The 57,671-nt window shown below is 49.5% G+C and carries 57 protein-coding genes and 1 pseudogene (1 of these 58 running past the window's edge); 14 read left to right on the forward strand and 44 right to left on the reverse strand.

Annotated elements, in window-relative coordinates:
* Window positions 1-6: 6 nt before the first annotated feature.
* The 7 genes from IPL17_RS11990 to IPL17_RS12020 all read left to right on the forward strand — a co-directional run bounded on the left by IPL17_RS11990 (window position 7) and on the right by IPL17_RS12020 (window position 10,260).
* Window positions 7-1,473, forward strand: a complete 1,467-nt coding sequence (locus tag IPL17_RS11990; RefSeq protein ID WP_345307401.1) for a pyridoxal-phosphate dependent enzyme — start codon at window positions 7-9, stop codon at window positions 1,471-1,473.
* A 50-nt stretch (window positions 1,474-1,523) separates the two neighbouring features.
* Entirely contained in the window at window positions 1,524-1,865 is a 342-nt protein-coding gene (locus IPL17_RS11995) for a hypothetical protein (protein WP_345307326.1), read from the forward strand.
* Complete coding sequence (locus IPL17_RS12000; protein WP_345307327.1) at window positions 1,862-2,074, forward strand: hypothetical protein; 213 nt, start codon at window positions 1,862-1,864, stop codon at window positions 2,072-2,074. The genes IPL17_RS11995 and IPL17_RS12000 overlap by 4 nt, the downstream gene beginning before the upstream one ends.
* Window positions 2,075-2,141: 67 nt before the next feature.
* Entirely contained in the window at window positions 2,142-3,776 is a 1,635-nt protein-coding gene (locus IPL17_RS12005) for a transposase (protein WP_345307328.1), read from the forward strand.
* 80 nt (window positions 3,777-3,856) lie between these two features.
* Window positions 3,857-6,673 (forward strand): DNA polymerase I, encoded by a 2,817-nt coding sequence (polA, locus tag IPL17_RS12010; RefSeq protein WP_345307329.1) that lies wholly within the window; start codon window positions 3,857-3,859, stop codon window positions 6,671-6,673.
* A gap of 81 nt (window positions 6,674-6,754) precedes the next feature.
* Window positions 6,755-9,070 carry a tetratricopeptide repeat protein gene (locus IPL17_RS12015; RefSeq protein WP_345307330.1) on the forward strand — a complete coding sequence of 772 codons (2,316 nt, stop codon included), beginning with the start codon at window positions 6,755-6,757 and terminating at the stop codon, window positions 9,068-9,070.
* 161 nt (window positions 9,071-9,231) lie between these two features.
* Window positions 9,232-10,260 carry a COX15/CtaA family protein gene (locus IPL17_RS12020; RefSeq protein ID WP_345307331.1) on the forward strand — a complete coding sequence of 343 codons (1,029 nt, stop codon included), beginning with the start codon at window positions 9,232-9,234 and terminating at the stop codon, window positions 10,258-10,260.
* A gap of 82 nt (window positions 10,261-10,342) precedes the next feature.
* Here IPL17_RS12020 and IPL17_RS12025 read toward each other — a convergent pair whose 3' ends face one another.
* The 29 genes and pseudogenes from IPL17_RS12025 to IPL17_RS12165 all read right to left on the reverse strand — a co-directional run bounded on the left by IPL17_RS12025 (window position 10,343) and on the right by IPL17_RS12165 (window position 36,489).
* A complete protein-coding gene (locus tag IPL17_RS12025) occupies window positions 10,343-11,116 on the reverse strand; it encodes a DsbA family protein (RefSeq protein WP_345307332.1) in 774 nt (257 codons plus the stop codon).
* A 90-nt stretch (window positions 11,117-11,206) separates the two neighbouring features.
* Window positions 11,207-12,046 carry a lysophospholipase gene (locus tag IPL17_RS12030; RefSeq protein WP_345307333.1) on the reverse strand — a complete coding sequence of 280 codons (840 nt, stop codon included), beginning with the start codon at window positions 12,044-12,046 and terminating at the stop codon, window positions 11,207-11,209.
* Between the two features lies 1 nt (window position 12,047).
* Window positions 12,048-13,001 carry a GNAT family N-acetyltransferase gene (locus tag IPL17_RS12035; RefSeq protein WP_345307334.1) on the reverse strand — a complete coding sequence of 318 codons (954 nt, stop codon included), beginning with the start codon at window positions 12,999-13,001 and terminating at the stop codon, window positions 12,048-12,050.
* A complete protein-coding gene (locus IPL17_RS12040) occupies window positions 12,998-13,519 on the reverse strand; it encodes a hypothetical protein (RefSeq protein ID WP_345307335.1) in 522 nt (173 codons plus the stop codon). The genes IPL17_RS12035 and IPL17_RS12040 overlap by 4 nt, the downstream gene beginning before the upstream one ends.
* A 24-nt stretch (window positions 13,520-13,543) precedes the next feature.
* Entirely contained in the window at window positions 13,544-14,218 is a 675-nt protein-coding gene (locus IPL17_RS12045) for a helix-turn-helix transcriptional regulator (protein WP_345307336.1), read from the reverse strand.
* Window positions 14,219-14,320: 102 nt separating this feature from the next.
* Complete coding sequence (locus IPL17_RS12050) at window positions 14,321-15,643, reverse strand: CpaF family protein (RefSeq protein ID WP_345307337.1); 1,323 nt, start codon at window positions 15,641-15,643, stop codon at window positions 14,321-14,323.
* Window positions 15,640-15,939: a hypothetical protein gene (locus IPL17_RS12055; RefSeq protein WP_345307338.1), complete on the reverse strand. Its 300-nt coding sequence runs from the start codon at window positions 15,937-15,939 to the stop codon at window positions 15,640-15,642. The genes IPL17_RS12050 and IPL17_RS12055 overlap by 4 nt, the downstream gene beginning before the upstream one ends.
* Window positions 15,940-15,980: 41 nt before the next feature.
* Window positions 15,981-17,132 carry a response regulator gene (locus tag IPL17_RS12060; RefSeq protein WP_345307339.1) on the reverse strand — a complete coding sequence of 384 codons (1,152 nt, stop codon included), beginning with the start codon at window positions 17,130-17,132 and terminating at the stop codon, window positions 15,981-15,983.
* Window positions 17,133-17,167: 35 nt separating this feature from the next.
* Window positions 17,168-17,863, reverse strand: coding sequence for a response regulator transcription factor (locus IPL17_RS12065; RefSeq protein WP_345307340.1), 696 nt, complete (start codon window positions 17,861-17,863; stop codon window positions 17,168-17,170).
* Window positions 17,864-17,896: 33 nt separating this feature from the next.
* Window positions 17,897-19,087 (reverse strand): GAF domain-containing sensor histidine kinase, encoded by a 1,191-nt coding sequence (locus tag IPL17_RS12070; protein WP_345307341.1) that lies wholly within the window; start codon window positions 19,085-19,087, stop codon window positions 17,897-17,899.
* A 2-nt stretch (window positions 19,088-19,089) separates the two neighbouring features.
* A complete protein-coding gene (locus IPL17_RS12075) occupies window positions 19,090-20,115 on the reverse strand; it encodes an ATP-binding protein (protein WP_345307342.1) in 1,026 nt (341 codons plus the stop codon).
* 19 nt (window positions 20,116-20,134) lie between these two features.
* Window positions 20,135-21,721, reverse strand: coding sequence for an amidohydrolase (locus IPL17_RS12080; protein WP_345307343.1), 1,587 nt, complete (start codon window positions 21,719-21,721; stop codon window positions 20,135-20,137).
* Between the two features lie 74 nt (window positions 21,722-21,795).
* Complete coding sequence (locus tag IPL17_RS12085; RefSeq protein WP_345307344.1) at window positions 21,796-22,665, reverse strand: ParB/RepB/Spo0J family partition protein; 870 nt, start codon at window positions 22,663-22,665, stop codon at window positions 21,796-21,798.
* A 9-nt stretch (window positions 22,666-22,674) separates the two neighbouring features.
* Entirely contained in the window at window positions 22,675-23,454 is a 780-nt protein-coding gene (locus tag IPL17_RS12090; protein ID WP_345307345.1) for a ParA family protein, read from the reverse strand.
* The gene (locus IPL17_RS12095) at window positions 23,451-24,302 is read right to left on the reverse strand and encodes a PfkB family carbohydrate kinase (protein ID WP_345307346.1); all 852 of its coding nucleotides are present in this window, start codon (window positions 24,300-24,302) and stop codon (window positions 23,451-23,453) included. The genes IPL17_RS12090 and IPL17_RS12095 overlap by 4 nt, the downstream gene beginning before the upstream one ends.
* Window positions 24,303-24,378: 76 nt before the next feature.
* Window positions 24,379-25,248, reverse strand: a complete 870-nt coding sequence (gene jag / locus IPL17_RS12100; RefSeq protein WP_345307347.1) for an RNA-binding cell elongation regulator Jag/EloR — start codon at window positions 25,246-25,248, stop codon at window positions 24,379-24,381.
* 9 nt (window positions 25,249-25,257) lie between these two features.
* Window positions 25,258-26,049, reverse strand: coding sequence for a YidC/Oxa1 family membrane protein insertase (locus IPL17_RS12105; protein ID WP_345307348.1), 792 nt, complete (start codon window positions 26,047-26,049; stop codon window positions 25,258-25,260).
* 12 nt (window positions 26,050-26,061) lie between these two features.
* Window positions 26,062-27,153, reverse strand: coding sequence for a PQQ-binding-like beta-propeller repeat protein (locus IPL17_RS12110; RefSeq protein ID WP_345307349.1), 1,092 nt, complete (start codon window positions 27,151-27,153; stop codon window positions 26,062-26,064).
* A gap of 59 nt (window positions 27,154-27,212) precedes the next feature.
* A pseudogene (yidD, locus tag IPL17_RS12115) lies at window positions 27,213-27,446 on the reverse strand (membrane protein insertion efficiency factor YidD); the annotation flags it as partial.
* A 49-nt stretch (window positions 27,447-27,495) separates the two neighbouring features.
* Window positions 27,496-27,846 carry a ribonuclease P protein component gene (gene rnpA / locus IPL17_RS12120; protein WP_345307350.1) on the reverse strand — a complete coding sequence of 117 codons (351 nt, stop codon included), beginning with the start codon at window positions 27,844-27,846 and terminating at the stop codon, window positions 27,496-27,498.
* 44 nt (window positions 27,847-27,890) lie between these two features.
* The gene (gene rpmH / locus IPL17_RS12125; protein WP_345307351.1) at window positions 27,891-28,061 is read right to left on the reverse strand and encodes a 50S ribosomal protein L34; all 171 of its coding nucleotides are present in this window, start codon (window positions 28,059-28,061) and stop codon (window positions 27,891-27,893) included.
* Window positions 28,062-28,236: 175 nt separating this feature from the next.
* Window positions 28,237-29,259: an adenosine deaminase gene (gene add / locus IPL17_RS12130; protein ID WP_345307352.1), complete on the reverse strand. Its 1,023-nt coding sequence runs from the start codon at window positions 29,257-29,259 to the stop codon at window positions 28,237-28,239.
* A 35-nt stretch (window positions 29,260-29,294) separates the two neighbouring features.
* Entirely contained in the window at window positions 29,295-30,542 is a 1,248-nt protein-coding gene (locus tag IPL17_RS12135) for a Zn-dependent hydrolase (RefSeq protein ID WP_345307353.1), read from the reverse strand.
* A gap of 191 nt (window positions 30,543-30,733) precedes the next feature.
* Window positions 30,734-31,453, reverse strand: a complete 720-nt coding sequence (locus tag IPL17_RS12140) for a response regulator transcription factor (RefSeq protein ID WP_345307354.1) — start codon at window positions 31,451-31,453, stop codon at window positions 30,734-30,736.
* A 1-nt stretch (window position 31,454) separates the two neighbouring features.
* Entirely contained in the window at window positions 31,455-31,697 is a 243-nt protein-coding gene (locus tag IPL17_RS12145; protein WP_345307355.1) for a hypothetical protein, read from the reverse strand.
* Window positions 31,698-31,711: 14 nt separating this feature from the next.
* Window positions 31,712-32,227 carry an FHA domain-containing protein gene (locus IPL17_RS12150; protein ID WP_345307356.1) on the reverse strand — a complete coding sequence of 172 codons (516 nt, stop codon included), beginning with the start codon at window positions 32,225-32,227 and terminating at the stop codon, window positions 31,712-31,714.
* Window positions 32,224-33,705: a DnaJ domain-containing protein gene (locus IPL17_RS12155; RefSeq protein WP_345307357.1), complete on the reverse strand. Its 1,482-nt coding sequence runs from the start codon at window positions 33,703-33,705 to the stop codon at window positions 32,224-32,226. Before IPL17_RS12155 ends, IPL17_RS12150 begins: the two co-directional genes overlap by 4 nt.
* A gap of 1 nt (window position 33,706) precedes the next feature.
* Window positions 33,707-34,618, reverse strand: coding sequence for a protein phosphatase 2C domain-containing protein (locus tag IPL17_RS12160; RefSeq protein ID WP_345307358.1), 912 nt, complete (start codon window positions 34,616-34,618; stop codon window positions 33,707-33,709).
* An 11-nt stretch (window positions 34,619-34,629) separates the two neighbouring features.
* A complete protein-coding gene (locus tag IPL17_RS12165) occupies window positions 34,630-36,489 on the reverse strand; it encodes a serine/threonine-protein kinase (protein ID WP_345307359.1) in 1,860 nt (619 codons plus the stop codon).
* A gap of 256 nt (window positions 36,490-36,745) precedes the next feature.
* Here IPL17_RS12165 and IPL17_RS12170 point away from each other — a divergent pair, with 256 nt between their 5' ends.
* Genes IPL17_RS12170 through IPL17_RS12195 form a run of 6 tightly spaced genes read left to right on the forward strand, consistent with a single transcriptional unit; the run spans window position 36,746 to window position 42,106 of the window.
* On the forward strand, window positions 36,746-37,372 hold the full coding sequence (locus tag IPL17_RS12170; RefSeq protein ID WP_345307360.1) for a metallophosphoesterase: 627 nt from the start codon (window positions 36,746-36,748) through the stop codon (window positions 37,370-37,372).
* A 29-nt stretch (window positions 37,373-37,401) separates the two neighbouring features.
* Entirely contained in the window at window positions 37,402-38,250 is an 849-nt protein-coding gene (locus tag IPL17_RS12175; protein ID WP_345307361.1) for a hypothetical protein, read from the forward strand.
* A gap of 5 nt (window positions 38,251-38,255) precedes the next feature.
* Window positions 38,256-39,167: a dihydrodipicolinate synthase family protein gene (locus IPL17_RS12180; protein WP_345307362.1), complete on the forward strand. Its 912-nt coding sequence runs from the start codon at window positions 38,256-38,258 to the stop codon at window positions 39,165-39,167.
* Between the two features lie 52 nt (window positions 39,168-39,219).
* A complete protein-coding gene (locus tag IPL17_RS12185; protein ID WP_345307363.1) occupies window positions 39,220-40,038 on the forward strand; it encodes a lipoate--protein ligase family protein in 819 nt (272 codons plus the stop codon).
* The gene (locus tag IPL17_RS12190; RefSeq protein WP_345307364.1) at window positions 40,035-41,087 is read left to right on the forward strand and encodes a saccharopine dehydrogenase NADP-binding domain-containing protein; all 1,053 of its coding nucleotides are present in this window, start codon (window positions 40,035-40,037) and stop codon (window positions 41,085-41,087) included. Before IPL17_RS12185 ends, IPL17_RS12190 begins: the two co-directional genes overlap by 4 nt.
* Window positions 41,088-41,089: 2 nt before the next feature.
* Window positions 41,090-42,106 carry an alpha/beta hydrolase-fold protein gene (locus IPL17_RS12195; RefSeq protein WP_345307365.1) on the forward strand — a complete coding sequence of 339 codons (1,017 nt, stop codon included), beginning with the start codon at window positions 41,090-41,092 and terminating at the stop codon, window positions 42,104-42,106.
* A gap of 12 nt (window positions 42,107-42,118) precedes the next feature.
* Here IPL17_RS12195 and IPL17_RS12200 read toward each other — a convergent pair whose 3' ends face one another.
* The 14 genes from IPL17_RS12200 to IPL17_RS12265 form a co-directional block, all read right to left on the reverse strand.
* Complete coding sequence (locus IPL17_RS12200; protein WP_345307402.1) at window positions 42,119-42,421, reverse strand: antibiotic biosynthesis monooxygenase; 303 nt, start codon at window positions 42,419-42,421, stop codon at window positions 42,119-42,121.
* 90 nt (window positions 42,422-42,511) lie between these two features.
* On the reverse strand, window positions 42,512-43,084 hold the full coding sequence (locus IPL17_RS12205; RefSeq protein ID WP_345307366.1) for a hypothetical protein: 573 nt from the start codon (window positions 43,082-43,084) through the stop codon (window positions 42,512-42,514).
* A 108-nt stretch (window positions 43,085-43,192) separates the two neighbouring features.
* Window positions 43,193-45,316, reverse strand: coding sequence for a multicopper oxidase domain-containing protein (locus IPL17_RS12210; protein WP_345307367.1), 2,124 nt, complete (start codon window positions 45,314-45,316; stop codon window positions 43,193-43,195).
* 691 nt (window positions 45,317-46,007) lie between these two features.
* On the reverse strand, window positions 46,008-46,775 hold the full coding sequence (gene trpA / locus IPL17_RS12215; RefSeq protein ID WP_345307368.1) for a tryptophan synthase subunit alpha: 768 nt from the start codon (window positions 46,773-46,775) through the stop codon (window positions 46,008-46,010).
* An 85-nt stretch (window positions 46,776-46,860) separates the two neighbouring features.
* Complete coding sequence (gene trpB, locus IPL17_RS12220) at window positions 46,861-48,060, reverse strand: tryptophan synthase subunit beta (RefSeq protein ID WP_345307369.1); 1,200 nt, start codon at window positions 48,058-48,060, stop codon at window positions 46,861-46,863.
* Between the two features lie 53 nt (window positions 48,061-48,113).
* Entirely contained in the window at window positions 48,114-48,254 is a 141-nt protein-coding gene (locus tag IPL17_RS12225; RefSeq protein WP_345307370.1) for a hypothetical protein, read from the reverse strand.
* The gene (locus IPL17_RS12230; protein WP_345307371.1) at window positions 48,193-48,744 is read right to left on the reverse strand and encodes a phosphoribosylanthranilate isomerase; all 552 of its coding nucleotides are present in this window, start codon (window positions 48,742-48,744) and stop codon (window positions 48,193-48,195) included. The genes IPL17_RS12225 and IPL17_RS12230 overlap by 62 nt, the downstream gene beginning before the upstream one ends.
* A 138-nt stretch (window positions 48,745-48,882) precedes the next feature.
* Window positions 48,883-49,686: an indole-3-glycerol phosphate synthase TrpC gene (gene trpC, locus IPL17_RS12235; protein WP_345307372.1), complete on the reverse strand. Its 804-nt coding sequence runs from the start codon at window positions 49,684-49,686 to the stop codon at window positions 48,883-48,885.
* A 6-nt stretch (window positions 49,687-49,692) separates the two neighbouring features.
* Window positions 49,693-51,306, reverse strand: coding sequence for an anthranilate phosphoribosyltransferase (trpD, locus tag IPL17_RS12240; protein ID WP_345307373.1), 1,614 nt, complete (start codon window positions 51,304-51,306; stop codon window positions 49,693-49,695).
* 113 nt (window positions 51,307-51,419) lie between these two features.
* On the reverse strand, window positions 51,420-52,475 hold the full coding sequence (gene trpS, locus IPL17_RS12245) for a tryptophan--tRNA ligase (RefSeq protein ID WP_345307374.1): 1,056 nt from the start codon (window positions 52,473-52,475) through the stop codon (window positions 51,420-51,422).
* 80 nt (window positions 52,476-52,555) lie between these two features.
* On the reverse strand, window positions 52,556-53,362 hold the full coding sequence (locus IPL17_RS12250) for an anthranilate synthase component I family protein (RefSeq protein WP_345307375.1): 807 nt from the start codon (window positions 53,360-53,362) through the stop codon (window positions 52,556-52,558).
* Window positions 53,363-53,394: 32 nt separating this feature from the next.
* Window positions 53,395-53,994 (reverse strand): hypothetical protein, encoded by a 600-nt coding sequence (locus IPL17_RS12255; RefSeq protein ID WP_345307376.1) that lies wholly within the window; start codon window positions 53,992-53,994, stop codon window positions 53,395-53,397.
* A gap of 697 nt (window positions 53,995-54,691) precedes the next feature.
* Window positions 54,692-55,000 (reverse strand): hypothetical protein, encoded by a 309-nt coding sequence (locus IPL17_RS12260; protein ID WP_345307377.1) that lies wholly within the window; start codon window positions 54,998-55,000, stop codon window positions 54,692-54,694.
* Between the two features lie 304 nt (window positions 55,001-55,304).
* Window positions 55,305-55,667 (reverse strand): hypothetical protein, encoded by a 363-nt coding sequence (locus IPL17_RS12265; RefSeq protein WP_345307378.1) that lies wholly within the window; start codon window positions 55,665-55,667, stop codon window positions 55,305-55,307.
* Window positions 55,668-56,071: 404 nt separating this feature from the next.
* Between IPL17_RS12265 and IPL17_RS12270 the strand changes: the two genes are divergently transcribed.
* Window positions 56,072-56,599, forward strand: coding sequence for a hypothetical protein (locus IPL17_RS12270; RefSeq protein ID WP_345307379.1), 528 nt, complete (start codon window positions 56,072-56,074; stop codon window positions 56,597-56,599).
* A gap of 663 nt (window positions 56,600-57,262) precedes the next feature.
* Here IPL17_RS12270 and IPL17_RS12275 read toward each other — a convergent pair.
* On the reverse strand, window positions 57,263-57,671 hold the 3' portion of the coding sequence (locus tag IPL17_RS12275; protein ID WP_345307380.1) for a hypothetical protein. 86 nt of this gene lie beyond the right edge of the window; the window shows 409 of its 495 coding nt (coding positions 87-495); its start codon lies off the right edge, out of view — the gene reads right to left on this strand; it ends in the stop codon at window positions 57,263-57,265.

Consider the following 57,671-nt stretch of genomic DNA (forward strand, 5'->3'; position numbering starts at 1 on the left):
AATCCCATGACCACAATTGACCTGACCATTCACAAAGACCGCCGCGCCCGCGCCATTCAGCGCGCAAAAGAGCGCAACATCATCATCCCCACCTATGCCCAAATGAAAGACCCTTCCAAAATTTCCGCCAAAGTCAAGGAGGAATTGAAGAGCATCGGACTCTGGGACATTCACCCGCGGAATCTGTTCCGCATCAACTGGCACAACCAACCCACCGCATCAGGCGGGACCTTTGGCGGAGTCAACTTCGTTGAGCTTCCCTCTTCGCTGACAGGAGTCAAGGCGCGCATCATTGTCGTCGTCGGCAAATGGTTCCCAACAGGCGCGCATAAAGTCGGCGCAGCATTCAGCTGCCTCGTGCCAAGACTGGTCACAGGTCAGTTTGACCCGACCACCCAAAAAGCAGTCTGGCCGTCCACTGGCAATTACTGCCGCGGCGGCGCATATGACTCCGCTTTGCTTGGATGTGAATCAATCGCCATTTTGCCCGAAGGCATGTCGAAGGAAAGATTCGAATGGCTGGAAAAAGTGGCAGGCGAAACGATCAAGACCCCTGGCTCTGAATCCAACGTAAAAGAAATTTTTGACAAATGCTGGGAATTGAAAAAGTCAGGTCAAGACCTGATGATCTTCAACCAGTTCGAAGAATTCGGCAATTATCTCTGGCACTACGAAGTGACAGGTCACGCGATGGAAGAAGCGCTCAAGCATGTCATGGGACCCAATGACCGCTTCCGCGGTGTGGCATCTGCAACGGGTTCAGGCGGCACCATCGCCAGCGGTGACTATCTCAAGCAGATCTTCCCCGAAAGCAAGATCATCGCCAGCGAAGCATTGCAATGCCCAACCTTGTTAGAGAACGGCTTCGGCGCGCATCGCATCGAAGGCATCGGCGACAAGCATGTACCCTGGGTACACAATGTGAAGAACACGGATTTTGTCACAGCCATTGACGACAACGCCGTGGTCAACATTGCCCGCCTCTTCAACGAGGAGAACGGACGCGCCTATCTCGTGGAAAAAGGCGTTCCCGAATCCACCATCGCCAACCTTGAACTGCTCGGCTTCTCAGGCATCGCCAACGTGCTCTCCTGCATCAAAGTAGCCAAATACTATGAGATGGATGAAAACGACGTGATGATCACCATGCTGACCGATTCGATGGAACTCTATCGCTCGCGTATGCATGAAATGCATCAGGAGTTCGGCCGGTACAGTGAAAAAGATGCCGCTGGTGATTTCGCCCGCTACCTGCATGGGCAATCCACGGACAACATGCTTGAGCTGACTTATCCTGAGCGCCGCCGAGTCCACAACTTGAAATACTACACCTGGGTCGAACAGCAAGGCAAGACCTACGCGGAAATTCAAGAACAATGGTACGCGCCGAATTACTGGACCGATGTCCAAAAGCAAGCTGATGAAATTGACGAATTGATCGTCGAGTTCAACAAGGAAGTTGGGTTGTCGTAATTCTTGTAGGGGCGGAGCAATGCTCCGCCCCTACGGTATATAATTACCCCATGCTCAAGCCAACAGATTTGATTTTAGTCTGCCTGCTCAGGGCTGGGGGCTTTGGGTGGTACGCACCCTCAGCGCCGAAAGTTGTTGCCGTGGACTATCTGGCTTTTTACCAGCCCTCGGCATTTGCCGAACGCGGCGGACAAATTGAATTCGTCGCACAGGTCAAGGGACATGAACTCACCACACGCGGCGAATTACTGCGTGATGAAGCCGACCATGCGCGCGAAGGAAGAGTATTTCAAGATCCAGATCGGCGCACTGGAAAAATTATCCCAGCCCATCATCACCGACAAATGGAAACGATTAACCTTTCTGTATTCCACAGGCGAATATCTGCTTGAACGCAAAAACATTAAACGACCTTGTCGTGAGCGGCGAGGAACGGCAGTTATTATGGCGTTCCCTGCGTGAACGCGCAGAGAATGACCAACTCTACAAAGTAGCACTGCCTGAAGCGGACATTCCACCCGAAGTGCTTATGGCCCTATTGGGTATCAAGGATTTTCAGGGAGAGTATGATGTTCGCGGGCAGAAAACCGGTTCAAATTGAATTCCCCCATAAATGACCCATTTATCCATCTTGATTCTGCCTGTTATCGGTGATAAACTAAAATCAAATGCCTGCGGATGTGCTTGTAGTTACGCCTTCATCCAGTCTTGGAGAAACGATCCGTCGCTCACTGGAAGAGACGGGCATTTATCGCGTGCATGTGGAAACAAACAAGTCATCCGCCGTGGTGCGCGCAGATGAAATTGGTGTTCCACTGGCATTGCTCGATATGGCGTTTGGCGGAGAAATGGTGCACGAAACTGCCACAGCACTCCGCACCATTCGTGCAGGCATTAATATAGTCATCCTTTGTGATGACGGCGCATCGGTCCCGCTTTTCGATAACTTACGTCCCTGGATACTCGTTCGCAAACCTTTTAAAATGGCAAATTTTATGAATGCAATCAGTCAACCACAACCGACGCCCGCTTCACAAAATGTGGATACCACAACACCCTGGTTAAACGACGTCACCAAGGCTGCGCAGCACCTCACCCGCATTACATTGGGATCATCTGCTCAAGCAGCACTGATCACTCGCAAGAACGATCTGTGGGCCTATGCCGGCGGACTTTCACAAGATGCCGCAAAAGAAGTTGCCCAAACCGTCACCCGCAATTGGGATGGACAAAAAGGCTCTGACCTCCTGCGTTTCATCCGCCTTGAAAGCACGAAAGCCGAGCACATGTTGTACGCCACCCGCCTGACGACGGACACCGTGCTTGCCCTTGTTTTCGAAGCTGAGACACCCTTTAGCACCATTCGCGGACAGGCCAACCAACTCGTTAGCGATTTTAGTTCAGATCGTCCAGAAGCCCAAAAACAGGCCACCCCTTCTCCAATCAAGCCTGCGATCGACCGATCCGGCAATCCGGAAGATGATGATGGAAGCGGCGAGGATTCTCTCAATATCGCCTCCATTTCACAGATCCTCACCAACGTACCAAGTCCAAATCCACAGCCTGCGTCTGCGCGCAAACAGGAAAAAATCGACCCCAACGAAACGCGCGTTGCTTCCCAGCTTTCAAACGCATCTGTATTCAACCGCGAAGCATCCCCTTCCATCCCATTAAGCCAACTGATCACCAAGGATCAGTCTCAAATTTCAGATCAGACCATCCAATCGGCAGCATCATTTGGCGAAATTAACGTCACAGCACCATCGCAGCCCAAACAGCGTCCGGAAACCCCAGTCGCAAGACCCGCTCCCGGCAGCCTGGATGTTACACGCGAGAGCCCGACAACAGAGGCTGTTCGTAAACTTGTGGTCGAGCCTGCCACAGCCGGGATGTATCACATCAATTACGCATGTTTATTGATACCGCGTTTTTCAGCGCATTACATTACAGGTGATCTGGCGGAACGATTGGGCGAATGGCTTCCGAACATTTGCATTGCCTTCGGCTGGCGACTAGAGTATCTCGCGGTACGGCCCGAGTATTTGCAGTGGGTCGCGAACGTTCAACCGAACACATCACCCGGCTACCTCATGCGCATTATGCGCCAGCAAACTTCTGAAAAAATCTTCAGCGAAATCATCCGCTTAAAGAGGGAGAATCCGTCCGGCGATTTTTGGGCGCCCGGCTATCTCATCATGAGCGGCACACAACCTCACCCGACACAACTGGTTCGAGACTATATCCATCAAACCCGCATGCGACAGGGTCAGGAAGCATCGCCGCCCCAACGCGTACGCAACTAAAGCAAAAACGGAAAAAGCGCAGAGTATAATTAACTCTGCGCTTTATTTATTCTCCCTAATTTGGAAGTCGATAAACCATTATGCCACCCACACTTTACTTAATTGACGGACATGCTCTTGCCTATCGTATGTATTTTGCCCTGACCGCAGGCGCAGGCAGCCAGCGTTGGCAAAACTCCAAAGGTGAACCCACTGCGGGGATCTATGGCTTTGCGCGCGAACTAGTTCGCATTTTGGAACAGGAAAAACCAGAATACCTTGCTGTGGCTTTCGATGTGGGGAAAACCTTTCGCGATGAAATATTTCCTGAATATAAGGGAACACGCGAAAAAATGCCGGACGATCTCCGCCCGCAGATCGAGCGTATCCGTCAAATGGTGGATGCGTTCAATATTCCGCGCCTTGAAAAGGAAGGCTTTGAAGCGGACGATGTACTTGGTTCCGCTGCGAGGATCGCCGCCGAACAGGGTCTGGGTGTAAAGATCATCACTGGTGACAGAGACCTCCTGCAGCTTGTCAATGAACGCACCTCAGTCTATCTCGCGGGAGATGACCAGACCTACATCACAGATGCGGATGTAATCAAGAAATTAGGCGTCCGCGCAGATCAAGTAGTGGATTACAAAGCCATCGTCGGAGATACATCCGATAATATTCCCGGCGTAAAAGGCGTGGGTGAAAAGACCGCGATCACCCTGCTTGAAAAATTCGGCACACTCGACGCGGTCTATGCCAACCTTGATCAGGTGGAAAACCGCTGGAGAGGCAAACTCGAGTCGAGCAAGGAATCCGCATATATGAGCTATGAGCTTGCGCGGATCCACACGGACTTGAAAATAGACCTTGACCTCGAACACGCAAAAATCACTTCTTTTGACCCGTCTGCCCTCGAGGAATTTTTCACCGAAATGGAATTCCGCACACTGCTGGCCAAAGTCCCGGCCATTAGCGGAGGAGTGGCTGTCTCTTCCATTCCATCCGAAATTGCAGTTAAATCTACAAAGACAAAAAGCGGACAGTTATCCATGTTCGTGAATGAACCTCAGGTTGTACATGCCGCCACGCTACAAGCATCGAACATTGAAGTCACCATTGTAGATACCTCAGACAAGCTAAAAGAGTTGACTACAGCACTGGCAAAGGCAAGAATTATTTCATTTGATACGGAGACAACCTCCACGGAAGAAATGCAAGCTGAGATGGTTGGCATCTCGCTGGCGATCGAAGAAGGATATGCGTATTACATTCCCGTCGGTCATACATCAGGAAATAACCTGCCCGTTAAGGATGTGCTTGCCGCGCTAACACCGTCCATGACGGATGAAAAGATCGGCAAGGTGGCACACAACGCGAAATATGATTACATCATCCTCGCGCGCCATGGGCTCACGATCACACCTTTAACCTTTGACACGATGCTGGCCGAATTCATTGTTGACCCGTCTTCGCGCAACCTTGGTTTAAAGAATCTCGTATTCGCCCGTCTCGGCGAAGAGATGACTCATATCGAAGAACTGATCGGCAAAGGCAAGAAGCAGATCAGCATGGCTGATGTTTCCATTGAGTCCGTCGCGCCGTATGCCGGGGCAGATGCGGAGAGAACACTGCGCCTGATGCCCATCATGCAAAAAGAATTGGAAAGAGTGAACGGGACAAATCTACTTGCGGAAATAGACCTGCCGCTCACACCTGTGCTGGCAGATATGGAGATGACGGGAGCTTTGATCGATACCAAATTCTTCGCTGAAATGTCTGTAGAACTGGCGATTCGTTTAGCAGAGATCGAAAAAGAAATTTATCAACTAGCCGGCAAGGCTTTCAATATCAATTCACCTCAGCAGCTTTCGGATGTGCTCTTCAATCATTTACGTCTTGAACCGCCGGACAAGGGCCGCAAGACCGCAACGGGTTTTTATTCAACATCAGCGGATGTACTGGAAATGTTAAGGGACAAGCATCCGATCCTGGAATGGATTCTCGAAAACAGAGAACTGTCCAAACTGAAATCAACCTATGTGGATGCCCTGCCGGCCGTAGTGGATTCAAACACCGGCCGCGTGCACACCTCGTACAGTCAGATCGGAGCCGTGACCGGTCGCCTTTCATCGAACAATCCAAACCTGCAAAATATTCCCATCCGCACTGAAACAGGAAGACGGGTGCGCAATGGATTTATCGCCGACCAAGGCAATGTGCTGCTTTCGGTGGACTATTCACAAATTGAACTGCGCATCGTGGCTCACATGGCGGAGGATGAAGCCATGTTAAAAGCCTTCCGCGCGGGTGAAGATATCCACGCTACAACCGCCGCCGCGATCTATGATATTGAATTGGATCAGGTGACCAAGGAGATGCGCCGCCACGCGAAAGCCATCAACTTCGGGCTGATCTACGGCATGTCGGCCTTCGGGCTCACCCGCTCTACTGAATTAACATTGGCAGAGGCAGACGCTTTCGTTAAAGCGTATTTTACAAAGTTCCCGGGTGTCAAAAAATATCTCGATGGAATGAGAAGGCGGGCTGCAGAGATCGGTTATGTGGAAACCCTGCTTGGACGCAAACGATATTTCCCGGCGCTGCAAAGCAAGATCAATGTCCAGATGAAGAACCGCGAAGAACGCGAAGCCATCAATGCTCCCATTCAAGGCACCGCAGCGGATATTATGAAACTCGCGATGCTGAAGATCCCATCCGCATTAAAGGCTGCCGGCTTGAGTGGCAAAATGCTTTTACAAGTTCATGACGAACTCGTGCTGGAATGTCCAAAAAATGAAATGCAAAAGACCGCGCGGGTCGTTCAGGAAACCATGGCAAATGCCTACCCGATGAGTATTCCCCTCGAAACGGAAGCCAGAGCGGGCATAAGCTGGGGCGGGATGACCGTACTTAAGTCATAGGCAGACCATCACCTTTCATACAAGGTTATAATTGCAGAATAAACTATAAATCACCGCATCAGCGAAAGTGGACTCGACAATATGCCCGGACGAGAAGATGTTTTTCAAAAAGCAATGAATGACGGCCATTCTGCGGCCTGGGATCGGGAATGGGATAAAGCCTGTGCCGCGTATCGTCACGCATTGGAGGAATTCCCCGACCATCCCAAAGCCTTGAACAGCCTTGGGCTTGGTCTATATCAACTTGGCCGGATTGAAGATGCCCTGGTAATTTACAAGACTGTGTCACACATCACAGGCGACGATCCGGTGCCAATGGAAAAAATCGCTCAACTTTCCGAACGCCTTGGCGACCTGAAAACAGCCATGGACGCGGCCCTGCGCGCCGGGGATCTCTTTCTCAAACAACGCGACACAGATAAGGCGCTTGAGAATTGGGTGCGCATCACCAATTTAAATCCTGAACACGCCATCGCACACTCACGTCTTGCCCAAGTCCATGAACGGCTTGGCCACACCCAGCAAGCCGTCGTTGAATATCTGGCAATTGCCAGTATCATTCAACGCGCCGGCAATGCCGAAAAATCAAAAGAGATGGTGGATAAAGCCCTTTCCCTTTCCCCAAACAGCGCTGAAGCAAGACAGGCGCTGACATTGCTAAAAACGGGACAATTGCTCCCCAAGCCCTTGCGCGGCAAAGGCGGAACTGGCCCGATCCGCATGGCTCAGGTGAAAAATTTACAGCTGCCCGCTGATGCGCGGCCCGCCTCCGGGCTGGACCCGATCGCTGAGGCGAGACAAAAAGCATTGACTCAACTGGCAGAGCTTCTCTTCGAATATTCGGATGACAGCCCATCCGCCCAGGAACGCCGCGGCCTTTCCTCCATCATAAAAGGCACTGGCAAGCTTTCAATGCAGCAATCTGAACAAACAAAAGTCGTTCTGCATCTGAGTCAGACCATTGACGCCCAAAGCAAAGGCAACGAGTCCCTTGCCGCCGAAGAAATGGAAGCCGCGTTGGAAGCGGGATTTAAACATCCTTCCCTGTATTACACGCTTGGCCTATTGCGCTATAAAGGCGATCGTCTTGAGAGCGCGCAAAGATTTTTACAAAACTCCATTAAACATAACGATTACGGGCTGGGCACACGCCTGCTTTTGGGGAAACTGCTTGTAAAAAAATCCCGTTTTTCCGAAGCGGCGATCGAATATCTCGAAGCGTTGAAACTGGCCGATTCGATGACCGTCCCCGCTGACAAGGCGGATGAGATCCGCCAGCAATACGAACCACTGATCGAAGCACAACAAAGTCAGCAGGATGAAACCATTCTGCGCAAAGTATGTGACAACATCAACGGTCTGCTCATGCGCCCCGACTGGCGTGAACAACTCCACAAGACACGCGAACAAATGCCCAAAGTGGATGGCGAAATGGTCTCCACACTTGCAGATGTGATCCTGCAAGCACAATCCAGTTCAGTGATCGAATCCATGAATCGAATCAACCAGCTGGCGCGCATGGGGATTTTACGCGTCGCCATGGATGAAGCCTACGACGCCATTCAACACGCGCCAACATATCTGCCGCTACACACGCTCATGGGCGAATTACTGGAACAGGAAGGTCGTCATGCAGATGCGATCTCAAAATTCAGCGTCGTGTCACATTCATACAGCGTACGCGGCGAAGTATTGCAAGCGACAAAACTACTGCGCCGCATCATTCAGCTTTCTCCGATGGATATCGGAGCGCACAATCGCCTCATCGATCAGCTGATCGCGCGCGGACAAACAGATGATGCTGTTCACGAATATCTTGAACTGGCCGGCATCTTTAATCGCCTTGCTGAATTGGACCTGGCCCGCAAAACATACACCACCGCGTTACGTCTGGTGCAACAGGGGAATGCCAACCGCAATTGGAACGCGCATATCCTGCAGCGCATGGCCGATATTGACCTGCAAAGACTTGATTGGAAGCAAGCTTTGCGTGTTTTCGAACAGATCCGCACACTCGAACCAGACGATGACGCTGTCCGAAGGCAGCTGGTCGATCTCAACTTGCGCATGGCTCAACCCGAAAAAGCCATGAACGAATTGGAAAATTACATCAGCCATCTTGAAAGTTCGGGCAAGAATAATATCGCGATCGCCTTCATAGAAGATCTGATCAGAGACCATAGCGAACAACCGCTCCTAAAGCGCGCGCTAGCCGCCCAACTTCATCATTCCGGCCGCATTGATGAAGCCATCTCCATGCTCGACATTCTGGGTGAATCCCTGATGCAATCCGGAAATAAAAAACAGGCATTGGAGGTGATCAACCAGATCATCTTGATGAATCCACCCACCGTGAATGAGTATCGTCAACTGTTGACCCAAATGCAAAACAGTTAGTTTCTAGAAAATAAACCGAGTGCCCATCCAGTCAACGATGGGCATTTTCTTATACCCTTTCGCACAGCTCTCATCCCTGATTCTATTCCTTTTTAGACTTTCCAAGCCACAATAGATACACATGCTATAATTCCACCCGGGCTCAAATTCGGAGAAACAATATGCCAAAAACTGTAAACAACGCCGTGATGAAATGGTTGTTAATTTTCGCCTTCATTGTGGCGTTTCTTGTCGTCTTTGGGGGATTTGTCCGGCTCACACGTTCTGGTCTGTCCATCGTGGAGTGGAATCCCATCAGCGGAGTCATGCCGCCCATCGGGCAGCAAGCCTGGGAAGAAGAATTCGCCAAATATCAACTCTCACCAGAATACCTGAAGATCAACACTAGCATGACATTACCCGAGTACAAGTTCATCTTCTACATGGAATGGTTCCATCGAATCGTTGCCCGTCTTGCCGGGTTAGTCTATGCCATCCCAGTTTTTTATTTTCTGCTAAAGAAAACCATTCCATTGAAGGAGTTTGGGATTTACTTTGTGATGGGATTGCTTTTCATCAGTCAGGCACTCATGGGATGGATCATGGTCTCGAGCGGATTGGTCGATCGCCCGGCTGTCAGTCATTTTTCATTAACCATGCACCTGCTCCTGGCGATAACGCTGCTTGGTTTCAGCCTGTGGACCGCACTGGGTCACAAATACGGATTCCCCGACACCAACAAAAAGCAGAAATGGTCTTTGCCGTCAAAATTAGCAGTTTTTTCAATGGTTCTGCTCGTTATTCAGATCAGCTATGGAGGTATGACAGCAGGGCTAAAGGCAGGCCATGTTTCAGATAGCTGGCCGCTCATGTTCGGAAAATGGCTCCCTCCAAATCTATTCAACACATGGATCGATCTGTTTGAAACTCCCCAGACCATTGTATTCATTCATCGCTGGCTGGCCTGGCTGGGATTGATCGCCGTGCCGGTTGTGTATTATTTCATCAAGAATCAGAATTACCCGCAGGATATACAGAAGGGGATGCGCTGGTTGATCAGCATCGTTGTTTTGCAGATCACGCTTGGGGTTTTAACAATTCTCTCCTATGTTAACGTTGTCATAGCATTGACGCACCAGGCTAATGCACTGTTATTGTTTTCACTGGCGGTGTATTTCATCCATCGATTCCGGGCATTGGATCGCAAATAACAAAAATTCTGAAGGGAAGAATCAAAAAAGGACACCGCAAAACGCCGTGTCCTTTTTTGATTGCGTACCGATCAGGCCAATATTACTGGGGAGCGGCCGCGGCCAAAGCAGCTTCTATTTTTTCCTGGAAGACGCTAAAAGGCTGCGCGCCTTCGATCAATTCACTGACTTCCTTGCCGCTGGCATCAATATAGGTCATCAAAAATGACGGAGTTCCGCTCACACCTGCGGCGAGCGCATCCTGACCATCCTTAATAACGGCATCCCGATACTTATTACTTGAATAACATTCTTCGTATTGATTCAAATCCAGGCCGGTCTTTTCAGCAATGAGGCTCAAGCGACGATCGGTAAAGGAACCCACATCTTCTCCCAAAACATTGGCGAAGATCATGTCGTGCATTTCCCAATACTTGCCCTGGTCACCCGCGCAATAGGCGGCTTCAGCAGCGTCCTCGGACTCGGTCAAGCCGCTATTGATATTCTGACTGACCCAGTTGCCGGTTGAACGATAGGTAAAATGCACTTTGCCTGTCGAAATATAGCTTTCCACCAGCGCAGGCTCTGTATCTTTGGAAAAATTCTCGCAGAACGGGCATTGATAATCTGAGAATTCGACGATCTTGATTGGCGCATTCGGGTCGCCCATGCTGTTCATATCCGCCTGCGGACGGGGATTTGGATCAACAACAGTGACTCCTGTGACAGGCTTGACATTCGGCCAAATGATAAGGAAAGCAACAAACAATGCTCCAATCGTGATCAGGGCGATCCCAATCATACGTCCACGCTGTTCTTTTCGGCGAATTTGCTCGCGGCGCATTTGCCGCTTGCTTACATCTTTTACGTTACTCATTCTTTCTCCTCTAAATAAAATATGATGACAAAAGATTCTCCCATGCGGGAATGTTTTTGTCCAGTAAAGAGTTAATAGGTTCTTATTTTTTTATTCCCGCAAACGCGCATCCATCCAGAGCGTCATGGTCTTGAATACCTCATTCTTCTCGGATTCGTTGTGAAGTTCGTGATAGGCGTCTTCCCACAAGACAAGAGTGCATTTTTCCTTGAGCGGGGCGGCGAATTCCGTACTGCTGGAAGGGAAAGCGATCGTATCTGCCTTGCCATGCATAAGCAATAAGGGGAGAGAAAATTCCCCCGCATGAGCCAGCGTCCAGCTTGTCACACCGATCATCACCTTGCCAAAACCTAGAGAAATCTTATCATGCACAAGCGGATCTTTGCTGTAAGCTTGAACCACCTTCTCATCACGGGAAATGCCCTTTGGATCCAAGCCACTCGCGATGGCAATCTTCGGCATAAGCGCCCCCAATACTTTCGCCAGCATCACCTTTAGCGCTTGAGCTTCAATCGCAGTGTGCAAGCCAGAACTGGTGGCAATCACGCCCTTAACATCAGGCTTGCGAAGTAATCCGTAATGCAAAACCTGAATACCCCCAAGGCTATGTCCATATAAAAAGAGTGGCAGACCAGGGTATCGCATGCGCGCCTGTTCAAGTAAAACATCAATATCCTGCATAAAATCTTCAATGGAGGAAATATGCCCGCGCGGACCGCCGGAACGACCATGTCCGCGCAAATCTGTGCCGAAGAGAACAAATCCTTCCTTTCCAAATGCCTCAGCCACATGAGCATAGCGCGAAGAATGTTCACCCAGCCCATGCACAAGACAGACCACGGCTTTGGGGGACAGGACAGTCGGCTCCCAACCCTGCACAAAAATATCTAAACCATCGTGTGCTTTCCAAGTCGTTTCAAAATGCTTCATCTCAGCCTCCATTTGATTTTAAATTCACACTTTCGTGCCTGGTAGCTTCAGCTATTTTATTCGCGGGATAAACAAATACAGGAAATTGCTCACCAGTTCGGACAAACCCCAATTTTTTATAGAGAGATAAGGAGGCCGCGTTATCCGACTGTGTATTGACAGTCAACCTGCTTAATTGATGCGAATCGAGCGCCTGGATCATGCCGCTCACCAAAGCAGCACCCACCCCTCTGCCCTGCGCTTCCGCCTTTACTCCAAGCCTGGCGAGGTGCGCCCCAAATGAACTCCCTGTGGTGAGTTGATATCCGATCACCCCCGAATCATCCTCAGCAACTGTGGCGCTGACAGATTGGGAAAACGCGCGGCTTAGGCCATCCAAAGTATTATGCCAAAACCAGCCAAACGCATCCAGATCCACGTTCACTACGGCAGGCAGATCCACTTCACGCATGGGACGGATATGTATTCCCTGCGGCGTTGGGAAAGAGCTCATGGTTTCTTTTGTCATTTGAAGCAGGATGATACTTTGTTTTAGTTCAAAGCCGCTGGAAAATAAAATATCCTGAAACCATTGCTTGACCGCGATCGCCGCAATCCGCGCCTGTGGATTGGCGCGCAAGACTTCACCGCGAGCCGCCTCCCAGAGGGCGGACCAAGCTTCGGGTTGTTTGCGCGCCTGGCTTTGACCAGGTACGTCAAAAGAATGGATCGTATGTGGAGAATAAGCAAAAAGGCGAATCCACGCGACTTGTGGAGGGTCTTCAGGGCAGGCTAATACGCCCGTAATATGCCGTCCATCCTCTTCCATCACCCAGTAATTTGGAGAGCCAATCCATTCAAGTGGAATACGCCAATCCAAATGGCGATGACTTGTAACTTCATTATGGATAAGGTTTGCGATCTGAAGTTGATCTTCAAGGACCGCGCGGCGAATCTGAACACTAACGTTAATCATTTAATTAAACGGAGAAAGAATTTTAAGATGCGCTCAAAAAAAGAGGGATTATCCTTTACATCCAGTGAACCCATCATCTTAAACGCCGAATCAGTGAGGCTGCCTTTTTTGAGTTTAATCGCCGCCGCAGATTTCATCACCATTGAACGGAGATCACCCTCCCCCACCTGCGCAAATAATTCAGCAGATCGTTCGTACGCGGCGATGGCTTCATCATGACGATTCAGGCTATCGAGTGCCGCAGCCTGATTCCCGACAGCCATCCCCTGACGTTTTATATCCCCAAGGGCCGCAAAGGTTTGGTCCGTGCCAAGCGCGGCGTCCAACGCTTCCTGCGCCTTGCCAGCCTGCAGCAAAGCCACACTCAAATTATTCATCATTTCAGCAGTCATCAGGTCTGAGTGATCTGCTTTGAATCCCTCGGCGGCTTGACGGAATAAATCAGCCGCCTGGTCGAACTGTTTATTCGCAAAGGCTTGTTTGCCTTGCGCGGCGATCTGAGCAGGTTCGAATTTCATGATGGTCTTTCAATTCAGATAACTTTAGAGGGTAATATCCAACAAGCCTTCGGCCACCGAGCGTAGTTTTTCGCGTGACATTTCACTGAGTTTCATGGCCAATTCAAGATACGGGCGATTGACGGGCTGACAGACAAAGTTCTGCATATCTGGAGACAGATCCACAAATTTTTGCAATGCCCGTTGACTATTTAACCACTGGCCAACCGGCCCATTCTGGTCAAAGAATGTTTCGACACGACTCCCCATGACCGCAAGAATGCTTTCAAGTTCCGGCACGGGAATTGGGCGCTCACCCATCTCATAGGAGGTCAGGCGTGCTGATTTAATCCCGCTTGCTGTTGAAAGATGCCGAATGGACATATTTACCTTATTGCGCTCCTGACGTAAAAGCGCGCCGATCATACGCTGCCGCAATGAAATCAAACGGGCAGTATCGGTTTGCGCCATCGGAGTAGATAAATCAGATTTAGTCTCCCTGCCCCAAAAATGAGAAAGCGGAAGTTTTAGATAAAAGACAAGTGTCTCCAATTCAGGAAGGGAGGGTGAACGGCGTCCCTCCTCGTATGCCTGGAACAAGCCCGGCTTGATCCCGATCGCATCCGCACATTCCTTAACACTGCGGCGTTCAGCCAAACGCGCATCCCGAATAAGCAAGCCAAGTTTCTTTTCACGAATTGTGATCTGAGCGTTGTTCATAATTCCTCTACATAGATGACCGTATATACTATAAACAACCTATCTTGCGGGTTAGGTTATTTATGCGGCACTGTCCAGATGCTTAGATTATAGCAGAGTGTTTCAACGGCGCGAGTTCTGATTGGCGGATAATTTCGGAGCAAAAACATCGGCGCTGAGTTTGAATCCAGCCGCCACAAGCCGCGGTGTAAAGTTGGGGCGGATGCCTGTTGCGCTCACCTCGCCGATAACTTTTCCATCCGGCGAAGTATCCGTTTGATTAAATTTAAATATGTCAGTCAAGACAATGATCTCGCCTTCCATTCCCGCCACTTCAGTAACGGCCGTTACTTTGCGTTGACCATCTTTCAGGCGTGTCTGCTGCACGATCAGATCAACAGCCGATGATATTTGCTGACGCACCACCTTGAGCGGCAGATCCATGCCAGCCATCAGCACAAGCGTTTCGATGCGGGAGATGGCATCACGAGGTGTATTCGCGTGCACGGTCGTTAAAGAACCATCGTGACCGGTGTTCATGGCCTGGAGCATGTCCAATGCTTCTCCGCCGCGCACCTCACCCACTACAATTCTATCCGGGCGCATACGCAGGGAATTTTTTACAAGTTCACGAATGGATACAGCGTGCAGTCCATCAATATTGGCTGTTTTGGTCTCCATGCGCATGACATGATCCTGTTGAAGCTGCAGTTCAGCGGCATCCTCAATGGTGATAATGCGTTCATTTTCAGGGATATATCCCGACATTACATTTAATAAGGTTGTCTTGCCTGAACCCGTACCGCCAGAGATAATAATATTAAAACGCGCTTTTACGCAGGCTTCCAAAAAATCCGCCATTTGCCTGGTCATCGAACCCAAATTGATCAAGTCCTCGACCTTCAATTTATCCTTACGGAATTTGCGGATGGTAATAGACGGACCATCGATTGCAACAGGACGCACCACTGCATTCACCCGCGACCCATCCGGCAGGCGCGCATCCACTGTAGGTGAATCAGCATCCACGTGACGTCCCAGGGGCAGAATAATGCGGTCAATCACCCGCAGAACATGATCGTCATCATCAAAAGTGATGGCACTCTTGGTAAGCTTTCCCTGTTTTTCAACGAAGATCTTCTTGGGACCGTTGACCATGATCTCTGTAACTTCTTCATCATCCAGCAAAGACTGGATCGGGCCAAAACCAAACAGATCGTTAAATACCTGGTCAAAGATCTGCTTGCGTAGATCTTCAGGCAGTTTCAATTGAGTCTGTTCAAAGACCTTGCCGATATTCTCATGTGCAAAGACGGCGCGCTGGGCGCTGGGAATTTGTTCGGTTTCAAGTACACGTAAAAGGTTGTCTGAAAGATATTTTTTTAATCGGGAAAGATCCTGACTGGTGAGCTTGGCTGAACCGGCTGCCGCGCTGAGAATTGTCATATGTTAACTTCCTCCTGCTTATCTCCACCAGCAGGCATGATCCATATGATCTGACTTCGCTGAATGGCCATGAATGAAGTTGTGTAAAGGACTTCATCATCCGCCCCATAAACAGTCGCATCGGTTACAGCCAGGAATTTTTCATCCCGTTCAAGTTCATTCTTCAAGCGCTCGCCGTCCTTCACGTGCACGAATCCTCTTACAAGATGAGCGCTGGTCTGTATCACTGCAGAGACTGGCAATTTCCTGACAACATCGGTATAGTACTTGCCTTTCTGATCATATTCAATTGTCATAGCAACTCCATATAAAAATTTAAAATAATATACCCGCCAGTTTATTCCGCGCGTATTTTTCTAGCCAGAGCAATCATTTCGCTGACCGTATCCTTGAAAACAATTACTGCAGTGTCACGCGGGAATTTTAAAATGAATGGCTGATGATGTGCATTCGCGAAGGACAAATTACTGCTGAGATGCGGAATGGTCGCATTTACCGGGATCTCGATCATTTTCTCCGCCTCAGCCTTGCTCACTCCTTCCGGTCCTGCGGCGCGGTTAAGGATCGTGTAAACAGAGGATGCCGCCACCCCTTTGCCTTTGAGATATTTCCACAAGGGCTTCGTCAAGGAAACGGCGCTCACGTCAGTGCCAACGACCAAGACACTAATATCTGCATGTTTAATAAGGGGTAAAGTGATCTTGGAAAGCGAGCGGCCAATATCGATCAAAACATAATCATGGGATTCTTTCAACGCTTTGACAATATCCCAAATGCGCCCGACTTTCAAATAATTGCTGGTCTCTGGATCCGGCGAACCAGCCAGCAACTTAAAACCCCAAATATGCATTTCCGGTAATTGATCACGGAAGAAGTCAGCGGTGGTTTCTGCGGGGAGCATATCTGCAACAGTGACGATATTTTGCATTCCTTCATAACCTACAATTGGCGCAATGGATCCAATCGGCAACACCATATCGACAACCACAATACGCGCTTGTGGTTGCTGTTGTGAAATATTCATCGCCATGTTGGCGCACAATGAAGAAGTGCCGGTTCCACCTTTTGCACTTAAGAAGACCATCAACAGACCACCCTCTTTTACGGCCGCTGCGGTAATACCGAACAAACGGGTAATCGTTTCATTGAGGAGTGCCAACGCCTGACCAGACTTTGTTATATATTCACTAAAGCCAGCATCCAGGCATGATTTAATACGAACCATGCCTGGGTCGCTGCTTAATGCGATGAGGGGCATGGCAGAAGTACGCGGATCCTGTTTCAATTTGTGAGCGATCTCCTCCCCTTTGAGATCCATTAAAGTTGGGTCAATGATCGCGATGTCCGGGTGATCGCGCCAGGCGCTGATCAAACCCTCCTTACCGGAGCCTGCCTGGATCACCTCATATTTTTGATCCACGAGAGCACGGGCGATAAAGTTACGACTGGCGACATCTGCATCAATAATAAGGATTTTCTTTTCAGGCATTTCGTATTTCCTGCATATAACGTGGCGCGCTTGATCTAGGATTCAAGTGGCGGCATCAAGTATCCCAACCCGGAACGGGTGACAATATGATGCGGATTGTGAGCATCTTCCTCCAGCTTTTGGCGTAAACGCGCAATGCTCACCCATAAGATCTCCTTATCATTTTTATATTCAATACCCCACACGCTGGTCAACAATTCTTCAGAGGTGAGGATCTTACCAATGTTATGCGCAAACTGAAGCAAAAGACGATATTCAGTGGCAGACAGTGAAACAGGATTCTCGTCGCGCCACACTTCTGCACGGGCGAAATCGATCTTGAGATCATCATGCGTAAAGAAGCGCGCCTGCGATGTTTCAGCCGGCGGCTGCGCGCGGCGCAAAACTGCCCGAACCCGTGCCAGTAATTCAGTTGCGGAAAAAGGTTTGACCAAATAATCATCAGCGCCAAGGTCAAGTCCGCGGACTCGGTCCTGTTCCTCGCCGCGTGCTGTCAGGATCACAATAGGCACGTTCGAGAATTCACGCAATCGCTGACAGACGCCAAAGCCATCCAGACGAGGCATCATTACATCCAGCAAAACCAGGTCGATCGGTTGTGCTGAAAATACATCCAAAGCCTGGACACCGTCTTGCGCAGTAGCGACTTCATAACCTTCTGTCCGCAGGTTAGCCTCCAACAGGCGGAGGTAACGAGGTTCATCATCAACGATCAAAATTCTCTTGGACATGTGGATCTCCTTAAGGACAATGAATAATAAAGGTTAAATCTGCGGACGGTCAATGGGCAGTTCCATAATGAAGGTTGTCCCTTGCCCTAACTCAGACTCTACCCAAATATTACCATGATGTGCCATAACAATTTGCTTGCAAATATACAACCCCAGCCCTGTCCCAGTGACAGTCCGCTCACCTGGAACACGATAGAAACGTTCAAACAAAAAGGGCAGGTAATCTTCCGGAATGCCTTCGCCATTATCGGCAAAGGTGACGCGCAGGTAATCTCCAGCAGTCGTCATGGTGATCAATATTTCAGCGCCTGGGGCATATTTTATGGCGTTACTGAATAAATTATTAAATACCTGCGAAAGCCGCATCGCATCGCCCTGTATTGGCGTGAGAGATTCCAACTTAAAGGTGATCTTCAACTCGGGTCGGTGCGTCTTAATACGTGTCGCAACGTCGCGCAAAAGGGCATCAAGCCGAACTGGAGCGAATTTAAATTGGATGGTCTTGCTTTGCAAGCGCGCGGACTCAAGCATATCTTCGATCAATCTCGTCAGGCGGTCTGCTTCCTCATCAATGATATTTAGGAATTCGCGCTGGGTTTCCAAATCCCAGGTGGTATCCTGTCTTAGCAGGCTGGTACTGTATCCTTTAATAAAGCCAAGCGGAGTCCGAAGTTCATGTGAAATGGTCGAGACAAAATCATCCTGTAGACGCATTTGCCTTTGTACCGAATCCAATTCTGCACGCGCCTCCTGAAGATCCCGCCGCTCAATCAGCGTGGCAGCCCAAAACGCTTGCAGGGATGCCATTTGAATATGCTGCATGGAATAAGCCGGCCCGCCGAATCGAATGACCACCAACGCGCCGTTCAATTTACCGCCAACAAACAAGGGAAAACCAATAAGATGCGCCAATGCCAATCGGTCGGGGTCTTCGGAACCAAGCATAGGCTCCTTAATAACTTTTTTACCTGTTGTAATTACTTCGTTCGCAAGGCTCTCTCCCCAGGCAGCCTCAGCTTCCGCATTTTTGCCGCGCCCCATGGCCCGCGCATATGCAACTTCCAATCCTTTTGTCCGCGGGTCGATTAGATAGATCGCGACATTATCAAAAACAAAAGAACCGCGCATGGATAAAAAGATCGTATCCATCCCGGCTTTCCAGTCATGTTTTTTCTGGATTTCTTCAAATAATTCGTTCAAAAGGGTAAGTGTGACAGTATCCATGCCTACTCCCGCACTGCAAGCAAGGGGAACTTAAACGTAGAGCCTTCCCCTTCTACAGATTGAATATCCAACATCGAGCCGTGCCCTTCCACGATCTGACGGACAAGCGCCAACCCAAGCCCGGTGCCGCCAAAATGCCGCGTGGAAGATTCGTCCAATTGATGGAATACTTCAAAAACCTCATTCACACGGCTAGCAGGAATACCAATGCCCGTATCGGTTACAGAACAGACGACGAGGTTGGAGCCTTCTTCTTTTAGCGCGATCACAACGCTTCCACCCGACGGGGTGAATTTGATCCCATTATCGAGAAGTTGATTCACGACCCAGCCGATCTTCTCAGGGTCCGCCTGCACTTGCGGAATGTTCTCCGGCACCACAGCGATGACCTGCACGCCACGCTCTTCCGCCTTGCTTAATGCCGATTTTGCCACCAATGAAATAATGCGCCCAATATCAGCCTTGACCAGCTTCATACTCATTTCACCGCGTGAAGCCAGCGAGAATGTGATCAGATCATCGATCAATGTTCCCAGCCTGGTTGCAGACTTCTGACTGATCTCCAGAGCGTGGTGTTGTTCTTCAACAATCGGACCTAATGATTCTGTGATCAGCAATTCTAGATAACCTTTGATATGAGTAAGCGGTGTGCGCAATTCGTGTGAAATATTCGCCACGAAATTCGCCTTCATTTTACTCAACTCTGAAAGTCTTTCGAGTGCCTCGTTTAGATCAGCGGTACGTTCCTTGACACGCTGTTCGAGGTTGCGATTCGCAGATTGCAAAGCCGTACGCAACTGAATAAGCTGTTCGGTGATCACCTGATCCAAAGAATCACGGTCAAGCATTTTCAACTCGAGCAACGCCTGGCCTAGCATATACGGCTTGCCTAACCTGGCTTGTTCCTGTTGAAAGGAGAGCACTTTCTGCAGGTCGTCTTCGCTGATCATTCCCTTTTGAACGATGTATTCGCCCATACGAGGAACCAGCATTTCAGGGGTAAGTTTGGAAATATTGTTATTCGACATGATCTCCTCGATCAATGACTTAGTGCAGTACCCACTCCCCCCCGATCATTGTTGCAGAGGCGTGCATGGTTAACAGTTCATTGGGATCCATAGAAAAAATATCCTGATCCAGTACGATCAGGTCGGCTAGATAATTTTCAGCAAGTTTTCCAAGGCGATGTTCCGCATTGGCGGCATAGGCTGCGCCTGCAGTGTAAGCGGACAATGCCTCAGCCATCGTTAATTTTTGTTGCGGGTACCAGCCCTCGTCAGATGGTGAACCGTCTGATCTTCGGCGGGTGACCGCGGCGTGTAATCCCAAAAACGGATTGGGTGATTCTACTGGCGCATCTGATCCAAAAGCCAGATGAGCGCCATAATTCAATTGAGTCCGCCAGGCATAGGCAAGGGCCGAGCGTTCTCCCCAGAAACGATCCGCCGCGTACATATCTGACGGTGCATGGATCGGCTGCATGGATGCGATCACATTAAGCTGTGCGAAACGCGGGGCATCGTCGGGATGCAGTACCTGCACATGTTCAATACGATGGCGCAGGTGTGGAAGATTTTTTTCTGTTTCATAACTGCGAAGTTGTTCAAACGCGTCCAGGACCTCATGATTGGCGCGGTCACCGATCGCATGAACGCTCATGCTTAAACCGGCATCTGCGGCTTTGCGGCAATGTTCAAAAAGTTCCTCGCCATCCATGTTCAGGATACCGCGGTTTTCTGGCGCATCACTATATGGTTGAAACATGGCAGCCGTATGCGGACCAAGCGCTCCATCCATAAAGGCCTTGACCGAGCCGATCCAGAGCCAATCATCACCAAACCCTGTGCTTAAACCCAATTCGAAAGCATGATCAAGGCTGTCCACAGGAATATTTTTGTTGACCCGTAATTTTAATTTTCCCTGCGCATGCAATTGTTGCAAAGCCATAAAAGAATCACGGCGGTCAAAATCGTGAATACCTGTGAGCCCCATCTTCCATAAATAAGGCTGGGCTTTTTCGATGGCATGCTTTATATTTTCAATGGATGGCTCGGGGATAACATGAGCTACAAACTCCATGGCACTTTCAAGCAGAATGCCTGTTGCTCGACCACTGCTATCGCGCTGAATGATCCCGTTTTTCGGATCTGGAGTATCGCTGGCGACCTGGGCGAGATTCAAGGCAGACGTATTTGCCCAGGCAGCGTGTAATGATTTAGCTGTGAGATATACAGGGTTGTTTGGTGCGATCAAGTCCAATTCACTGGCAGTTGGCCAATCTCCGCCCTCAGACCATTCGTTTTGATTCCAGCCGTGACCCAATATCCACTCTGCAGGCGGAGTGTTTTTTGCGCGCTCTGCCACACGGCGCAAACATTCTTCCTTTGTTTTGGTTTCGCAGTCTATCTTTTCAAGTCCGAGCGCATAATATTGGAGATGAAGATGCGCGTCTGTCAGGCCGGGTAGGATGGTTCTGCCTTGCATATCCTGTTTTTCCAGCCTGCCATGCGTGAGTGATTCGAGTTGATCTTTGTCACCAACAGCAATGATCCGCGCGCCAGCGATCAAGACAGCAGAGGCTTTGGGCTGTTTTTCATCAAGGGTGTAAATATTTGCGTTATAGAAAAGTTTCATGTTGATTGGCGGTCCTCCAGCCTGCCAGCCTGTTAATCAAATTGGCAACAAGACCAGCGGCTGGCAGACAGGTATTAAGTCAATTTTTCAATGAGTGCGTCCAGCTCTTCACCAGAATAATAATAAATGGTGACTGTACCGCCTTTTTTGCCGTGTTTCAATGCGACTTTTGTTCCAAGGCTGTTTTGCAGGCGTTTCTCCACATCATTCACGTCAGCGTTACGACTGGGCTTCTTCGCCTTGATCAGTTTCTGCCCTGCGAGTTTTCTCACATACTCTTCGGTTTGACGCACATTGAAAGAGAGATTTATGACAGTTTGCAAAGCAGATGTCTGCGCTTTATGCGTGGACAATGCCAATAGCGCACGCGCATGACCTTCAGTAATCGTCCCATCCACCAATGCTTGTTTAACCACATCCGCGAGACTAAGCAAACGCAGAGTATTCGTAACCGTCACGCGATTTTTTCCGACCCGTTTCGCAACCGCTTCGTGGGACAGGCTGAATTCCTCCACAAGCTGACGATAGGCTTCGGCTTCTTCCATTGAGTTCAGGTCAGCACGCTGCACATTTTCGATCAACGCGATCTCAAGCAATTCCTGATTATTCGCCTCACGTGTGATGACAGGGACAGTCCGCAAGCCCGCCTTTTGAGATGCCTGCCAGCGGCGTTCGCCCGCGATCAGGATGAAGGTTCCATCAGATTTTGGCGTCACGATCAACGGCTGGATGACTCCATGCTCACGGATCGAGGCTGCCAATTCCGCCAATTCCTCTTCCTTAAAATGAATACGCGGCTGGCGCGGATTCGGCTGGATCGATTCCACAGCCACCTGCTGAACGCCGCCAACACCGGCAGCGCCAGTTGATGACGCGGGCTGGTTTTTTCCACCTGATGGAATTAATGCGTCGAGCCCTTTCCCAAGACCTGTTCGTTGAGCCATATAATCTCCTTAACTGACCTTTACGCCATCACTCTTCAACAGCTCTTTTGCCAGAGCTTCATAAGCCTGAGCGCCGACAGAAGCGGGGGCGTATGCAGAAATGGGCAACCCGTAAGATGGCGCTTCAGCGAGACGTATATTACGCGGGATCACGCTCTTAAATACCTGATTTGGAAAATGACCATTCACCTCAGCTACCACATCATTGGCAAGATTCGTACGGCTGTCGAACATGGTCAACACAACGCCGCGTACCATCAGTTCTGGAAAGAGCAGTGAGCGGACACGTTCGATCGTTTGCGTTAATTGTCCCAACCCTTCCAAAGCAAGGTACTCGCATTGTACAGGCACGATCACGCCATCCAGGGCTGCCATTAACCCATTCACGGTCAACAATCCAAGGGAAGGCGGACAGTCGATCAAAATATAATCATAGCGGTCTTTAACTTGCGTGATCGCTTTTCGAAGGCGTGATTCACGCGCCAGCTCATCCACCAATTCCACTTCTGCTCCTGCGAGGGAGGAAGATGATGGAAGCAGGGATAGCTTAAGCCGTTCATTCAGCAAAATGGATGCGGCAATTTTTGTATCACCCAACAATGCCTCATACGTACCACTTTGCACATTGGCTTTATCAACGCCCAGGCAGGATGTTGCATTGGCCTGCGGGTCAAGGTCAACCACCAACACACGCTGACCCAACTGCGCGAGATACGCGCCCAGATTGATCGTTGTCGTGGTTTTCCCCACACCGCCCTTTTGATTCACGAGCGTATAAACACGCGTCACAATAATACCTCCATCAAACATTCCTCGACTTCCTGTGAAGTTGGTATCCCATTCAATCCAACGCGCATCACAGAGCGCGCAGCAAGTTGAGTTGCAAAACGCGTTGCCTCCCACGGATCACGCGTCTTATGGTAACGCACAAAAAATGCCGCCGCAAAAATATCGCCCGCGCCAGTCGCATCCACTTCCTTCATCACGGTTGGGCGGAAACGACGACGGTCGCCATTCCAATACAAAACTGCGCCAGCCTCCCCTTCCGTCAGACACAGGACTCGTGTGTGATGTGCCATCTCTTCGACAAGTTCCAGATCACGATTGACATCTTCCACACTCATTACCACGGCTCCCGCCTGACCGAGTATCTGTTCATTGTTTTCCCAGGCACAAGCCGCCACTTGACCATTTTCATTCCACTTTCGCATCCATCCTTGCGGAGTAATTCCCAATAAGGATGATGGGAATTTTTCTGAAATTGATGCTTCTAATTCCTGCGCAATCGGTGCAAGGTGCACGATCGGTGAATTGCGCCAGTGTTGCGGAATATGGTTGAAAGAAAGTAACGCAGCTTGATGGTGCAAAGTCTGCCTGCGTCCTGTCTCTGTCCTCACATTTTCAAAAGTGGTGCTGTGCTCCGCAGGGATATTAAAGATTTGAATTCCATCCAGAGCCCGCAAGGGTGCGTCTTTTGCCGAAGATGTCACAATTCCCACACGCATTCCCAACGCCCGCGCAGTCAACGCGGAATATGAAACTGTCCCGCCAAGCTGTACGCCATTCGGCGTGATATCTTCAGCCACATGACCAATTACAAGGTAATCCACCGGCTGAAGCGGGGCAAGTTCGGACATGGCTTGAATTATACCGTAGCGGAATTCATCTTAAATAAAAAAGACCGCCTTAGGACGGTCTTTCAAGTATTTAATTCTATTCTTTCGGCAAAATAACCACTTTGCGATGGGGTTCTTCGCCTGTACTTTCAGTGGTCACACCGGGGTGTCCGCGCAATTCAATGTGGATGACACGACGTTCGTTGGCGGTCATTGGCTCAAGCGTGGCTTTGCGTCCGGTCTTGAGCACCTGTTCCACCATGCGAAGAGCAACCTGACGGACCTGTTTTTCACGGCGTTCTCGATAGCCTTCCACATCCACAACCAATTGCACCCACTGCTGGGTCTGCTTGCCAACGATCAACGAGGCGACATATTGGAATGCATTCAGCGTTTCGGCCTGACGACCAATAAGCGCGCTCAGGTTGTCTCCGCGCACATCCACATGAATAGTACGGCGGTCGTCAGTGCTCTTCTCATCAAAATTCGCAGAAACCTGAGCCTTCATACCGAGGTGATGGATCAACTTGGAAACGATCTCTTCCGTAGCATCCAAGACCGGGTCCGGTTCGTGGCGTTCCACTTTTCTGACTGGGACAGGAACTGCTTCTTCCTGTTCAGGTTTCTTGGCGGCTGCAGGACGCGCAGGTTTGGGCTCGCGCACCTTTACTTTTGGCGCTGATTCCGTTTTTTTAGCGGAAGCAGGCTTGGGCTCACGAGAAGACACGGCAGCTTTTTCCGCTGCTTTCGGTTTGGAAGGAGCTTCAGACACATATTCCCCAGGTAACGGGTTTACAGTCAGGCGCACCCGCACTTGGCGTCCGCCAAGCCCGAATAATCCCTTGCTGCCTGAATCCAATACCTCAACAGAAACAGCATCTGCGGTGAGCCCCAATTGGGATAGCCCTTGAGAGAGGGCTTCTTCAACGGTTGGTGCAATGATCTCAAGCGTGGTTCGGTCACTCATGGTACCTCCCTATTTTTTCTTAACGGAAGTTGTTTTCTTATCGCCGCCGGGCAGCAGGTTGCGCCAATTGGCGCGTCCGGTTGCAGCGTATTGAATAATACCGAGCAAGTTACTGGTAATAAAGTAGATCGCGATGCCCGAGGCAAAGTTCAATGCGAACCAGCCAAGCATGAGCGGCATGTAGATGCTCATCATGCCAGACATCTGCGCACCTTGATCATTCGGGTTGCTGGTGGCCGGCATAGTCAATTTGGATTGAACATAAGTGGTGAGCGCCACAACCACAGCCAATGTGGGGATCGCATAACCTAATATTTGAACAGATTCGGGGCTGCCGAGGTTCATCCAAAGGAATTTGCTGTTAAGCGGAATGATCCCTTCCACATTCTGAAATGGATAAATGGTGCGGGCAAGTTTAAGCATATCCAATGGCATGACAGATAACGCGCGGATGATGCTTTGATACAAACCAATGATGATCGGGAATTGGATCAGGGTCGGCAGGCAGGACGCAAAGGGATTAATGCCGCGCTCCTTATAAATGCGCATTTGCTCCTGGGCGATCTTTTCCTTATCTTTGGCGTATTTCTTTTGGATCTCCTGCCATTCCTTATCGTTCTGTAATTCCTGCATGGCTTGCGCACCCTTGACCTGCGAAGAGTTCAAAGGCCAGGTGATCAAACGAACGACAATCGTGAACAAGATGATCGCAAGACCGAATGTGTGCGGACCATGACCAAGCAGGTCATAGATAAATAGCAACAAATTGGTCATGGGTTGAATGATTAATTGTTCCCACATGGGACAGTCTCCTTATTTGGCTGGCGTGAACGTCCAGGCTTGTTTGCCGTCGGCATCGTACGCGGCAAGAGTGACCTCGGCCTGGTGAGGCGCAACAAGGATCAAATCACCGGAAACAACTGGGGTGGTATACAACTTGCCACCGACCTCCTTGCTCCAGACGGTCTTGCCATCAAGATCCAACGCGACGAGTGTCCCTAACTCAGAGGTCGGGTCCGCTTCGCTCGCAACATAAATCTGCCCGCCCGCAATCAATAAACCCGCCGCAACGGGCCCATCCGGTTGAACAGACCAGTTCTCTGTTCCGCTGGCAAGATCAAATGAATAAACTTTGCCGTTTAGATCTGCATAGTAAAGCGTTTCCCCATCCAAAATTGGGGAACCCCAAACTCGATTCTCTGTTTGTGTAAGAACACTATGATCCCCATTGGATTGAATGAATTCAATGCTGGAAGCAAAAGAACCAACATATGCCCCAATATTGTTCACTGCCGGGCTGCTGGGAATGGCACCGCCCAGATCGATCTCACTCACGACAACACCTTTTACAGGGTCGATAATATGAAGAAAATGATCGAGGGATGAAAGATAGATCAGCGTCCCGTCACTGACCGGTGCAGACCAGAGCGCGCCGCCAATTTCAATTGGGTCGGCGCTTTGATTTCCACTTAAGTCAAGGACATATAGGAAGCCGTCCGTATTCGGAGCATAGATCATATCATTCATAACAAGCGGAGCGGCAACCCAGGCGCCTTTAGCCCCTGTGAAAACCTTGGCCCATTTTTCCTTCCCCGTTGCAGGATCAAGACTGATGAATTTGTGATCTTTGGCGCCTGCGCTCCCGATCAACAATTGTCCATCCGTCGTCAAGACAGGATTGGCAAAAAACAAAACTTTGCTGTCTGCCTTTTCAGGGTAACGCCAGATTTCACTGCCATTCTGCAAATCAACTGCGTAAATGAATGAACCAGCGGATACGTAGGCACGTTCTGCATCTGCTGCAAGTCCGTACCAGTTATTAACAACTGTACCGCCCGAACAGGCACTTAAGAACATAGCGCCAAGCACGAGAAGTGAGATCAAGATCATTTTTTTTGTTTTCAAGTTGGTACCTTCTCCTATCTGAACGTAACAACAAATTTGCTGTTACAGGAATATCGCTAGGGAACCGGGTCGTATCCGCCGGGATTGAACGGATTACAACGCAAGACGCGCCAGGCTGCCATGAGTGAACCTTTTAGCGCGCCATATTTATAAACAGCTTGGTAGCCATAATGAGAGCAGGATGGATAAAAACGACAGGTATTTGCAGGCAAGGCTGGCGAGATCAGCATTTGATACAAACGGATCAAAGCAAGCAGAGCGATGCGCGGAAAATTAACCAGTTTGCGCGGCATGTCACGCAGAAGTGGTTCACTCGAATATTCATGTGAATGGATTTCTTCTTCAGGATTCATCCGCGGAGAGGATCTTTGCGCGTTGGAGGAGAGCTTTTACTGCAAGGCGGGTATCAGTCAAAGTGGCGGTCACAAGCGCGGGACGGGCTATCAGTACCAGGTCCCACCCAGAAGCGAGGGAAGACAACATCGGCCGCATGGCTTCACGCAAGAGACGTTTGGCACGGTTACGACGGACTGCCGTTCCCGTTCTTTTGCCCGCGGCAATCCCCACTCGAATTTGAGTGGAGGTTTCACTGGCTCGTGCTACTAACACAACAAGCGGATGGGCATAGGACTTGCCAATTAGCCGCACCCGCTTGAAATCTTCGGATCGGGACAGTCGAAACTTTCTCTGCACCCGCGCCTCATTGTGAATCGTTGCGCACTAAAGCACGCAGAGACCTACCATCGAACTTTCTTGACGTGCTCGTTGGACCTAACTGTGAGTTTATAGCGGCCACGCAAGCGGCGGCGCTTAAGCACGTTGCGGCCATCGGCAGTGGACATGCGCTGTCTAAAGCCGTGTACACGAACGCGGCGACGGATCTTGGGTTGGTATGTTCTTTTAACCATTCGAAACACTTCCTTATTATGTAAAGATGATTGCGCAAATCCCACATGGGGAACTGGCTTGCAGGGGTTAGACTGGCGGGATATTATACCGTAAAGAATCTGATTCGGTCAATTTTGAGTCGTTGAATTTTAATCTTTTCATGAGCACCGAACCGCACCTGCTCCCCTTCAAAATCTAGGATCCAGTCACAAAATACTTATCCCAGATTCTTTGTTTGGCGGCATCTTCTATGAAAGAAGACTCAAATGCATAGCGATTGCAAACAGCAATATCGTCCATGCTCATTCCAAGGACCTCATGCGCAATGCGGTACTCGTTATTCACATTCGTCTCCAACACCTCAGGATCGTCAGAGTTTATCGTCACGCGCACACCAAGGTCGAACAGCTTTTTCAGTGGATGTTCTTCAATGATCGGGACGGAATTGGTCAAATAATTACTCCACGGATTAACCTCAAGCGTAATATTACGTTCCTTGATCAATTCGATAACATTCATATCTTCAATACTATGGATGCCGTGCCCGATGCGGTCAGGCTGAAAGGCAAGGATTGTGTCCCTAACCGCTGAGGCGGGTGTATCTTCACCTGTGTGAATCGTCACCTTCAAACCAGCGTCCTTTGCCTTCAAGATCGGCTTGACAAAATTATTCATGGGGTACAACATTTCTCCATCTGCCAGATCAACAGCTAGAATGTGCTGTTTATGACGAATCGCCCAATCCACAGTTTTAATACACGACTCAGCACCCATGCCGCGTGAAGTGATGGCAATGATCCCGATCACCATATCGAACTGGTATTCTGCCCTTTCTTTGGCTGTGAGCAAGCCCTCCAGGCAGGAATCCCAATCTACGCCATGACCATGAAACGCCCAATCCGGCGAAAAGCGGACCTCGAACAATTTGATATTTTGCCTGGAACAGTCTTCAAATAACTCCCACGCAATACGTTCGAACACTGCAGGGGATGTGATGCTGTTCTGAAAAATAGCAAATGCATCCAATACCGCCTGCAGATCTCGAAGCTGGTCATAGACCTTTACATGACGATCCAACTCGCGGGCTTCATACGAAGGCAAAATCAAATTGTACTGACGCGCAATATCGATAATGGTCTGCGTACGGATCGAGCCTTCAAGGTGGCAATGGATCTCGGTCTTTGGAATATCATTATATTTTGGGTCAAAATTTTTCATAGTTCACCTGTAAGATCGGGGTCATCTTTTCTATTTTACTCCGTGCCTAACTTTATAACCGCTTGAAGTAAAACATTCGCACCGTTGACACAATCTTCCCATTTAGTGAATTCTCGTGGAGCATGGCTGGCGCCGTCCACCGATGGGACAAATATCATACCGATCGGGCACATGTCCACAAGGGATTGCCCATCGTGACCGGCACCAGAGATTAGTGAAGTATGCGTCAAGCCCAGGCTATTACAAGCATCAACAAAGGCGGTCTTAATTTTTTCGCTGGCCAAGCTGGGTGAATGTGAACCTAAAAATTCCTTCTTCAATGCCAAGCCAAACCGATGAGCTTCCATTTCAGCACATACCAATAAAGCAGAACCAACCTGATCAAATTCCTCATCACTTGGCGCGCGAAACTCAAGCGCTACATTTACCAGCGCGGGGACAATATTGAACGCACCCGGCGTAAATTCCATTTTGCCTACATTGACAACGCAATTCGGAAAATCCTTCATCACGATCTCGCGCGCCGCGAGCGTGAAAGCACTCGCGCCTAACGAGGCGTCCGCACGGTCGGTCATCAAAGTGGAGCCCGCATGATCAGCACGTCCGATAAAACTCAGCCGATAGGAACGAATCCCAACGATGGCGGAAACAATGCCAACATTGATCCCATTTCGCTCAAGCCGTTTGCCCTGTTCAATGTGTAATTCCAAATAGCCCGCCAATGATTCCTTTGGGCGAGCCGCAGACAACATACTTTCATCGGTTAACCCGGCGCGAGCCATCCCTATCTCCAAATTTTCACGCCCACCGCGCGGATTTTTCAGATCATCCAGATGAAGATGACCAGCCAATGCCGCGCTTCCAAGCAGACCGACCAACGTGCCTTCTTCATCCGTGAAATCGATCGCTTCCAAATTGACCTTGAGCATGATCCCGTTTTCTTTGACAGTTCGCAACACTTCGAGAGCCGCTATTACGCCAAGCGCGCCATCAAAGCGTCCGCCATTCGGAACAGAGTCAAGATGTGACCCCAAAAGGAGCGTTTGCGCGTTTGAACAATCGCACGTTAATGTGGCAGAATAATTCCCGGCGCCGTCCATACTGAAATCCAAGCCTGAGCGTTCGATCTGTTCACGAAACCATTTACGCGCGGCAAGATGCGCCCCGCTGAATGTGACGCGGTTCACGCCGCCATCACCTGTCGCGCCGATCAAGGCTAATTTATTAAACATATCAAGCATTCGGTCAGAATTGACGCGCAGGGTCGAAATAGATTCAGCCATATGTTAATTCTCCAGTGATAAATCAAAAAGGAGTCGAACCAGACTGGCTCGACTCCTTTTATAACCAAAATAATTTATGAGCCCAAATATGTGATCAATGAAACAATTCCGTAAATTGTGCCAAAACAAATAACGCAAATAAGCACCATCTTGCCAACAGCCACAAGTTTGTTGTCGGGTTTTCGCATGGATCATTCCTTTGCGCGTTTAAAATCGACAAAACGATACCCAACGCCGCGCTCGGTCAGAATATACTTTGGATCGGCAGGATCCTTTTCTAATTTTTGGCGAAGATAGTTAATATAAAGACGGACATAATGAGGTTCATCGCGATATTCATATCCCCAAACTTTTTGAAGCAGCTGATCGTGGGAAACGACCCAACCCGCGTTCTGGACCAGGTGAAATAGCAGGCGGTATTCGGTGGGACGAAGTTTCACTAGCTTGCCTTCGAGCCAAATCTCGCGGCGATCAAAATCAATTTTGAGACGTTTGTCAATTTCCAGCAGACCGTGCATGGAGCCTGTCGTACCTTCAGTGCGACGCAGGACAGCCTTGACGCGGCTGACCAATTCACGCGGGCTGAACGGTTTGGTAACGTAATCATCCGCGCCGCGCTCGAGACCGCGTACGCGATCATCTTCTTCGCCTTTGGCCGTCAACATGATGACTGGCACATTCGTAAACTCTCGCAGGGCTTCCAAGACTTCAAAACCGTCAAGGTCAGGCATCATGATATCGAGCAGAATAAGATCGGGGGTTACATCGCGCAATCTTTGAATGGCTTGCTTACCGTTAAAAGCTTCGCTCACTTGAAAGCCATCATGCTCAAGGTTCATACGGATGAAACGCACCATGCGCTCTTCATCATCCACAACGAGTATGCGGCGGCGATCCAATGAATCAGACATACTATTCCCTCACAAAACCAATGATCTTTTCTTCCTCGGCACTTTCAAGGATCTCAATAAAGTTGATCTTGGCTAACGGCCAAATTACCTTGGTGACATTTTGATCCAAATAGTGAAGATCCTTGCCATCGCGCTGACGAGGGTTAAAAACCAGGATACTGCTATCCGTGGGTTTTGGAAGTTCTTCCACTTCCCCGGCAACCGAGGTTTCGCCCACAATATGTAAAATGACTGTATACGCCATGATCGATACTCTTTCTACGAGTTTCTTACCAGGATCTGCATTTTCAATTTTCCGAGCGCAACAATATCACCATGGTTAAGTGTTTGTTCCACATTGGGAGTGAGACGCTTGCCGTTGATATATGTTCCGTTGGCTGAACCGAGATCCATAAAAATGATCTTGTTTCCATCGCGTTTAATGACCCCATGCAAACGCGATACACCCGCCGCGTAAGCCTGATAAGGCGACAGGTCAATATCAGGCATGATGGGCTGGCCTTCGCTGATACGTCCCATGGTAAATTCATTCCTTACTGAAAGCGGCAGTACCTGGCCTGTATCGAGTAAATGCAGGCTGCCCCACGCATCGCTGCCATCGAAAGGCTGATACACATCACTCGTGGAGGGTCTTTCCTTGTTTGCCTCTTCAAACTGCTTTGTTGTGATGTTTTGAGTAGTAAGGTCTTCCCTGCCTACCAGTTGTGCGCCGCACTCTGCGCAAAACATGGCGCCATCCAGATTGCTATGTTTACAATTTGAACAAATGATCATCTTGGCTTCTCCTTTTTATCTGCTATAAGTAGTGCACGGGTATTATATTTTATATCCTTGGATCCATTGGCGGTCCAGGCATGCATTCTTTCAAGATTATCGGCTTCCAATAAAGCGGTCTTTGCAAGGGAATTCTCACCTTGCGCAAGCAAATGGGTTGCCAGGTTCTGCAGGTGACGCGATGCCGCATCATACTGGCCCTGATCTGCAGAGGCTCTGGCGCGTTCCTGCAATCGATAAAGTGTCAAACGCGAAAGCGCGCTCAACATTCTCGTTGGCGGCGGCTCAAGGGACGGATTCACTTGCACTTCGCGACTAAGGTTAAAACGAATGGGCGGAACAGGAGTGGGGTGCACGGTAATGGACGCTTTTAACGAACCATTCAACAGGGCGACCACATCTTCAGTTAACGCGGGTGAATTGACAAGGAACTCAAACAAGACCTGCAGGGGTGTATCACGAAGAATCGGGCCAAGGTGCATGGGGGATTCAAGTACGACACAACCGCCTTCAGGCTGAAGACGAAATACGTAATTAAGTTGCACATGCTCAGATGTTTTAAACTCAAGCAGAACATCATCCGCAAAGGTGCTGATCAGGGTATTAAATTTATCAACAAGCAATCGTTGAATATCTTTGGGCTTTGAAATATATGCCGAGGAACCGCCTGTTTTGCCCGCCAGGGCATCCAGGAAAATATCGTTCCAATCATTACCAATGCCCATGCCAGTGATACCGATATTCATGGAGGCAGCTTCTTCGGCAAGTTTCAGACAAGCTTGTTCATCACCGTAAGTTTGTCCATCGGTCAGTAGAATGATGTGATTGACCCGCGACGGATCAAGCGTGCGGCGAATTTCCTTTAAACCCGCCTGCAACCCGTTGAAAATTTCAGTCGCCCCGGAAGCCTGTATCATTTGGATACGGTTTTCCTGTTTCTTGTTATCAATATTCAGGGAGGCGGGAACGATCACCTCGGCATAATCGCTAAAGGCAATGACGCTTAATACGTCTTCAGGGCGTAAACTGCGAAGCAATTGGATCGCAGTGGCTTTGACCATATCCATTTTATCGCCCTGCATGGAAGTGGAACGATCAAGTACAAGACATAGGTTTAACGGCGGGGTCGGGAGGCTTTCTTTTTCGGTGCGTGCGCCAATATCAAGAAGCACGTAGACCAGCTGCTGTTCGGATAATTTAACCAAATTAGGACGGCTGAAAATGATCTCATGTTTTAGGACTGAATTGGCTTCGATCTCAGGAGGCAGGGTCGCATCATACAAGACGCGCCGTTTTGGGTTTGAAAGAACTTCATAGGCTTTCTGTATCTCAAGGAATAATTCCGTCTCGCCAGCCGCAACATTTTTATCCGGGTGCAACCGTTGAGCAGATTCGAAATAGGCGCGCTTAATCTCCTCCTGTGAGGCATCTCGAAAAACTCCCAAAACGGCGTAATAATCCAGTTTATTAAAAAGCATTCTATCCAATCATTTGCGCAAGGATAACCGTAATATTGTCCGGGCCACCGGCCTCATTGGCGGCTTCCACCAAATTCTGGCAGGCGCGGTTTAGGTTCGGCGCTTCGGTGATGCAGCGAAGGATCTCCTTCTCACTGATAACACCCCACAACCCGTCACTGCAGATCATAAGGTAGCCCGTCTGCGGGAATGGGATGGTAAAGATATCGGCTTCCAAGGTATCACCCTGTCCCAAGGCCCGGATCAGGACATTGCGATGGGGGAAATTTTCGACTTCATCCTTACTGAGATGCCCGAGTTCCTCCAGCCGCTTGACCAGCGAATGGTCGCGCGTGATCGCATCGATCCTGCCGTCAGGGTAAATTGAATAAGCACGGCTATCTCCCACATGGGCAATGGTCACCTGCTGTCCCAACACCAGCGCGGCGGTGACAGTGGTACCGCTGCCGGGCGCTTCACGCTGGACATACTGATGCGCTTCGGCGATCGATGTTTCCATGACCTCCTGGAGAGATTCCTGCAGGCTGACTGAGGGTAAATTATAAAGATAGGAGTGGAATTTTTTTGTGATGTTGCCGCCCATGATACGAACGGCGGCGTTGCTCGCCACTTCGCCGAACTGATGCCCGCCCATGCCATCTGCGACAATATACAAGCCAAAGGGAATACTTTCGGTGCTGCCAGAGATTATAGATGTAAGCGCAAGCACGCTATCCTCATTATGATCGCGTTGTTTTCCCACAGATTGACCCACACTCGCGGTTAGTTGTTTTGTTTCATTTTTGAGGTTTTGAACAGCAATGATCGAACTGATCTGCTGATCACTGAGCGGAGCAGTCGTGGCCATGTCGATTTGAATCTGCTTTTCTGGATTCTCTTTTTTACCAAATAATTTTCGAAAAATATCTGTCACAACGACTCCTTTTAAGCAAATAGTGCATACACATGATGGTCTGTCGAACCAAAATAAACAATGTCATCGAATACCACAGGCGAGCCGGTAATCGCAGATTTGGCTTCGAACTTCCAACGCAAACGACCTGTGCGATATTCGAGGCAATACAGGCTGCCATCCACAGAGCCGCAATACACAGAATCTTTGTAAACAGTTGGAGAACTGCTTACTTGATTTTCAGTGCGGAACCGCCAAACTTCCTTGGCTGTACGCGCATCCACACAATAAATAAATCCATCCGCCGCGCCGACAAAAATAAAGTCATCTGCGAGCGCGGGAGAGGAAACAGAACCCTTCCCAAGACGGAATTTCCAGATCGCCCAGCCGTTCTTTGCATCCAACGAGTACAAAGTACTATCAACCGACGCGACATAAATATATTGTCCCTTGCTGATCGGTGAAGATGTAACTGAACGTTTGGCTTGAAAGCGCCATCTCAATTCGCCGCGGAAATCGAGAGCGTAAAGGGAACCGGCTTCAGTGCCAAAGTAAACCATCTCATTCGCAACCAGCGGTGAGGAGTGGATCGGCGCGTCAGTGGCAAATTTCCAGATCGCGCGGCCGCTGCTGACATTCACCGCATGCAAGTTTTGGTCATCTGAACCAAGGAAAAGGTGCCCATCTGCGATACGCGGGGAAGAGTATATCTTTCCATCTGTATAATATGTCCACACCAATTTACCAGTCCGTGTGCTGACCACATGCAAGCGTTTATCTTCCGAGCCAAAAAACACATTGCTATCATAAACAATCGGACGGGAGACAATCCCACCCTCAGCGGCATACTTCCATTGGAATTGTCCATCAGCCGCATTCAATGCGTACAGATTATTATCATAACACCCGATGAAGATCATGCCTTGATGTAAGACCGGGGTACCGCGGATCTCATCTTCACATTTAAAAGACCAGAGCGGCTTAATGCCACCACTGGAAACCGGCAAGGCAGCAGTGATCTTTGAAAGCGCGCCAGTTTTTCGCGCCACATTCATCAAAGCTTCCTTCATCGCCGCCGCGCTGGAGAAGCGATCTGCAGGGTTATATTGTAAAGCAGTATTAACAACTGCCTCAAATTCGTTTGAAACATTTGAATTAATTCGGCGTAGCGGACGTTCGGCAAAAGAAAAGGGCGGTTCAAGGCGCGGGTCGCGGCGGGTGATGGCGTGATGCAATGTCGCGCCAAGGGAATAAATATCGGCGATCGGGGTTGCTTCTCCGCGATACTGCTCGGGCGGCGAATAGCCTTCGGTACCGATCATCGTTCCCTTTGAGCCTGACTGGAAGGTCTTCGCGATGCCAAAATCAACCAACACCACGTCCCCATTATGATTGATCATCACATTGGACGGCTTCATATCGCGGAAAATGATCGGGTCTGGTTTATGCCCGTGTAAATACTCCAACACATCGCAAAGCTGGATCGCCCAGCTGATGACCTGATCTTCGGGCAGGAATCCATTCGCGTCATTGATCACGGTTTCCAGATCTTTGCCGTGCACAAATTCCAAAACCAGATAGGAATGATCGTTATGGGAAAAATAATCGTAAATTCGCGGAATGGCGGGATGGTTTAGCGTGGCAAGCATATTCGCTTCACGCTCAAAGTTTTGAACGATCGTCTGCCGTATGAGCGGGTCGGGGGCAAGGTTAATCATCTCCTTCACCGCTACCAGCTTAACCACATTCGGGAAATGCAAGTCGCGGGCGCGATAGACTGACCCCATCCCCCCCACCCCGATCACATCCTGAATGGTGTACCGTTCAACAAGCGTAAGGCCAGATTGAAGCTGTTGGCGTGAAGTTTTGCCACTCCCTGATTCCGTGCCCATGGGCGATGTAATTTTTCTTGTTTCCAGAGCAGACTCCTGATCACAACCACTTTGAACTAATGAGTGACACTGCGCGCTATATCGAAGATTTTCCGAAAAAAAATAATTTGAATTTCAGGAACCCTCAAAAACTCCACGCGAGCTGAATTAATGAATTATAGTGTGCAGTAGGGGGAATTGCAAATAGCAGACTGATAACAATCTTGTCAGACAGGGACTTGCGGGGAAACTGGTTATACGGCAAAATGAACGCATTGTGAAAATCCTCGCAGTAAGTGATCAGGTTGTTGACCGTATCTATGGGCTGGTTTCCAGTGGCCATTTTAAGGATGTCGAACTTATCATCGGCTGCGGTGATCTGCCTTATGAATACCTAGAATATTTGGTTACCATGTTGAACAAACCCTTGTATTATGTTCCCGGAAATCATGACCCGAAATTCGAACCGCAAACTGCGGCGTCACGCGCTCAAGGCGGTTCCAATCTGGACCTGAAAACTGTCCGGCACAATAAATTTCTGATCGGCGGTTTTGGCGGATGCGTCCGCTACCGCCCGGACGGGATCAATCAGTATACTCAAACAGAAGCCTACTTGCGCGCATATTCAATGCTTCCAAAGCTATTCCTTAACATCATGCGGTACGGCCGCGCATTGGATATCCTCATCAGCCATTCCCCTCCATTTGGGATCCATGACGACACAGATCCCGCTCACCACGGCTTAAAAGCATTGAACTGGCTATTACACATTGCAAGACCGCGTTATCATTTCCACGGACATACTCATTTCTTTAAAAAAAATATTGTGAATGCCGAAACAACCATCGGCATCACAAAGATCATCAACGTATATCCATACAAAACCATCAATTCAAATTTTTAGCAAGAAAAATAAAGCGAGATAACAAACCCATGACCGACGAACTTCACTCCCGTGTACGCGCAGATTTCAGCAAAGCGCGCTTCAAATCCTTTATCAATCAGATCATCTCATCTTTTTCAGGCAAACCGACAAATTTACTTTCCTATGACAATGTCAAAGAAAAACTGCACATCGGCGGCCCGATCTATCGCGGAGTAAAAACCATCCGTGTGGAACAGATCGCGGGGAGCCTGAACCGCTATCATGAATTTGACCGCGCCTTCCTTCCCAAGGAAGATCAGCTTGCCAGCCGCTGGCAAAAAGTTGATCGCGCCTTCTATGAGGATATTCATCTTCCACCCGTGGTTCTCTATAAAGTAGGCGATGTATATTTTGTCGTGGATGGCCATCACCGCGTCTCTGTGGCACGCGAACAGGGGCAGGAATATATCGAAGCAGAGGTCCGCGAATGTGCGACGCGCGTGAACATCACAGCCAACATCAAGACAGAAGACCTGGAAATTCTCGGCGCCAAGGTTCATTTCCTCGAACGCACCGCCCTCGATCATATCCGCCCGGACGCCAACATCAAGATCACCATCCCCGACGGCTTCGAGCGCATGTTGGAACATATTGCCGTGCACCGTTACTTCATGGGGCTCGATCTCAAGCGCGATATTTCCGAAGAGGAAGCTGTGGCGCATTGGTACGATACTGTTTATCTTCCCATCGTTGATATCATTCGCAACAGTAAAATTTTAAAGGATTTTAAAGACAAAACTGAAGCCGACCTGTATTTATGGACGCTTGATCACCAGCATTATTTAACTCAAGAAAAGGGTCAGGCGCTTCAACCTCCAGAAGAAGCAGCGCGTCAATTTATCGAGGAAAAAGAGTAACCATTATGACCGATTTGCACCCACTCGCTGGAGTTTACGCCGCGGCAGTGACTCCGCTCAAACTCGATTCAACGCTTGACCTGGAAGCTGTTCCTGTTCTACTACGATTTCTCGCCTCAAGAGGATGTCACGGCGCGCTGCTCTTCGGCACCACTGGCGAGGGACCATCCTTCTCCCCCAAGGAACGCGAGACATTCATGCGCTCGGTACGGGTGTACCGCCAGCAGCTGCCAGGATTTAAATTACTGGCTGGGACTGGCACGCCGAGTTTAAGTGAAAGCATTGACCTAACCAAACTAGCCTTTGACCTTGGCTACAACGGCGTGGTTGTATTGCCTCCATATTATTTTCGCAAGGCAACGGATGAAGGTTTGTTCACCTGGTTCAGCGAACTGATTAAGAAGGCTGTGCCCACAAAAGGACATTTGCTCGGCTATCACATTCCCAGCGCAACAGGCATTGGCTTTTCATTGGATCTGCTCGCGCGGTTAAAAGATGCCTTTCCCACTCAATTTGCGGGTATCAAAGACTCATCGCATGATGAATCTTTTGCAACGGCATTAGGTCAACGCTTTGGAAAAGATTTACTCGTTTTAAATGGAACTGATTCCTATTTCCATCATGCGCTGAAAAATCACGCTCAGGGAGCCATCACCGCCCCGGCAAATTTGATCTCAGAAGGCTTGCGTGAGATCTGGGATCTGTACCAGGAAGGCAAAGACCCAACTGAGGCCCAGGCGCGTGTGGCACAGCAAAGACACATCCTTGAAAAATATATGCCCTTCCCACCGATCTTGAAGGCATTACTTCACAGACTGCACGACATGCCGCGCTGGTCGGTCAAGCCGCCACTGGAAGCAGTTTCATCTGAACTTGAAGATCAAGCATTGAAGGATTTTGAAAGTTTACAAGTTTGAATGTTTACAAGTTAACTTTCTAACCTTCCAACTTTTCAACCTTTAAACCCAAATGAACTGGCGACTCCTTTACACTCCCCCATCCACTGGCGCATGGAATATGGCTGTGGACGAATCCATTCTTGAGCATATTCATCGCGGCGAGGCATTGCCTACATTGCGGTTGTACTCGTGGAATCCGCCATGCCTGTCATTGGGTCATGCGCAATCTTTTGCGGATGTGGATATGGAACAGGTCAAGGCGCACGGCTGGGAAGTTGTCCGCAGGCTGACGGGGGGACGAGCAATTCTGCACACAGATGAATTAACTTATTCGGTGACAGGCAGCGCGTCAGAACCAATTCTTTCAGGCAGTATTTTGGAATCCTATAATCGTTTAGCACAGGCTTTGATGTTTGCAGTTCGTGAATTGGGATTGCCAGTGGAATTGAAGGAACACTCTCCTGCGGGGGAACCTGCAACCTTAAACCTTAACCCTGTTTGCTTTGAAGTTCCGTCCACGTATGAGATCACGGTGGAAGGAAAAAAGTTGATCGGCTCGGCGCAGGCGCGCAAGAAGGAAGGCGTGTTACAGCATGGGTCGCTTCCGCTGACGGGAGACTTGACTCGCATTTGTCAGGCTTTGGTGTTCAAGGATGAAGCCGCGCGGGAGCATGCGGCGCAAAGATTACTGGCGCGCGCCACGACGGTCAAATCCGTTATCGGCGTGGAAACTGATTGGGAAACAGCAGCCCAGGCTTTCGTTAAAGGATTTGAAGCCCAGTTGGGAATCCGCTTTCAGCGTGGAGAATTATCCCGATCCGAATCTGAAAGAGCGAATGAATTGATCATAGAAAAATATGCAAACCCTGTCTGGACGGAGCGCTCATGAAAAACTTTATGGTGTATGGTTCGTACGGTTATACGGGACAGTTGATCGTTGAGCAGGCGGTGAAGGCGGGATTGAAGCCATTGCTCGCGGGGCGTGACGAAAAGCAATTGCGCGCGCAAGCCGAAAAGTTTGGCTTGGAATATCGCGCCTTTTCCATTGAAAATTCTGCTGCGCTTGATTCTGCGTTGATGGAGGTGGATGCAGTTCTGCATTGCGCAGGTCCGTTCGTGTTGACATTTCGGCAGATGGCGGAAGCGTGCATCCGCACCAAGCGGCATTATGTGGACATCAGCGGCGAGATCGAAGGCTTTGAAGCATTGGCGCTGATGGATGAAGAAGCACAACGCGCGGGCATCATGTTATTGCCCGGCGGCGGGTTTGATGTGGTGCCTTCGGATTGTTTGATCGCGCATACCGCGGGCAAACTTCCGAGCGCAACCCATCTTGAACTTTATATAAAAAGCGTCGGCAGTGGAGTCTCACGCGGCACGGCGCGTTCTGGAATTGAAAACATGCAAAGAGAAGGGCGCATCCGCCGCGACGGAAAGATCATCAGCGTGCCGAATGTGTGGGGTACAAAAGATGTGGACTTCGGGCGCGGCCCTTCGCGGCTGGTCTCGATGGGCTGGGGCGATATCAGCACGGCCTATCACAGCACGGGCATTCCCAACGTGACCGTGTATATGGGCTTTCCAAAAGAGATGGTCAATATGATGGGCATGACGCGTTATTTTGGTTTTTTACTTTACACGCGCACCGCCAGGAATTTTATAAAATGGCTGATCGGAAAATTCCTCGCACCAGGACCGACGCGCAAGCAAAATGAAAACGGACTCAGCATGTTGATCGCAGAAGTGACGGATGGCAAACAAACTGTCCGCGCAAAATTAAAAACTCCCGAAGCGTATTATCTGACCGCGCTCACTTCTGTTGAGATTATGAGGCGCATCTTAAACTCTGATTTTAAATCTGGTTTCCAAACCCCAAGCAAGGTCTACGGCGCAGATTTTATTCTGCAATTCAATGGCGTTGAACGAACGGAGATATAACCATGGACCAACTAAACCCCATCATCGAAGGCAACAAAGCAACTATTTTATGGAAGGGCAAGTCTGCCCCGCATGTCATTGACGACATTCACTTTTGGGATGATGCGCCGCAAAAAATGAAGCGCATCGAAAAGGGTTTATGGGCATACTCTCTCGAACTTCCAGCCGCCGCATATCTTGAGTATTCCTTTTATGAACCGCGCACAAAAACACGGGTTGAAGATCCATTGAACAGCAATACGGTTTTTAACGGCATCGAGCATTACAACCATTTCTTTTACATGCCCGACCTTTCCCCTGCCGAACTTGCTGTCAGAAGGAAGAATGTGAAACGCGGCAGGGTAACCCAGCACGTTGTTGACACGTGGATGCTTGCGGAAGGCGGAGAACGTGAGGTATATCTTTATCATCCGCCCGTCAGCGGACCCGTTCCCTTGCTGGTGGTCTACGACGGCACGGATTATCTCAAACGCGCCATGCTCAACGTGATCGTGGATAATCTCATTCACGAAAAGCGCATTCAGCCGATCGCCATGGCATTCGTGCAAAACGGAGACGATCATCGTGGCGTGGAATACGCCTGCTCGGACGCGACCATCATGTGGCTCGACAACATCATCCTGCCGCTGGCGCGCAGGAAATTAAATCTGGTGGATGTCCGTGAACAGCGCGGCGCATATGGCGTGCTTGGCGCATCCTTTGGCGGATTAATGTCCATGTACACGGGACTGCGAATGCCTGAAATTTTTGGGAAGGTAATCAGCCAGTCAGGTGTGTTCGAATCTGAAGGGCGGGATTTCGCGGCTGTGGACCTGATCCGCGCCAAACGATCACGCGAGATCAAGATCTGGATGGACATCGGTCATTTTGACTGGCTGTTGGAAGACAATCGCCGCCTGCAGCCCATTCTGCTTGAAAATGGCTACGATGTCACCTACCGCGAATTCAGCGGCGGTCATAACTATACCTGCTGGCGCGATGAAGTCTGGCGCGGTCTTGAACATTTATTTGGGATGTAGTGCATTCTAAAACTAAACTGGATTCGAAAATCTCATTTCGTAATGTTCCACTACTGGGAATGGATCATAGAAATGATGCAATCGCTTTTTCCATTCCTGATATTCGCTTGATCCACGAAATCCAATCGTATGCGCTTCCAGAGTTTCCCATTGAACAAGTAACAAATACCGATTTTGTTTTTCCAAACAATGCTGCAACTGATGTGACACATATCCCGCCATACCGGCGATAATGCCAGACGCATCGCAAAACGCGGATTCAAATTCCGTTTCTTTCCCAGAAATTATATCCATAATAACGACTTCCAATATCATTTTTTTTGATTCCTTTTTCAATGCGCCTCGAAACTCCGCCGAAAACTGCTTCGCGATTTTAACAGGCATTTCACTAACTCCCAACCATTTTCAAACGCGCTTTTTGTGATTCCTGGAATTACCGACTCCTGCAACTCCTTCCAGGATAAACATTAGAAAAATTGTAATCGTCATGTTAACCAGCGCCAAGTAAAATCCATCCTGCAATAGAATGTGATATCGAGTTGCTAAATAACCAGGAAAAGCCCATAGCAAAGCGCTAAGCAAAAAGTTGCCGTCGGAATATAGATTACGGCAAATGCTTACAATGAATGCCAATTCAGTACTGATCCCCGTCAAAATAATTTGATTGTTTTCTATTAACAGGAAGGCCAGGGAAGTCGCACCTCCCAGGAGAGTCGCCGCTAAAATGGCTTGTGTTGAAGGAGACAGTTTGTGATCGATTCGATCAATAATCCATTGGGCAAGCCTCAGGCCAAACCAAACTGCCAGCAGGACCGGGATCAGAACGATCATAGAATCACGCAGCCAGCTTGAGACAGATGGAAAAATAAGCTCCGTCGAGCTATATCCATATTGATGCCATTCATTGAGCCATATAACTCCGCCGCAGGCAATAAAAATAGCAAGTACAGACTTCTTCGTTAAAGTATTAAGTATCATATTCTGGCATCCCAGTCCAATAAAAAATACATTTCAGCAAATCGTTAATGGTTAATCTGGGTCTGCCTTATTTTTTGGATAAGGCAAACCCATACTGTTAATGTTGATCTATGGGATGGTCTCCCAGGCCAACATCATGGCGTGATCTTCGTGTGCAAGCTGGTGACAGTGCGCCACATACGGGCCGACGAAATCCCGGAAATGGACTCCAATGAGCACAGACTCGCCGGGATCCAGAGCAATCACATCTTCCTTGGAAACATCGTCCGGGATTCCCGGCCTGGTCGGGGGAACAGCCTTCCCGTTACGCATGAGAACGCGGTGCTCTTCCAAGTGAAGATGCATCGGGTGGACCCAGCCTCCGCCGCCGTTGCGGAATTCCCAGATATCATAACTTCCCACTTTTTGTTGGGCGAGCGGTTTCTTGCCGGCAGGATTCTTGAGACTCCGCGCTACGACAGCTGGGTCAAAAGGCATGCCGTTGATCAGCCATTCCGACTCTGCCCCAAAACTACCGCGCTGGGTTTCGAAGATCTTGCGGTTATCCATCATCCTCTTCCAATCCACTTTAGGCAGCGCAGGCAGTTCGCGCAACTTGGTGGGAATCAGACTGTTATCCGGCGCATCGTCACCGATCACGATCTTCAGGACCGGGATTTTGTATTCTGGATCGAGCGAGGAGCGGGTAGAAGCATCCGGCTTGCGCCCATCAGTCATTTTCATCACGTTCGTCAGATAGATCACATCACCCTTCTTGGTGGGCGTGCCGTCCATGTAACGGGTAAAGTCAATGATAAACTCGCGGCGTTTCCCGGGCCAAAGCTCAAAAGAATCACGGATGATCGGGAACGGGATCAAGCCTCCATCAGTCGCGATCTGGGTGAACTTCATACATTGTTCGCCATCCAAAATGCGGTATTGTCCCTGAAGTTCATCGCCGCCATAGCCAAGTGAGGCCGCTGACTGGGGTCCATCAGATGAAGCCATCAACTTGAATTCATAAATTCGCGCAATCGAGGCACATAGGAAACGCATGCGATACTTGCGGCGCTTGACTTCAAGCACCGGATTGGCAGTCCCGTTGATTGTAAAAATATCTCCGACAAATCCATGATTGACAAAATGCTTGTAGAAAGTTTTTCCCCACCACTCCGGATGGTTTATGGGGTTTTCAGTTGGGTATTCGGAATCGTGGATATCGTTATGTAAAGTAACGCCATCATCCAGCCTGCAATCATATATGGCAAGCGGGATATCGTATGCAACATCAAAGGATCCATCCACGTTATTTGTTCGTACACCGGGCAGACGCAGACCTTTCGTCTCGTCCCCCATATCCATGTTGTTCTTGGGATCATAGATCGGGTAAAGACCAACCAAACCCTTGTAGACATTATCCCCGGTATGATCCATACGATGATCATGGAACCAAAGAAATGATTGCTTCTCGCGGTCGTCACCGCCGGCAGGCCAATTGAGGTATAGATTATCAACCCAGGTTTCAGGCTCATAGCCATGCCCGATATTCTTCCTCATGGTGTAGTTCGGGTTGCCATCGCTTTCCGGTGCGGTGTGAGCATTGTGCAAGTGAGTGAGGAATGACCAATCCGGGGCGCCAAAATCCTGACGATCCAGGTTCTCAGGATTCTCATTCAAGCGGTTAACGAAGCGGACGAGGACAGGCTTGCCATACTCGGCGTTGATCCGCGAACCTGGGAACGTACCATTGAAACCGTAGATCGTACTGGCGGGCAGAGATCTGACAGTGCCTTCCGGATAGAGATTGCCTGAGGCATCGAACGAAATTGCCGGTCTGCCGTTATCATCAATTGGCAATACCTGGGAGGTAGTGAAGCTGTGGGTATTCACCTGAAGATCAATCTTGTAGACCAGCGGATCGGGATACCCGATCTTGCTCGGCCAGATCTGATGGGCTTCATTACCAAAACTGTTTTGCTGGCCGAAGCCTGATCCAGGTGGGTTTCTCCAAAGATCGACATCAGACTTCGGCACGGGTGCCAGGGCTTTCGGAATTGGCAGTTCATCTACAAATGGAGAGAGGATCAACGGGCTGACCGGATAAACCTCGGTGTAAGGACCACCTGCTCCGGCTGTGGAAATCGCATTGAGCAATTTCGAGCCAGCCAGGGTCGTCGCCGCTGCGCCAGCAATACCCAGCTTCAAAAAATCCCGACGGGAAAACTTGATATTGTCATCTGTATTATTAGACACGTGAGCACTCCTTATTTTGGATTATTGGCGGCCAGAAGAAGGGTCTATTTGATAATCGTATACATCTACACAAGTCTATAATATAAGAATGTATATTGGCATGAAATGGGCTATGGTCTATAAAAAATATGGACCAAGGTCTATATTTCCCCATTCATGTTTGAGGGTTCAAACATGTACGCCCCTGCTTTGATTTTGTATCAGCAGCAGGATTGATGACTGCTGAAAAATAAAACAAAGAGAAGTCTTTTATAAAAGCTATGGCAAAACAGATGGAAATTTTACGCACTAATATACCATCCCTATAAGCGCGTCTTTCAGGATTTGGCGGTAAGTGGCGAACGATTATTATTGGTAAGAAAAGCGGTGCAGACCAAGAATGATCCTATGGTTGTTGGGTCACAAGCAACTTCGAGCAGAGGAAGACGATTGAGATTACTCATAATACCGGTAGATTATCGCGCTAATGCTTTCACAAAATCCCTCGCCGCTTTAACCGGCGTTTCACTACTCCTAATTGTCTTCACACACACTGACCTGACAATGACGCCATCTGCCAGTGCGCCAACTTCAATAATAATTGGAGTGCAAGCGGACTCGAACCACTATTACACCCTTAGCTTCAGTTAGGCGTTGGATGCTTCCTTGCCTTTAAAAGATACACTCCAATTCAAAGTATACAACAATGTTTTTATTTTATAGCTTTTGAAAATCTTTTAGCAAACTGTTTCGCTATTTCTACAGGCTTTTCACTACTCCCGATCAATTTCACACACGCCGACCCAACAATGACTCCATCCGCGAGTTGACCAACCTGCTTGGCTTGCTCAGTCGTGCCGATACCAAATCCCACGCACACAGGCGCGGACGTATGTTCCCGCACACGTTGAATCAAATCGCCGAGGTCGTCTGAAATAGCGGTACGCGCACCTGTCACACCCGTAACCGAGACAAGATAAATAAATCCCTTCGCATTCCGTGCAATGGATTCCATCCGTTCATTCGGTGAAGTGGGTGCAAGCATTTGGATCAATGGCATATCCCCCACCAAGGCTTGAAACTCCTCCGCTTCTTCCAATGGAAGGTCAGGGATGATAAATCCATCCGCGCCCGCTTCGCGCGCATCGTGGACAAATTTCTCCAATCCATACGCCAGCATGGGATTGAAATAGCCCATCAAAATAAATGGAATGGTCACGCCACGCTTGCGCAACTCCGCAATTGCCGCGAGTGACTTCTTGACCGTAATTCCCTTTTCCAATGCAACCTGCGTAGCCTGCTGAATCACAGGTCCATCGGCCAGCGGATCAGAGAAGGACAGTCCTACTTCGATCAAGTCCGCGCCGTTGTTGGCAAGCGCTTCGATCACATCAATGGATGTTTCCAAGTCAGGGTAACCCAAGGGGAAGTAGGGCATGAAGATCGGTTTGTTTTTGAACGCATTTTCGATTCTAGTCATTGTGATTCCTTTTGAACCGCAAAGCACGCTAAGTGCACCAAGAAAAATCTTTGGTCTTCTTCGCGTTCTTTGCGCTCTTAGCGGTTTAATTGAATTTATCGCCCAATTCCTTGATTACAGTATTCAAATCCTTATCCCCTCGCCCTGAAAGATTGACCAGGATCACCTGATCCTTCCCCATCTTCGGCGCGCGCTTGATGACCTCCGCCACAGCATGAGACGACTCAAGCGCGGGGATGATTCCTTCAGTGTGGCACAAGGTTTGGAAAGCGCTTAATGCTTCCGCATCCGTTGCGGATGTGTAAAACGCGCGTTCACTATCTCGCATCATGGCATGCTCGGGGCCAACGGCTGCGTAATCCAGGCCTGCAGAAACCGAATGAGTCTCAGCAATTTGTCCATCTTCATCTTGCAAAACATAAGTTCTTGTTCCATGAATCACGCCGACTCTCGCTTTAGTCGCATCGCCAAAACGAGCGGCGTGTTTGCCAGAAGCAATGCCGCTTCCACCTGCTTCAACGCCAATCAACTCAACGTGTTCATCTTTTACAAATCCACTGAAAACGCCGATGGCGTTTGACCCGCCACCCACACAGGCAATCACCGTATCAGGCAAACGCCCCGCATCGCGCAGCATTTGTTCGCGTGCTTCAATGCCGATCACCGATTGAAACTCGCGCACGATGGTTGGGTATGGGTGCGGTCCCAGCGCCGAGCCAAGCAGATAATGCGTATCCCTCACATTCGTCACCCAATCGCGGATGGCTTCGTTGATGGCGTCTTTCAAAGTCTTCGTGCCTGACTCAACAGGGCGTACTTCCGCGCCAAGCAATTTCATGCGGAAGACATTCGGTTCCTGCCGCGCAATGTCCACGGAGCCCATGTACACCACGCACTCGAGTCCGAGCAATGCCGCAGCGGTGGCAGATGCCACGCCGTGCTGCCCTGCCCCAGTCTCGGCCACGACGCGCTTCTTCCCCATCCGCTTGACAAGCAATGCCTGCCCCAGCGCGTTATTGATTTTGTGTGCGCCCGTATGCGCCAAATCTTCGCGCTTCAAATATATTTGCGCGCCGCCTAATTGTTCCGATAATCTTTTGGCATAGGTCAACGGCGTGGGTCTGCCCACGAACGACGCCAGCAAGCCTTCGTACTCTCGCCTGAAGGCCGGGTCTTTTTGCGCGTCTACAAAGGCCTGCTCCAACTCGATCAGGGCAGGCATCAATGTTTCAGGCACGAACTGTCCGCCATACGGACCAAATTTTGAGGGTAATAATGTTGTCATAAATTTTCTCCAGGACTCCAACGACTACTGTCATTGGAGTTTTTACGCCAAAGTCAGGAGACTTTGGACTCCGCTCTAACCGTATTCACAAACTTTTTCATCTTCGCCGCATCTTTCTCACCCGGGGCTGATTCAACTCCGGAGGCAACGTCCACGCCCCAGGGGTTGACTCTGCCGCACTGCGTCCGCAACATTCTCTGGAGTCAATCCACCTGCCAGTAGCAGCGGATATTTCTTCGCCAACTCCGCCGCAGCAGACCAATCCGCTGTGACTCCGCTTCCGCCGTACATGCCCTTGACCGCCGCATCCACTAAAAATGCAGGGCCATCTTTGTGTTCATAACCCGTAATATCAGTTGGTACTCCACGAAAGGCTTTGAAGGCATGAGGAACAAGTTGAGCAAATATCTCTGGCGTTTCATCACCGTGGAGTTGAGCCAGATCGAGTGAACAAGTATCCAGGATATTCTTCACTTCATCCACAGATGAATTCACGAATACGCCAACAAGTTTTATTTTCGGATGTTCGCGTTTCAAAACCGAAGTAATTTCTGCGCAAACTTCCTTCTCAATAAAACGCACACCTTTTGAATAAAAGTTAAATCCAAGATAATCCGTGCCTGCGTCAATGGCAGCGAGGGCATCATTCAATGTTTTGATTCCGCAGATTTTTATTTTGGTCATAATCTCTCTTAACCATGTCGTTGCGAGGGCGCTCTCCCTGGCACCGCCCGCCAGGGCAGGTGTGTTCTTTGCCCGAAGCAACCTCCACTTAATAGAAGATTGCTTCGTCGGGAAAAGCACCCTCCTCGCAACGACATATTACATTCCTGACAACTCCCTAACTTTCGCGGGAATATCATCGGATGTAATCAACGCCTCTCCTACTAGAATTGCATCAATATTTATATTTGATAATCGCTCCACATCACTTGCGGTGAAAATACCTGACTCGGCAACCACAGCAATATCACTTGAAATCATCGGGCGGATTCTTTCTGTTGTTTCAAGTGAAACTTCGAAGGTGGCAAGGTTACGGTTGTTGATGCCGATGAGTTTTACATCTTTCAATTTCAGGGCACGCTCGGTTTCTGCTTCGTCGTGGACTTCGACTAGGGCGGTCAATCCCAAACTGAGTGCGCAGGCGTGCAGGTCGGCGAAGTGTTTGTCGTCGGGGAGTGCGGCGGCGATGAGGAGGATGGCGTCGGCGCCGTTGGCTCGGGCTTCGTAGATTTGGGTCTCGTCGATGGTGAAGTCTTTGCGTAAAAGAGGTGTCACGTGCGAGGTGTCAGGTGTCAGGTTACGAGCGCGGAGTTCGCGCAAGGTTTCGAGTTTGCCCATGAAGAATTTTTCGTCGGTGAGGACGCTGATGGCGGCGGCTCCGTTTTGGGTGTAGATGTCGGCGACTTGGAAGAGGTCAAGGTGCGGGGCAAGAATCCCTTTGGAGGGAGAGGCTCGCTTTAGTTCAGCGATCAGGCTCGGGCGGGGTCTGAAGCTGCGGCGCTTGATGGCGGCGAGAAAATCTCTGGGTGCAGGACTCTGCTCCGCGGCGCGGCGTAATGTGACAGCGTCGAGCGCCGCAATTTCCAGTTTCTTTTGAGCGATGATTTTTTCGAGTATGTTCATAACGGATTAGGAAACGGATTTTGAGTATTCAACAAGGGCGTTGAGTTTGGCGAGGGCAGAGCCGTTATCGAGGGCGGCGGTGACTTCCACAAGTGCAGACTTGAAATCGCCAGTTTCAGCGGCGAGAGCGCCAGCGGCGTTGAGCAGGACAGAGTCGCGGCGTGCGCCTTTGAGTTTGCCAGAGAGAAGATCTCTCATCATCGCCGCGGATTCATCGGGTGTGCCGCCGCGCAGGTCTTCCATGGTGGCGAGGGCGAAACCGAATTCGGCGGGATCAAGATCATAGGTGTTGACCGCGCCATCTTTGAGATGACTGATGCGATTGACGCCCGTGGTGTTGAGTTCGTCGGTGCCGCCTGCGCCGTAGATGATCAGCGCGGCGCGGGAGCCGAGTTCTTTGAGGACGTTGGCGAGCGGCTCGGTGAGCGCGGCGGCATAAACGCCCGTGAGTTGAATATTCGCGCCTGCGGGATTGGTGAGCGGGCCAAGGACATTGAAAATGGTGCGCTGACCGATCTCTTTGCGCGGGCCGATGGCGTGCTTCATGGCGGGGTGGAATTTGGCGGCGAACATAAAACCGATGCCGATGTTGTCGATGGCGTGGGCGATCTGATCAGGTGTGAGGTCGAGGCTGACGCCGAGAGCGGAGAGGACATCGGCAGAACCGCAATGCGATGACGCGGCGCGGTTGCCGTGTTTGGCAACTTTGCGTCCCGTACCCGCGAGCACAAATGCGGCGGCAGTGGAAATGTTGAAGGTGTGAGCGCCGTCACCGCCTGTGCCGACGATGTCGTAAATGCGTTCATCGGGATTGGCGAGTTTCACTTTGACAGCGTTGGCACGCATGGCGCGGACGGAGCCTGTGATCTCGGGGATGGTCTCCCCTTTCATGCGGAGCGAGACCAGATACGCGCTGACCTGCGCGGGCGTGGCTTGCCCCGTCATGATGACGTTCATCGCTTCTTCGGCCTCTTCGACGGTGAGGTCGGTGCGATTAATCGTCTTGGCGATGAACGGCTTGAGCATGGACGGCTCCGCAGGTGCGGGCGGGGCGATCTTGATATCGAGAAAATTTTTGAGCAGTTGTTTGCCATGCTCGGTGAGAATGGACTCGGGATGAAACTGCACGCCGTAGGTTGGATGCTGACGATGTTTGAGCGCCATGATCTCGCCTTCGGATGTTTGCGCGACAATTTCTAGTTCGGATGGGATGGGTTCGTAAACGACGAGCGAGTGATAGCGCATGGCTTCAAACGGCGAGGGAATATCTTTGAAGACGCCCTGTCCGTTGTGAGTGACGGGGGAAGTCTTACCGTGCATGAGACGCGGAGCGCGATCCACTTTACCGCCGTAGACTGCGCCGAGACATTGATGTCCGAGGCAGACGCCAAGTACGGGAATTTTGCCTGTGAAATGTTTGATGGCTTCTGGGGAAACGCCACCATCTTTGATGGGTTCGCCTGGGCCTGGGGAGATGACGAGATGGTCAGGCTTGAGCGCGATCAACTCGTTCAATGAAATTTGGTCGTTGCGAAAGACGCGAATATCCGCGCCGAGTTCGCCGAGGTATTGGACGAGGTTGTAGGTGAAGGAGTCGTAGTTATCGATAAGGGCTAACATGTGTTTCTCCGTTTCCATGTCGTTGCGAGGGCGTTCTTGTTCTTTGCCCGAAGCAATCTCCAATTATGAGGAGGTTGCTTCGTCGGGAAGAGCACCCTCCTCGCAACGACATATCATTCTTCATTTCCGAAAATATCAACCTCATCTGCAAACAAATCCAATGAATACGATAAGCCAGTCACATCGCGGACGAGGGTCATGGTCTCTTTGGCTTCGGTTTGCATGCGGCGGATTCCGTTGGCGAGGACATCGCGCGGGATGGTGGGATGCGCAAGATAATACGCGCGTTTTTCGCGGATGGGTTCGAGGAAGGCGTTGATGGCTTTGGCAAGTTTTTCCTTGACTTCCACATCGCCGACCTGTCCCTTGCGATAGCGTTCTTTGAGGTCGTCCACTTCGGCGTAGGAGGGATTGAACGCGTCGTGATAGATGAAGACGGGATTGCCTTCCACGGTGCCTGGGTCAGTGGCGCGCAGGCGTTTGGGATCGGTGTACATGCCTTTGACTTTTTCTTCGACGGTCTTGGCGTCATCGGATAAATAGATGGCATTGTTCAGCGACTTGGACATTTTGTTCTGTCCATCTGTGCCGACGAGCAAGGCACCGTCACCGATAATGGATTCTGGTTCGGGGAAGATCTCTTTGCCGTACAAGTTATTGAACTTGCGTGCCATTTCGCGGGCGAGTTCCACATGGGATTGGTTGTCACGTCCAACGGGGACAACATTCGCGCGCGGCAATAAAATGTCCACGGCTTGCAGGACGGGATAGCCGAGCAAACCAAATGGCATGGAGTCGATGTTGGCGTCGCGTGCCATGTCTTTGAGGGTGGGCATGCGTTCGAGGCGCGGAACGGTGACCAGCATTTCAAAGAGCAGATTCATTTCGTAGGTTTCTGGAATTGCAGATTGCACAAAGATGGTGCTGACGTTCGGGTCAATGCCAACGGCGAGATAATCCAGAACGATCTCGCGGATGTAGGTTGGGATTTCTTTGATGTACTGCGGCTCGGGCTTGGTGGTCATCGTGTGCAAATCAGCAATGATGAAGAAGGAATCATATTGATGCTGCAGGCGCACACGATTGCGAAGCGAGCCGACATAATGACCGAGGTGCAGGCGGCCTGTGGGGCGGTCACCAGTGAGAAGGCGGGGTTTGGTGTTTGGCATGGGGTAGTTTCCTTTCTAATTAGTGGGAAGTGGGTAGTGTGTGGTGGGTAGTAAAACTGACCACTACCCACTGTCCACTGTTAACTGTTCGATTCCGCCGCGTCTATCGCTCTCAACATCGCGCTCGCCTTATTCACCGTCTCTTGAAACTCGGTGGACGGGTCTGAATCCGCGACGATGCCTGCGCCTGCTTGCACGCTGACGGTGTTGCCGCGCCCGACCATGGTGCGGATGGCGAGGCAGGTGTCCATGGCGCCGTCGAAGCCGAAGTAGCCGATCATGCCTGCGTAGGCGTTGCGTGCGTCTGATTCCAATTCAGCGATGATTTCCATCGCGCGGACTTTCGGCGCGCCGCTGACTGTCCCTGCGGGGAAGGCGGCTCTCACTAAATCGAAAGCGGTCAACTCGGGGCGCAGAGTCCCTTCGACGTGCGAGACGATGTGCATGACGTGTGAATATTTTTCAACGGTGAAGAAATCAGAAACTTTGATCGTGCCATATTCGCAGACGCGGCCTAAATCATTACGACCTAAATCAACCAACATCACATGCTCCGCGCGTTCCTTCGGATCGGCGAGCAGGTCTTTGGCAAGCGATGCGTCAGCGTTGGCGTCTGCTCCTCGGGGGCGCGTCCCAGCGATCGGTCGGAGTGAAGCGGTTCTTCCTTCCAAACGCACAAACATCTCGGGCGACGATCCAACAATGTAAAGCGGTTCATCGTCCACGAGTCCGAAATCAAAAAAGAACATGTACGGCGAAGGGTTGAGGCGGCGCACGGCGCGATAGACATCGAAAGGCTCAACGTTGGTTTCGCGGCTGAAACGCTGCGAAAGCACAACCTGAAAAATATCGCCAGCGACGATGTGCTCTTTGGCGGCAAGCACCATGTCTTCAAATTTTTCGCGCGTGAGATTCGATTTTATCTCAGACGGCTCGACTTCAATTTTTGCGCGGCGGGCAAAGGCTGATGAATGCGCTCGGCGATGGCGTCCAGTTTTTGATTGGCGGCTTCGGCGTTTCCATCCAAAACATTTGCGATGAGGAAGATGGTGCGGCGCGCGTGATCGAATGCGACGATGGTATCGGCGAGCAAATACATTCCATCGGGAATTTGAGCGCGGTTCATTTTCTCACTGAGAGTTGGTTCAAAATAACGGACAGATTCATACCCGAGATAGCCCACCAACCCACCCGTGAAGCGCGGCGCGTTCGGCAAGTGGACAGCGGGAAAGCGGCTCATTTCATTTTGCAAAAAGATGGTCGGGTCATCGTGGTCGAGTTGGACGGTGCGTGTTTCGCCGTTCTCTTTGACCTCGACCTGACCGTCGCGCAGAATATATTCCGCTCTGGGTTGGACACCGATAAACGAATAGCGCGCAATGCGTTCGCCGCCTTCGACGGATTCCAATAAAAAGGACGCGCCGTCGCCGCGCAGTTTGAGATACAAGCTGACGGGGGTTTCAAGGTCGGCAGAGACCTCGCGGATGATGGTTTGGACTGTGGTTGATTCAAGCAGCATATTGACTCCTTTATTTTTATCCGCAGATTGTGCAGATTTGACAGATTCTTAAAAATCAATCTGCGTAATCCGTGAAATCTGCGGATTGGTTTTGGGTTTAAAAAAATCCTCTCCGTCCATAAGGGACGAGAGAGGACTCCCGTGGTGCCACCCAGGCTTGAAGTGTCTTAACAAAAAATCTCTGTTGTGAGCAACAGAGATCAAGAAGCCAGCTTCACTTTGTCAGGTACGGCCTTACGGCTTATACCCTTACTCTGTAACGGGAGTTCCCGAATTGGACTACTTGCTTTGCTTTCGTCCTCTCAACTCGGAGGGCCATTCGACTTCTGCGCTTTTGCCTCGCTTTCAGAACTTCTGCTCGGCTCTCTGGTAATCGCTTTGAAGTGTACTCGTCCTCGTCAGTGCTTTGTGTATATTATTGGGCGGTATTCTATGACGGAGATGGGGATGTGTCAAGAGGGAGAAATAGGCTTGGGAAAATTCTTCCTAAACTCATTAATATAAAAATTTGATTTTTCGGTGGCCCAGGCACTATTTCACTTTCAACTATTTCTTCTGCAGCGAGTTTTGGATTTAAAGGTATTTCATAGTTAACAATCCACCATCTTTCAATCTTACTCAATAGAGATACCATTTCATTAAAGCGATCTGAAAAATCGGACGGCAATCCTTCGGATAACACATTCACTTGGCTTTATTACGATGCGTTTTCATCAATTAAATATAGTGATGTCATCTTAAGTAATTGCACCCTATACTTTTTCAGCCACTCAAGCGAGGCATAGAGTGGGCTTTTATTTTTATCAAGAACTTCTATTTTATAGTCCAGGCCAATCAACTCGCCTGTTTCATCAAAACCCCTAACAAACAGCTCTCTTAATCGACGTATTATTGAGTCCTTTGGAATTTCATAAGTAGCAATGTAAATTGAAGCTAACATTAAATTAGGTCTCAAAACTTCAGGGTCCAGGAAATTGCGCCAAGTCTCTAATGGGTCTTTATCCATAGAAATTAGTATACAACAAAATTATCGCGTTGCAGGGGCAAGGTAGAATCCGGCATGTCTTCACGAAAGTCCTGCGCTGCGAGTCGCATGTCCGCGCGAGGGGAACGCGTCGGGATAAATCCCTAGCTCAGTACATGGAAACCCTTCGGGTTAACCAATGAGTCCGCTTTAGCGGACTTCCACGAACTGAGGCAGGACTTTAGTCCGCCGAAATAATGGATAGCAAGGTCACTATATCTTCACGAAAGGCTTGCGTTGCGAGTCACATATCTGCGGTATGGAAAGACCTGTCAGGTCTGGTATCTTACTCCGCCGCTCTTTGGGCTTTTACCCCTGTCACAAAGTAGTAACCTTCATTCAACTCATCCACCATTTGCGGGAGCAGTACCAGGATATTGTCTTCATAAACTGACTTCTGCCAAAATGTCTTTAACATGGTACGGGCTTCCTCGTTGGCATGGACTTTATCATCCCTGTCGATCAAAAGCATGGCAACCTGATTGTCCCGCTCGGTAATGGCGAAGAAATAATCATCCTGATCTTCCTGTTTGGATCTCAGGAACTCATCAATTTGATCCTGTAATTCCTCTTCAAAAAGTGATCTTGACATTGCGCCGTCGTCAAGTAACGCGCGGACGAGATATTTTTCTGTGGTCATTTTGCTCATGGAAACTCCAAATTTGTTTTTGCCAGTATACCGCACGTGGATATAGATGATCTCGTGATGTAATCTGCTTTTCCTGTTGAACGATCTGAGAACTCGAAAGTTCGCTTATACTATTTATCATATACAGGGAAAATAAAGCGGATTGGGAAATGTCCTGCACAGCAGCAGATCTAATGGAGGCTCAAAACAAGGTAAGAGATGAATTCCTTGATGATCCCGCCAAGGTTATTATGCTCGTCTTGAAAGATAATAGTGCGGGGAAATAGCTTGCTTTTCTCATATAATGCCATACTTGCGCTGAATACAAGTATGGCATTCGATAAAGAAGTCACGGTTGATTACAGTGATACAATCACGAAAATCGTTTTAGATGACACGAAGTATTGTTTCAAAGGAGATTAGCTATGTGGAGAAAATTTTTATTATTATTAATATTAATCTTCAACACAAGTTGCTCATCTAATCCACAAAAAATTGATGTAGCTGTATTGGGAACTTTAACGGCTCTGCCGACTAATACGCCAGTGTTGATTACTGTAATTCCAAGCCCAGTTCCCACCTTGACTCTTGAACCTATACCTACATCGCCTGTTCGATTAAACCTTTTTGGTAATACTGCAGATAAAGCCGTGAAAGAACTTGAAAATTATGGTTATGTTTTTGAGTACTATCAATATGAGACTGGCAATAGCCGTTATCTTGGAAGTTATAAGAATTTGCCTGCTCATACTGTCATTCTGGATATTCGACAATACAACTTTGTTTCTGCAGGATATAGTATAGTCTCAGAAGTTGATTTTGACGCTTACCTCTCACCAGACATTCTGTATACTGCTGTTTTAGGAAAAGATATGTTTAATGAAAAGGTTTTGCCTTGGAAGAATCGAATAATTGAACAAGCAAGACAAAACGGGTATAAATTAGTTGGTTAAGTATTTATTCCTTTTTCGCTGGACTTGTTACTAGTGTTATCGTCAAATTGGTAATAAATATACGACCTAATTCGTCAAGTCCAAATTTGTCATCGACATCTTTTGGATCTGCTGATGATATTTTATATGTATTTTTTGAAACACTGATATTATGGGTTTTGTATCTTGTTATTGTTACCCCAGTTGTGTTGGTTTACAGAAAAATTTCCGGCCCTCAAAAGTGGGAATGGGCCGCAGGAATTTTTATCCCTATAGTTGTTTTGTTTTTAATAATCTTTATTATTTATTAGAAAATATTCAAATTGCAATGCATTGCCCGAGGATTATTGGGGCTAAGATTGCTTGAAGTTTTCCCCTTTCTCCGAAACCTACATTTTCCCCTGTCAATGCAAAGTAGAAATGTCCCCTTATCTGCAAAGTAGAAATGTCACCCTGACGAAGGGGCGTGAGAAAGGGATGGTAGACTGGTGGAACTTGTGCAGAGGATAGGGCAACGCTGGAGAGCGACCTGAGCGCTGACACGAGTGCCATAAGCTGGGCAGAGACCGCAAGGATCTGCCCTTTTTGTTTCTGCCCAGCTTTTTGGCTGGAAAGCGAAAAACTCAATCTCTGATCAGGATGAATCTGTGGCATGGGGAAGGACCACTTGAATAGGATTGCCGTTCAAAGGCTTGCCATAGGAACGCCAGGGATGATCAGAGGGCGGAGGGATCGGCACGTGAATGACATGGTTGAGGTTTTTGAATCGACCGTCTCGGCTTGATGAGGGAGCTTTTTGAAGATGGTGTAAGGAAGTGATTTATTTTTGTAGAGGATCGTGACAACTCCTTGAGCATTTTCACAGACAGTAACTTGAGCATTGCGCAGGGCATAGCCAGGGCGATCGGATTGGATCTGATAAATGATCTTGTTGAACTGGATGGTCAAGTTCTTGGAAAGCAGCCTGGTATCTTGACGGGTCAAAATGAGATCGAGATTTTCCGTTTTGAGGAGGGGGCGATGGGCATCATGGGTACTGCGCGGGGGAACGGCAAAGCGGCGATTGAAATCTTCGCGGAATTCGGAGAGATAT

This window comes from Candidatus Villigracilis saccharophilus (genome assembly GCF_016711665.1).

Coding starts and splice junctions, on each gene's coding strand:
- IPL17_RS11990 (WP_345307401.1), top strand. CDS start 7: ATGACCACAATTGACCTGACCATTCACAAAGACCGCCGCGCCCGCGCC.
- IPL17_RS11995 (WP_345307326.1), top strand. CDS start 1,524: ATGCTCAAGCCAACAGATTTGATTTTAGTCTGCCTGCTCAGGGCTGGG.
- IPL17_RS12005 (WP_345307328.1), top strand. CDS start 2,142: ATGCCTGCGGATGTGCTTGTAGTTACGCCTTCATCCAGTCTTGGAGAA.
- polA (WP_345307329.1), top strand. CDS start 3,857: ATGCCACCCACACTTTACTTAATTGACGGACATGCTCTTGCCTATCGT.
- IPL17_RS12015 (WP_345307330.1), top strand. CDS start 6,755: ATGCCCGGACGAGAAGATGTTTTTCAAAAAGCAATGAATGACGGCCAT.
- IPL17_RS12020 (WP_345307331.1), top strand. CDS start 9,232: ATGCCAAAAACTGTAAACAACGCCGTGATGAAATGGTTGTTAATTTTC.
- IPL17_RS12025 (WP_345307332.1), bottom strand. CDS start 11,116: ATGAGTAACGTAAAAGATGTAAGCAAGCGGCAAATGCGCCGCGAGCAA.
- IPL17_RS12030 (WP_345307333.1), bottom strand. CDS start 12,046: ATGAAGCATTTTGAAACGACTTGGAAAGCACACGATGGTTTAGATATT.
- IPL17_RS12035 (WP_345307334.1), bottom strand. CDS start 13,001: ATGATTAACGTTAGTGTTCAGATTCGCCGCGCGGTCCTTGAAGATCAA.
- IPL17_RS12040 (WP_345307335.1), bottom strand. CDS start 13,519: ATGAAATTCGAACCTGCTCAGATCGCCGCGCAAGGCAAACAAGCCTTT.
- IPL17_RS12045 (WP_345307336.1), bottom strand. CDS start 14,218: ATGAACAACGCTCAGATCACAATTCGTGAAAAGAAACTTGGCTTGCTT.
- IPL17_RS12050 (WP_345307337.1), bottom strand. CDS start 15,643: ATGACAATTCTCAGCGCGGCAGCCGGTTCAGCCAAGCTCACCAGTCAG.
- IPL17_RS12055 (WP_345307338.1), bottom strand. CDS start 15,939: ATGACAATTGAATATGATCAGAAAGGCAAGTACTATACCGATGTTGTC.
- IPL17_RS12060 (WP_345307339.1), bottom strand. CDS start 17,132: ATGCCTGAAAAGAAAATCCTTATTATTGATGCAGATGTCGCCAGTCGT.
- IPL17_RS12065 (WP_345307340.1), bottom strand. CDS start 17,863: ATGTCCAAGAGAATTTTGATCGTTGATGATGAACCTCGTTACCTCCGC.
- IPL17_RS12070 (WP_345307341.1), bottom strand. CDS start 19,087: ATGGATACTGTCACACTTACCCTTTTGAACGAATTATTTGAAGAAATC.
- IPL17_RS12075 (WP_345307342.1), bottom strand. CDS start 20,115: ATGTCGAATAACAATATTTCCAAACTTACCCCTGAAATGCTGGTTCCT.
- IPL17_RS12080 (WP_345307343.1), bottom strand. CDS start 21,721: ATGAAACTTTTCTATAACGCAAATATTTACACCCTTGATGAAAAACAG.
- IPL17_RS12085 (WP_345307344.1), bottom strand. CDS start 22,665: ATGGCTCAACGAACAGGTCTTGGGAAAGGGCTCGACGCATTAATTCCA.
- IPL17_RS12095 (WP_345307346.1), bottom strand. CDS start 24,302: ATGTCCGAACTTGCCCCGCTTCAGCCGGTGGATTACCTTGTAATTGGT.
- jag (WP_345307347.1), bottom strand. CDS start 25,248: ATGAGTGACCGAACCACGCTTGAGATCATTGCACCAACCGTTGAAGAA.
- IPL17_RS12105 (WP_345307348.1), bottom strand. CDS start 26,049: ATGTGGGAACAATTAATCATTCAACCCATGACCAATTTGTTGCTATTT.
- rpmH (WP_345307351.1), bottom strand. CDS start 28,061: ATGGTTAAAAGAACATACCAACCCAAGATCCGTCGCCGCGTTCGTGTA.
- add (WP_345307352.1), bottom strand. CDS start 29,259: ATGAAAAATTTTGACCCAAAATATAATGATATTCCAAAGACCGAGATC.
- IPL17_RS12135 (WP_345307353.1), bottom strand. CDS start 30,542: ATGGCTGAATCTATTTCGACCCTGCGCGTCAATTCTGACCGAATGCTT.
- IPL17_RS12140 (WP_345307354.1), bottom strand. CDS start 31,453: ATGTCTGATTCATTGGATCGCCGCCGCATACTCGTTGTGGATGATGAA.
- IPL17_RS12145 (WP_345307355.1), bottom strand. CDS start 31,697: ATGGCGTATACAGTCATTTTACATATTGTGGGCGAAACCTCGGTTGCC.
- IPL17_RS12150 (WP_345307356.1), bottom strand. CDS start 32,227: ATGATCATTTGTTCAAATTGTAAACATAGCAATCTGGATGGCGCCATG.
- IPL17_RS12155 (WP_345307357.1), bottom strand. CDS start 33,705: ATGCTTTTTAATAAACTGGATTATTACGCCGTTTTGGGAGTTTTTCGA.
- IPL17_RS12165 (WP_345307359.1), bottom strand. CDS start 36,489: ATGGGCACGGAATCAGGGAGTGGCAAAACTTCACGCCAACAGCTTCAA.
- IPL17_RS12175 (WP_345307361.1), top strand. CDS start 37,402: ATGACCGACGAACTTCACTCCCGTGTACGCGCAGATTTCAGCAAAGCG.
- IPL17_RS12180 (WP_345307362.1), top strand. CDS start 38,256: ATGACCGATTTGCACCCACTCGCTGGAGTTTACGCCGCGGCAGTGACT.
- IPL17_RS12185 (WP_345307363.1), top strand. CDS start 39,220: ATGAACTGGCGACTCCTTTACACTCCCCCATCCACTGGCGCATGGAAT.
- IPL17_RS12190 (WP_345307364.1), top strand. CDS start 40,035: ATGAAAAACTTTATGGTGTATGGTTCGTACGGTTATACGGGACAGTTG.
- IPL17_RS12195 (WP_345307365.1), top strand. CDS start 41,090: ATGGACCAACTAAACCCCATCATCGAAGGCAACAAAGCAACTATTTTA.
- IPL17_RS12200 (WP_345307402.1), bottom strand. CDS start 42,421: ATGATATTGGAAGTCGTTATTATGGATATAATTTCTGGGAAAGAAACG.
- IPL17_RS12205 (WP_345307366.1), bottom strand. CDS start 43,084: ATGATACTTAATACTTTAACGAAGAAGTCTGTACTTGCTATTTTTATT.
- trpA (WP_345307368.1), bottom strand. CDS start 46,775: ATGACTAGAATCGAAAATGCGTTCAAAAACAAACCGATCTTCATGCCC.
- trpB (WP_345307369.1), bottom strand. CDS start 48,060: ATGACAACATTATTACCCTCAAAATTTGGTCCGTATGGCGGACAGTTC.
- IPL17_RS12225 (WP_345307370.1), bottom strand. CDS start 48,254: ATGTTGCGGACGCAGTGCGGCAGAGTCAACCCCTGGGGCGTGGACGTT.
- IPL17_RS12230 (WP_345307371.1), bottom strand. CDS start 48,744: ATGACCAAAATAAAAATCTGCGGAATCAAAACATTGAATGATGCCCTC.
- trpC (WP_345307372.1), bottom strand. CDS start 49,686: ATGAACATACTCGAAAAAATCATCGCTCAAAAGAAACTGGAAATTGCG.
- trpD (WP_345307373.1), bottom strand. CDS start 51,306: ATGTTAGCCCTTATCGATAACTACGACTCCTTCACCTACAACCTCGTC.
- trpS (WP_345307374.1), bottom strand. CDS start 52,475: ATGCCAAACACCAAACCCCGCCTTCTCACTGGTGACCGCCCCACAGGC.
- IPL17_RS12250 (WP_345307375.1), bottom strand. CDS start 53,362: ATGGTGCTTGCCGCCAAAGAGCACATCGTCGCTGGCGATATTTTTCAG.
- IPL17_RS12255 (WP_345307376.1), bottom strand. CDS start 53,994: ATGCTGCTTGAATCAACCACAGTCCAAACCATCATCCGCGAGGTCTCT.
- IPL17_RS12260 (WP_345307377.1), bottom strand. CDS start 55,000: ATGGATAAAGACCCATTAGAGACTTGGCGCAATTTCCTGGACCCTGAA.
- IPL17_RS12265 (WP_345307378.1), bottom strand. CDS start 55,667: ATGAGCAAAATGACCACAGAAAAATATCTCGTCCGCGCGTTACTTGAC.
- IPL17_RS12270 (WP_345307379.1), top strand. CDS start 56,072: ATGTGGAGAAAATTTTTATTATTATTAATATTAATCTTCAACACAAGT.